General features: G+C 41.1%; 49 protein-coding genes (1 of these 49 running past the window's edge). 35 read left to right on the top strand and 14 right to left on the bottom strand.

Features of this window, described 5'->3' with window-relative positions:
- Positions 1–1,920: the end of a hybrid sensor histidine kinase/response regulator transcription factor gene (locus NK987_RS12615; protein ID WP_259264134.1), read on the top strand. It extends 2,178 nt beyond the left edge of the window; 1,920 of the gene's 4,098 nt are visible here — the last part of the coding sequence; its start codon lies beyond the left edge, outside the window; the stop codon is at positions 1,918–1,920.
- Between the two features lie 582 nt (positions 1,921–2,502).
- Entirely contained in the window at positions 2,503–4,236 is a 1,734-nt protein-coding gene (locus NK987_RS12610; RefSeq protein ID WP_259264133.1) for a hypothetical protein, read from the top strand.
- Positions 4,237–4,466: 230 nt separating this feature from the next.
- On the opposite strand, the gene NK987_RS12605 is transcribed toward NK987_RS12610, so the two are convergent.
- The 11 genes from NK987_RS12605 to NK987_RS12555 all read right to left on the bottom strand — a co-directional run bounded on the left by NK987_RS12605 (position 4,467) and on the right by NK987_RS12555 (position 14,593).
- Positions 4,467–5,642 carry a DmpA family aminopeptidase gene (locus tag NK987_RS12605; RefSeq protein WP_259264132.1) on the bottom strand — a complete coding sequence of 392 codons (1,176 nt, stop codon included), beginning with the start codon at positions 5,640–5,642 and terminating at the stop codon, positions 4,467–4,469.
- A 9-nt stretch (positions 5,643–5,651) separates the two neighbouring features.
- On the bottom strand, positions 5,652–6,545 hold the full coding sequence (locus tag NK987_RS12600) for an alpha/beta hydrolase (RefSeq protein ID WP_258423280.1): 894 nt from the start codon (positions 6,543–6,545) through the stop codon (positions 5,652–5,654).
- Positions 6,542–7,027 (bottom strand): ester cyclase, encoded by a 486-nt coding sequence (locus NK987_RS12595; protein ID WP_259264131.1) that lies wholly within the window; start codon positions 7,025–7,027, stop codon positions 6,542–6,544. The genes NK987_RS12600 and NK987_RS12595 overlap by 4 nt, the downstream gene beginning before the upstream one ends.
- 68 nt (positions 7,028–7,095) lie before the next feature.
- A complete protein-coding gene (locus tag NK987_RS12590; protein WP_259264130.1) occupies positions 7,096–8,271 on the bottom strand; it encodes an alpha-hydroxy acid oxidase in 1,176 nt (391 codons plus the stop codon).
- Between the two features lie 51 nt (positions 8,272–8,322).
- Entirely contained in the window at positions 8,323–8,988 is a 666-nt protein-coding gene (locus NK987_RS12585; protein WP_259264129.1) for a DinB family protein, read from the bottom strand.
- 4 nt (positions 8,989–8,992) lie between these two features.
- Entirely contained in the window at positions 8,993–9,931 is a 939-nt protein-coding gene (locus NK987_RS12580) for an NAD-dependent epimerase/dehydratase family protein (RefSeq protein WP_259264128.1), read from the bottom strand.
- A gap of 80 nt (positions 9,932–10,011) precedes the next feature.
- Positions 10,012–10,167, bottom strand: a complete 156-nt coding sequence (locus tag NK987_RS12575; RefSeq protein WP_259264127.1) for a hypothetical protein — start codon at positions 10,165–10,167, stop codon at positions 10,012–10,014.
- Between the two features lie 249 nt (positions 10,168–10,416).
- Positions 10,417–11,106 (bottom strand): hypothetical protein, encoded by a 690-nt coding sequence (locus NK987_RS12570; protein WP_259264126.1) that lies wholly within the window; start codon positions 11,104–11,106, stop codon positions 10,417–10,419.
- 37 nt (positions 11,107–11,143) lie between these two features.
- Positions 11,144–12,532, bottom strand: coding sequence for a sulfatase family protein (locus NK987_RS12565; protein WP_259264125.1), 1,389 nt, complete (start codon positions 12,530–12,532; stop codon positions 11,144–11,146).
- A 5-nt stretch (positions 12,533–12,537) separates the two neighbouring features.
- Complete coding sequence (locus NK987_RS12560; protein ID WP_259264124.1) at positions 12,538–13,605, bottom strand: DUF3500 domain-containing protein; 1,068 nt, start codon at positions 13,603–13,605, stop codon at positions 12,538–12,540.
- A gap of 97 nt (positions 13,606–13,702) precedes the next feature.
- Positions 13,703–14,593, bottom strand: coding sequence for a dioxygenase family protein (locus tag NK987_RS12555; RefSeq protein WP_259264123.1), 891 nt, complete (start codon positions 14,591–14,593; stop codon positions 13,703–13,705).
- Positions 14,594–14,841: 248 nt separating this feature from the next.
- On the opposite strand from NK987_RS12555, the gene NK987_RS12550 reads away from it, so the two are divergent.
- From NK987_RS12550 to NK987_RS12530, 5 genes are all read left to right on the top strand, one after another.
- Complete coding sequence (locus NK987_RS12550; protein ID WP_259264122.1) at positions 14,842–15,843, top strand: hypothetical protein; 1,002 nt, start codon at positions 14,842–14,844, stop codon at positions 15,841–15,843.
- A 232-nt stretch (positions 15,844–16,075) separates the two neighbouring features.
- Complete coding sequence (locus NK987_RS12545) at positions 16,076–16,213, top strand: hypothetical protein (RefSeq protein ID WP_259264121.1); 138 nt, start codon at positions 16,076–16,078, stop codon at positions 16,211–16,213.
- A 45-nt stretch (positions 16,214–16,258) separates the two neighbouring features.
- On the top strand, positions 16,259–16,978 hold the full coding sequence (locus NK987_RS12540; RefSeq protein ID WP_259264120.1) for a hypothetical protein: 720 nt from the start codon (positions 16,259–16,261) through the stop codon (positions 16,976–16,978).
- A gap of 304 nt (positions 16,979–17,282) precedes the next feature.
- Complete coding sequence (locus tag NK987_RS12535; RefSeq protein WP_259264119.1) at positions 17,283–17,783, top strand: hypothetical protein; 501 nt, start codon at positions 17,283–17,285, stop codon at positions 17,781–17,783.
- Positions 17,784–18,013: 230 nt separating this feature from the next.
- Entirely contained in the window at positions 18,014–18,502 is a 489-nt protein-coding gene (locus NK987_RS12530) for a DUF4231 domain-containing protein (protein ID WP_259264118.1), read from the top strand.
- 565 nt (positions 18,503–19,067) lie between these two features.
- Here the strand turns inward: NK987_RS12530 and NK987_RS12525 are convergent.
- Positions 19,068–19,451: a hypothetical protein gene (locus tag NK987_RS12525; RefSeq protein WP_259264117.1), complete on the bottom strand. Its 384-nt coding sequence runs from the start codon at positions 19,449–19,451 to the stop codon at positions 19,068–19,070.
- A gap of 856 nt (positions 19,452–20,307) precedes the next feature.
- Between NK987_RS12525 and NK987_RS12520 the strand changes: the two genes are divergently transcribed.
- The 12 genes from NK987_RS12520 (at position 20,308) to NK987_RS12465 (ending at position 37,403) form a co-directional block, all read left to right on the top strand.
- Complete coding sequence (locus NK987_RS12520) at positions 20,308–21,255, top strand: alpha/beta hydrolase (RefSeq protein WP_259264116.1); 948 nt, start codon at positions 20,308–20,310, stop codon at positions 21,253–21,255.
- Positions 21,256–21,665: 410 nt separating this feature from the next.
- Positions 21,666–23,651: a sensor histidine kinase gene (locus NK987_RS12515; RefSeq protein ID WP_259264115.1), complete on the top strand. Its 1,986-nt coding sequence runs from the start codon at positions 21,666–21,668 to the stop codon at positions 23,649–23,651.
- Between the two features lie 1,113 nt (positions 23,652–24,764).
- On the top strand, positions 24,765–25,127 hold the full coding sequence (locus tag NK987_RS12510; RefSeq protein ID WP_258425331.1) for a HEPN domain-containing protein: 363 nt from the start codon (positions 24,765–24,767) through the stop codon (positions 25,125–25,127).
- Between the two features lie 122 nt (positions 25,128–25,249).
- A complete protein-coding gene (locus tag NK987_RS12505) occupies positions 25,250–30,157 on the top strand; it encodes a 2-oxoacid:acceptor oxidoreductase family protein (protein ID WP_259264114.1) in 4,908 nt (1,635 codons plus the stop codon).
- Between the two features lie 4 nt (positions 30,158–30,161).
- Complete coding sequence (rsxC, locus tag NK987_RS12500; protein WP_259264113.1) at positions 30,162–31,514, top strand: electron transport complex subunit RsxC; 1,353 nt, start codon at positions 30,162–30,164, stop codon at positions 31,512–31,514.
- The gene (locus NK987_RS12495; RefSeq protein ID WP_259264112.1) at positions 31,507–32,520 is read left to right on the top strand and encodes an RnfABCDGE type electron transport complex subunit D; all 1,014 of its coding nucleotides are present in this window, start codon (positions 31,507–31,509) and stop codon (positions 32,518–32,520) included. The genes rsxC and NK987_RS12495 overlap by 8 nt, the downstream gene beginning before the upstream one ends.
- Entirely contained in the window at positions 32,517–33,224 is a 708-nt protein-coding gene (locus NK987_RS12490) for an RnfABCDGE type electron transport complex subunit G (protein WP_259264111.1), read from the top strand. Before NK987_RS12495 ends, NK987_RS12490 begins: the two co-directional genes overlap by 4 nt.
- Positions 33,221–33,856: an electron transport complex subunit RsxE gene (gene rsxE / locus NK987_RS12485; RefSeq protein ID WP_259264110.1), complete on the top strand. Its 636-nt coding sequence runs from the start codon at positions 33,221–33,223 to the stop codon at positions 33,854–33,856. Before NK987_RS12490 ends, rsxE begins: the two co-directional genes overlap by 4 nt.
- On the top strand, positions 33,853–34,434 hold the full coding sequence (locus tag NK987_RS12480; protein ID WP_259264109.1) for an electron transport complex protein RnfA: 582 nt from the start codon (positions 33,853–33,855) through the stop codon (positions 34,432–34,434). Before rsxE ends, NK987_RS12480 begins: the two co-directional genes overlap by 4 nt.
- A 114-nt stretch (positions 34,435–34,548) precedes the next feature.
- Positions 34,549–34,740: a hypothetical protein gene (locus NK987_RS12475; RefSeq protein WP_259264108.1), complete on the top strand. Its 192-nt coding sequence runs from the start codon at positions 34,549–34,551 to the stop codon at positions 34,738–34,740.
- 353 nt (positions 34,741–35,093) lie between these two features.
- Positions 35,094–35,951 (top strand): ferredoxin reductase domain-containing protein, encoded by an 858-nt coding sequence (locus tag NK987_RS12470; protein ID WP_259264107.1) that lies wholly within the window; start codon positions 35,094–35,096, stop codon positions 35,949–35,951.
- Between the two features lie 588 nt (positions 35,952–36,539).
- Positions 36,540–37,403 carry an RnfABCDGE type electron transport complex subunit B gene (locus NK987_RS12465; protein WP_259264106.1) on the top strand — a complete coding sequence of 288 codons (864 nt, stop codon included), beginning with the start codon at positions 36,540–36,542 and terminating at the stop codon, positions 37,401–37,403.
- Positions 37,404–37,439: 36 nt separating this feature from the next.
- On the opposite strand, the gene NK987_RS12460 is transcribed toward NK987_RS12465, so the two are convergent.
- Positions 37,440–37,586, bottom strand: coding sequence for a hypothetical protein (locus tag NK987_RS12460; RefSeq protein ID WP_259264105.1), 147 nt, complete (start codon positions 37,584–37,586; stop codon positions 37,440–37,442).
- A 235-nt stretch (positions 37,587–37,821) separates the two neighbouring features.
- Between NK987_RS12460 and NK987_RS12455 the strand changes: the two genes are divergently transcribed.
- The 6 genes from NK987_RS12455 to NK987_RS12430 all read left to right on the top strand — a co-directional run bounded on the left by NK987_RS12455 (position 37,822) and on the right by NK987_RS12430 (position 47,971).
- Entirely contained in the window at positions 37,822–39,939 is a 2,118-nt protein-coding gene (locus NK987_RS12455) for a fibrobacter succinogenes major paralogous domain-containing protein (RefSeq protein WP_259264104.1), read from the top strand.
- A 794-nt stretch (positions 39,940–40,733) separates the two neighbouring features.
- Positions 40,734–41,882: an FG-GAP repeat domain-containing protein gene (locus NK987_RS12450; protein WP_259264103.1), complete on the top strand. Its 1,149-nt coding sequence runs from the start codon at positions 40,734–40,736 to the stop codon at positions 41,880–41,882.
- 362 nt (positions 41,883–42,244) lie between these two features.
- Positions 42,245–43,168, top strand: coding sequence for a toll/interleukin-1 receptor domain-containing protein (locus tag NK987_RS12445; protein ID WP_259264102.1), 924 nt, complete (start codon positions 42,245–42,247; stop codon positions 43,166–43,168).
- Positions 43,169–43,170: 2 nt separating this feature from the next.
- The gene (locus tag NK987_RS12440) at positions 43,171–43,707 is read left to right on the top strand and encodes a hypothetical protein (RefSeq protein WP_259264101.1); all 537 of its coding nucleotides are present in this window, start codon (positions 43,171–43,173) and stop codon (positions 43,705–43,707) included.
- A gap of 56 nt (positions 43,708–43,763) precedes the next feature.
- Positions 43,764–46,415, top strand: a complete 2,652-nt coding sequence (locus tag NK987_RS12435; RefSeq protein WP_259264100.1) for a TrlF family AAA-like ATPase — start codon at positions 43,764–43,766, stop codon at positions 46,413–46,415.
- A 509-nt stretch (positions 46,416–46,924) separates the two neighbouring features.
- On the top strand, positions 46,925–47,971 hold the full coding sequence (locus NK987_RS12430) for a nuclease-related domain-containing protein (RefSeq protein WP_259264099.1): 1,047 nt from the start codon (positions 46,925–46,927) through the stop codon (positions 47,969–47,971).
- Positions 47,972–48,354: 383 nt separating this feature from the next.
- On the opposite strand, the gene NK987_RS12425 is transcribed toward NK987_RS12430, so the two are convergent.
- Positions 48,355–48,672, bottom strand: a complete 318-nt coding sequence (locus tag NK987_RS12425) for a winged helix-turn-helix transcriptional regulator (protein ID WP_259264098.1) — start codon at positions 48,670–48,672, stop codon at positions 48,355–48,357.
- Positions 48,673–48,808: 136 nt separating this feature from the next.
- On the opposite strand from NK987_RS12425, the gene NK987_RS12420 reads away from it, so the two are divergent.
- The 10 genes from NK987_RS12420 (at position 48,809) to NK987_RS12375 (ending at position 57,002) form a co-directional block, all read left to right on the top strand.
- Positions 48,809–49,663: a CPBP family intramembrane glutamic endopeptidase gene (locus NK987_RS12420; protein ID WP_259264097.1), complete on the top strand. Its 855-nt coding sequence runs from the start codon at positions 48,809–48,811 to the stop codon at positions 49,661–49,663.
- Positions 49,664–49,963: 300 nt separating this feature from the next.
- Positions 49,964–51,166, top strand: coding sequence for an esterase (locus NK987_RS12415; RefSeq protein WP_259264096.1), 1,203 nt, complete (start codon positions 49,964–49,966; stop codon positions 51,164–51,166).
- Between the two features lie 430 nt (positions 51,167–51,596).
- Positions 51,597–51,863: a hypothetical protein gene (locus NK987_RS12410; RefSeq protein WP_259264095.1), complete on the top strand. Its 267-nt coding sequence runs from the start codon at positions 51,597–51,599 to the stop codon at positions 51,861–51,863.
- 409 nt (positions 51,864–52,272) lie between these two features.
- On the top strand, positions 52,273–52,872 hold the full coding sequence (locus NK987_RS12405; protein WP_259264094.1) for a carboxymuconolactone decarboxylase family protein: 600 nt from the start codon (positions 52,273–52,275) through the stop codon (positions 52,870–52,872).
- Between the two features lie 90 nt (positions 52,873–52,962).
- Complete coding sequence (locus NK987_RS12400; protein WP_259264093.1) at positions 52,963–53,370, top strand: hypothetical protein; 408 nt, start codon at positions 52,963–52,965, stop codon at positions 53,368–53,370.
- Positions 53,371–53,508: 138 nt separating this feature from the next.
- Positions 53,509–54,633, top strand: coding sequence for an MBL fold metallo-hydrolase (locus NK987_RS12395; protein ID WP_259264092.1), 1,125 nt, complete (start codon positions 53,509–53,511; stop codon positions 54,631–54,633).
- A gap of 394 nt (positions 54,634–55,027) precedes the next feature.
- A complete protein-coding gene (locus tag NK987_RS12390) occupies positions 55,028–55,507 on the top strand; it encodes a hypothetical protein (protein ID WP_259264091.1) in 480 nt (159 codons plus the stop codon).
- Positions 55,508–55,778: 271 nt separating this feature from the next.
- Positions 55,779–56,315: a DUF2975 domain-containing protein gene (locus NK987_RS12385; RefSeq protein ID WP_259264090.1), complete on the top strand. Its 537-nt coding sequence runs from the start codon at positions 55,779–55,781 to the stop codon at positions 56,313–56,315.
- 3 nt (positions 56,316–56,318) lie between these two features.
- Positions 56,319–56,528 carry a helix-turn-helix domain-containing protein gene (locus NK987_RS12380; protein ID WP_259264089.1) on the top strand — a complete coding sequence of 70 codons (210 nt, stop codon included), beginning with the start codon at positions 56,319–56,321 and terminating at the stop codon, positions 56,526–56,528.
- Between the two features lie 60 nt (positions 56,529–56,588).
- A complete protein-coding gene (locus tag NK987_RS12375) occupies positions 56,589–57,002 on the top strand; it encodes a hypothetical protein (RefSeq protein ID WP_259264088.1) in 414 nt (137 codons plus the stop codon).
- Positions 57,003–57,671 lie beyond the last annotated feature (669 nt).

The following is a 57,671-nucleotide window of genomic DNA, read 5'->3' as shown; positions in this document are numbered from 1 at the left end:
AATCTTTCCTACAACCAAAATACCATCTCAATAGAATTTGGCATTATAGATTTTGTGACCGGAGAATCGGAAAAAAACATCCTTTTCAAATTAGACAAATATGATCAAAATTGGAAAAACGGGAATGAACTTGTGGCAGATTATTATAATTTACCTCCCGGAGAGTATGTATTTCAAATCAAATCAGCCAACAGGTTTGGAAATATTGGGCAGCGGTCTTTAGCAATTACCGTGATGCCGCCATGGTATACCCAATGGTGGGCTTGGCTTTCCTATGCTTTGTTGCTGTTTTTAATGCTGTATTGGGTTTATGGATTCTTACTCCGTAGAAAACTTGCCCAAGCAGAAGTCATCCGGCTCCAAGACCTCGATCAGGTCAAAACCAAAATCTACACCAATTTGACCCACGAATTCCGCACCCCATTGACTGTGATTTCGGGTATTGCGGACCATATTTTGTCCCAACCTTCAATAGAGAATTTGAAAGACGGGCTGCCCATGATCAAACGGAACAGCGCGCAGTTGCTACGACTGATTAATCAGATGCTGGATCTATCTAAACTTCAGTCAGGTAAATTGTCCCCAAAAATGATCCATGACAATATCCTGACTTATTTAAAATACCTGACCGAGTCTTTTCATTCCTTTGCTGAATCGAAAGATATCCGATTGCACCTACTTCCGGGTTTTGATGAATTATATATGGATTTTGATCCGGAGAAAATCCAGGCCATATTTTCCAATTTTGTAGGAAATGCAGTAAAATTCACCCCACCTGGAGGCAATATTTACATCAAGATTGAAAAGAATACCTCCAAAGAATTAGGGGAATTTTTGGAAATCAAAGTGAAGGACACAGGCAAAGGTATTTCCTCTGAGCATTTGCCCTACATTTTTGACCGTTTTTATCAGGTGGACAATTCATCAACCAGGTCAGAAGAAGGGACCGGGATTGGCTTGGCCCTTACGAAAGAACTGGTGCAACTGATGTCCGGTACGATAGAAGTCAATAGCCAATTGGAAAAAGGTTCGGAATTTATACTGAGACTTCCCATAAAAAATGAGGCACCAAAAGGAAATGCCGGTGAATTTGCCCAAGAATCATTTACAAATGTCAAAGATTTGGTGGCAGCAGCGGGCTTAGGGATCGAGGAAGATTACGATGAAAGCCTTCCAATGGCATTGCTGATAGAAGACAATGAAGATGTATTGAGCTACCTGGAACTCTGCCTCCAAGGCAAATACAGAATTCAAAAAGCAAGAAATGGCCTCCATGGAATCCAACTCGCCATAGAATTGATTCCAGACATTATCGTCAGTGACGTAATGATGCCTGAGAAGGACGGCTACGAAGTCGTCGAAAGGCTAAAAAAAGATGAACGGACCAGTCATATTCCCATCATCCTGCTTACTGCCAAAGCAGATCTGGAATCACGATTGGAAGGATTGGAAAGAGGCGCAGATGCATACCTTTCCAAGCCCTTTGAAAAGAAAGAGCTTGAAGTAAGACTCCGGAAATTGATTGAATTGAGGCAAAGGTTGACGGCACGATATGCAACACTGAGCCCAGAAGGGATTGCAGAAACACCGGCGGAAATACAAGAGGATGCTTTCCTAAAAAAGCTCCGGTCAATCGTCGATGCGAATTTAGAAAGCGAGGAGTTTGGCATTGGGGAGCTATGCAAGGAACTGGCGGTTAGCCGGACTCAATTACATCGCAAACTTAAGGCGCTGACCAACAAATCCACCTCCCAAGTCATTCGGACGATCAGGATGCAAGAAGCAAAGAAGCTTTTGCAGAATCCTGCCTTGAATATTTCAGAAATCGGCTACGCGGTCGGGTATGGCAATCCCAGCCATTTTACCCAGGAGTTTACCAAGGAATTTGGGGAAGCACCGAGCTTTTTTAGAAAAGGGTAATTCTTTATTCTAAATAAAAGAACCGATTTTTCAAAGCTGTTCTTAGGATACAACTTTTAACGAATTTCTTTTCGGCTTAAGAAAAAGGCAAAATCAGCTTTTCGCATGAATTGGAACAAAGTCTAAAGCTTATGAATCAATAGATAATCCAATGTTTTAGGCATGTACTTACCTTAGATTCAATAAAAAACATAGATCGGGTAATACAAAAATCCATTGGCGTGAAATCGGCAATGGTTTTTTTATTCTCAATTTGATCCAAGGCTTTTTAGAAAAGGGTGATTTTTTTCCAAGCCTAACGGCTAGTTCTTAAACCTGATGGGGCTTCAACTTTTTTTGAAATTATCTCTTATTGCTTAAAAAACAGTCAAAAAAGGCATTTTTATGGATTTGGAACAAAATATAAAGCATTTGGAACAATAACTACGGTTCGATCATCTTCTCAAACATACCTTAGTTTCATGTTTATTAAGCGCTTTCGTTGACTCCATTAGAGAAGGAGTAAAGGCCTTTTTAAAAACCGAAGTATAGAGTAAACATGAAATCTGCTTTTCAAAATTCTAACCATTTAACCCCAAAAAAATGAAATCTAAAATGTATTCCCTTGTGGCACTATTAGCCACATTTTTAGCATTTACTGCCTGTTACGATTTAGAGGAAGAAGTAAGTGTCAATGCAAAGAAAGTTGATAACCAATACCTGGTTAAGGAGATAGCTAAAGGTGCAGCTTTAAAAGGCTCCAATGGCATCAACTTTGGACCGGATGGCAATCTATATGTTGCTTCGTTTCTTGGTCAGGAAATAATCGTGATGAACAAACAAAACGGCAAGATCATCAAAAGGATTTGTCATGAAGACGGGGTGATTGTTCCTGATGATTTGGTATTTGGCCCTGACGGATCGCTTTATTGGACTGATCTTTTTATCGGAGAGGTTGGCCGAATCGCTCCTGATGGAACTTTGACCAAGCAGTTTGTAGCCCCAGGGGTAAATCCCATAACCTTCTCAGATGATGGGCGTATGTTTGTAGGACTTTGCTTTCTAGGCGATGGACTTTATGAGGTGGATCCCGAACTTAAAGCACCACCTAGACCGATTATTGTTGCATCACCGCCATTGAATCCATTCCCACTTGGTTTTTTGAATGGATTCGATTTCGGTCCCGATGGGAAATTGTACGGACCTCTCTTTGCAGGAGGTGCAGTGATCAGGGTAAATGTCGGAGGGCCAGGAACCCCACCCTCAACCAATCCTTTTGCTGATGGTACCGCAGAATTCGTGGCAGGAGGCTTCACAGTTCCTGCTGCTGCAAAGTTTGATTCCAAAGGAATCCTGCATGTAGTGGATCAAACAGGTGAAGTATTCAAAGTAAACCCATCAACTGGAGAAAAAACACTTTTCATAAAAATTCAAGCAGGACTTGACAACCTGGCCTTTGACTCAAATGGCAATCTATTTATTTCCAATAATGATTTTGGTACAATAGTAGAAATTCTTCCCAGTGGACAGCCCCGCACTATCAGTCGTGGGGGAATAACCTCCCCAATGGGCTTAGCGGTATTACCTGGGGTAAATAAAAAAGATGCATTATATGTTCCGAGCGTTTATCGCCTGCATCAATTGGATGGCCTTACAGGCAAAGAAACCAATGATTTTAAAGGCGATTTACTCAATGGTGCCGGTAATCTGACAACGCCATTTACACTTTCAGCAGATGGGGAAAATCTCATCGTTTCTTCTTGGTTTGGCGCGGTTGTGCAAATATGGAACCCACAAACTGACAAAGTTCTTGAAACTTTCCCGATGGGTGCTCCGATTGATGCCATCCGATTTAAAAATGACATTGCAGTGTCTGATCTTGGACTTGGCGGAGTGGTCCGGGCAAGTGACAAGTCGATAATACTTCCGATAGACGGTGTCAATGTATTTGCACCAAGTGGTCTGGCTACTGACGGCAACACGTTATGGGTAGCTGACTGGGGTACAGGCATTGTTTGGCAGGTAGGATTTAACGGCGATACGCCAAGCACACCTTTTCCTATAGCGACTGGATTAATGAATCCGGAAGGTTTGGCTTGGGATAAAGAAGGCGGTTTGTTTGTTGTTGAATCAGGAGCTTCCAAGCTATCACGAATTGATCTGATAACAGGAACTGTCAGCAAAATTGCAGATGGTCTCAAACTGAGTGCACCTGCATTTGGTCTGGAAGGTTTCCCACCAACTTGGTTATTTGACGGTGTAGCAGTCGGCCAAACCGGTGATATCTATGTTTCGGGTGGCGGCAGGAATGTGATTTACCGCATCTCAAAAAATTGAGGTTATATTTTAACAAAATAAAAACCATAAGTAAACGATTTTCATTTTTTTAACCATTTCAAGCGACCAACTCCTCCTTTTCCATTGCGAAAAGGGGGAGTTTTTTATTCCACTTGATCTTTCCAACCGCTATAAGCTGTCCTGTTTCCCGGTTGTCCTACTTCTCCGGAATCCGGACTTTAAGTTTTATCCAAATACTGCTTCAGGAGAAGCTGCAGAACTATCCACTATTATTCTTCCAACCGATTGTATTTCCTCAGTACTTCCACCAGCAATCCGTGTGGCAATGCGTAAGACTTATTTGCATTGATGCCTTCCATGGTTTCTGCAGCAATCATGGCATTGATAATGGCTTCTTCGACTGCCTGAACTGTAGCTTCCAATAAAGGATCAATCAGGTCATTTGGCAGCATCTCCACTTGTGAAAAATCATCCCGCTGAAAGGCGTCAGGATTGGCGGTGGAAAAAGCGATAAAAATATCCCCCGAACCATTGGTCCCGATTCCTCCAGTATTGCCGATTCCGATCGGAACGCGATTTGCAATCCGCTTCAACTGATGGGGAAGCAAAGGTGCGTCGGTCGCCACGACCACGATGATGGAACCGTCCCCTTCTTTCCGATAAGATTGTGGCGGCAATTTCAGTTCATTGTTCAAAGTATCCAACAGCTCCCTTCCTACCGGAACTCCTGCAATGGTCAGTGAAGGTTTTCTGCCAAAATTTGCCTGCACCAAAGCACCCACGGTGTAAGAGGAATCTTTGACTTTGACAATTCTCGAGGAAGTTCCAGTTCCTCCTTTGAAACCCAAACACATCATCCCCGTACCTCCGCCTACATTTCCTTCGGCTATTTTGCCACTTGAGGCGTTTTCAATCGCTTCTAGCACATGTTCTTCCTTGACATGAAAACCATAGATATCATTCAAAAACCCGTCATAAGTTTCCGCGACCACAGGATAGGTGTACCACCATTCTTCCCCCTTATACCAATCGGTATCCACATACCATTTCAATACCGCATCCCTGACCACGCCTACGCTGTTGGTATTGGTAATCATAATCGGAGTTTCCAGGAAGCCGGATTCGGTCAGCCAAGTGGTTCCAGTCATTTCACCGTTTCCGTTCAAGCTGTACCAATTGGCAAATACAGGGCTGAATTTATTTGCTTTTCCTCTCGGGAAGATGGCGGTGACCCCGGTTCTGACCGGACCTTTGCCCACGATATTTTCCCCACTTCCTGAGATGATGGTGCTGTATCCCACTTCCACGCCTTTTACATCGGTGATGGCATTGAATTGACCTGTTGTGCCGTCAAATGGCACTCCTAAATCTCTGGCTCGGGGCTTTTGGGCGAAAGAAACTGAAAGTGTGAAGGAAAGGATAAGAAGTAGAATAGCGTTTTTCATATTGTTGGCTTATAATTCATCCAAAAACTTAAATATCTCAATATAAGCATTTTCAAATTCCTCTTGATTTGGGCTGTGCTTTCCCCCGGGTATAAATATCCTAAGGTCTTTATCATTTCTCAGCAAGGGAATAAATTTTTTGAAAGTCACCACCGGAATCTGATCATCCAAGCCCCCATGCCACAAAAAAATGGGCGGGTCTTTTGGGTCAAAGTAGGTAATCGGTTCAAAAACAGCCAAGTTTTCTTTTGATTCAAAACCTTCAGCAGGGAAAAGTGCCAGACCTAAGGCTTTAAACTGTTCATTCTCATGCTCAGTAAAAATCCTTTCCACCACATCCAATCCATCCACTGGCCCAGAAAAATTGATGATTCCTACGATTTGGATGCCATCGTCAAGTTTATTGGGATACTCCGGATTGTTTTGGGCAAGGCCCACATTGGTCGCAATATGAGCCCCTGCCGAAAAGCCTGACACAACCACATTCTTCAAATTCAAACCATAGTCAGCGTTGTTGGCTTTGAGAAAATTCAGGGCATTTGTAAGGTCGCTTGTTGCAAGGGGAATCCCTCTCTTCAGTCTGTAATTCAGGTTGACGACATTCAAACCTTTCTTGAGGTAAGGTTCAATGTACCTTTCCTCCTGACTTTTGTCGCTGAAGTAATAGCCTCCTCCATGAAGGAATACGATTGTGTAATTCCGCTTTCCAAAGGATTTTGCTTTTTGGGACAGGTAGATATCCATCACCTGTTCCACATCTGAACCATAAGAAACGTCTTTTAAAATCTGGTAAACAGTTTCCTTTTCTGTAGCGGATAATTCTACCGCAGATGTCATTTTTTTGGAACAGGAGGAAAGCAGAAATAAAAAAATAAGGAATAGGTTTAAGCTGGCTTTTTTCATTTTTTGGTAAGTTGGTTTTTCAAACTTAATGCGTCGGGAAAACCCCATTGCTCTACAATTTTCCCATCCGCTATTCTGTATATGGAGGTTTCATAGATGGTTACTTTGATACCCGTAGCATCAAGTCCTTCGAATGCTCCCAATTGGGTACCTGTCGATCTATATCTTGTCACCACTTTGTCGCCTTCACTTACCATATCGACTATCTCTTCTTTCCAATCCGGAAATATTTTTCTATGGCTTGTAATTGAATGTTTTGCCCCATCAATTCCCTTCCACTCAATTTCGTTGATAAAGTGGCATACAAAATCGGGAGATATTATTTTCTCCAATTCCGTTACATTTCCGTCGCTCCAAATTCGGTGAAAATCTCTTACAACATCACGGTTGGCGTCAAGGTCTATTTGATTTGGTTCTGAACCACAACTGTAAATAAACATGCATACTATAAGCATCAGACCTGCACAGAAAGGTTTTTTCATTTTGGTGTTTGTTTAAATTACTGAGGCTTTTTTTACATGCAACTCAAATGGACCAATTCAAATTCTATTTAGAATCCGATTACAAAATCACGCGTAATTTTTTCAATAGAAGGCGTCCCGGCGAGTTGCATGTCCCGGATCAACTCCGCCCTAAGTATGTCCAGCGCGATTTCTACTCCTTCTTGGCCTAAGGCACCAAGTCCCCAGCAGAACGGTCTTCCGATGCAGACTGCATTGGCTCCCATTGCCAATGCTTTGAATATATCTGTCCCTCTTCTGATTCCTCCATCGATTAAAACTGGAATTCTGCCTTTGATTTCCTCAACTATCTCGGGTAAGCATTCAATAGTGGACCGAAGGCTTTCCAATTGCCTTCCCCCATGATTGGAGACAATAATTCCGTCGACACCATACTCAAGGGCGAGCGTAGCGTCCTCTCGGGTAACAATTCCTTTCAGTACAATTTTCATGTCACAGTTTGCCCTTAACCATGATATGATTTCCCAAGTCAATCCCGGGTCATCAATCCCGGTTCCTTCAGGTAATATCCCCTCATAATTCCCCATTTTGAGTTCTTTGGAATTTATCAGTTTGGTAAGTGTTGTCCCACCTCTTTCTCTGTTTCCTATCACAGGAGTATCCACAGTCAATACACAGACCTTACAACCTGCCTTTCCTGCCCGTTCAAGGAGTTTTTTAGTAACCTCTCTATTTGTCGTAGGATAAAGCTGAAACCAAAGATCGGCTTGGGATTGCGCTGCAATTTCATTCACGGAATAGTTGGAAACTGAAGAAACAATCATCTGATGCTTTTTCTTGACCGATGCTTTTGCTGTTGCCACTTCCCCGTCTTGATGAAAGAATTTCTGAAATCCGACGGGGCTTAATATGATCGGATTATCCAGGGTTTTTCCAAACAGTTCAACCTTTGTGGAGATCGTACTGACATCGATTAATCGACGTGCTCTGATCTGAATTTTTTGATAGCCCTCAACGTTTGCTTTTACTGTTTTTGAGTCGTCAGCTCCTCCGTTCAGGTAATCAATGGCATCTTTTCCCATGACTTTCCCGGACAAACCTTCCAAGTCAAAGACATTTTTAAACTCCTGCTTTTCATCTTCATGGAATCGACCAGATTGGCATCCTGAAAGAGATATCCCAGGTAAAGCCAAAGCCAAACTGGATAATCCGATCCACTCAAGAAACTTGCGTCTTTGAAGATCATTATTTTGGTAGGGATCCATATTATCCATTTTGATGGTTTTTTAAAATGAAATATTTGATTTTGAACTCGATTACCCCCTATTGAATTTTCCTCCCGGAAGCCTGCTTTTGATGTATTTGAATTGTCCGTTGTGGTTGGATTCATGCTCACAGACATGAAACCACTTGCAGTAATTGTTGGTCGGACCCCAAGGCCAATCTTCGTCGACCGCCAACAGCCAATTGTCGTCTCTTTTTTTAAACTCCCTGATGGTATTTTCCCTCACTTCAGTCATAATATCGAGGTAGTAATCCAGATTATTGCCTTTGATGGTTTTTCGGGCTTCGTCACCTAGGTTCATCGCCACCTCAAATCGGTTCAAATCTTCTTTGCTAAAATCTCCCCATGCCTTTCCCTCGAAAGTATGGACGTGATAAAAACGCTCCGTAGCGGCCAAATGAAGCAACATGGCGCCAATCGAGTTGGAGTTATCATCCAATAGAAAATCCAATTCTTTCACAGTCATTCCTCTTACCGGCATCAGAATCACGTCCCTCATCCAAGTCATCATGGATAACAAGGTTCCTATATGAAGAGAAAAACCTTCTCTGGGTCCGATTACATTGATCCGATTTTCTGTCGGGAGAGGGATAGCTGTGCTAAATTGCGGCAACAAGGAGAGTCCAAGTGTACTCGAGGTAAGGACTGCAGCAGATTTCATGAAATCTCTGCGTGTAGAAGGTTTGGTATTTTTCATTTTCTTACGAGGAATAGTTATTCAAAGGAATGCTAACAGGCTTAAATGCTATTCCCAAGTCCTTTGTTGCCAACGCAGAACTGTAAACAATTTCCGGCTTGCCTAATGGAGGTTGATTGTTGAGCATCAATGTCACATCTGATACCCTATAACTTTCCCCTGATAAGAGATAATTTTTTCCATGGATGTTTTTGGTAGTGGCCGCTTTGAAAATTGCATCGGCAACATCTTCTACATCTACCAATGCCCATAATACATCCATGTCATAGATCATTTGTATAAAAGGATTAGGAGCAATTTTATTTTTAAACAAAAATTGTATCCCCGTGGAAGTGGAATCCTGTCTGTTTGACAGAGATTTCCCCATTACACCCGTCGGCGAAACTGAGGTGATTTCAAAACTCAAATTGGGGTGGTCGGCTATGAATTTATTGACCGCCTGATTGGCGATAAACTTGGCTTGGGCATAAGGAATGCCTTCTTCGCTCATAAATGGCGCATCATCTTCAGTGATTTGGTCACCTTCCTTTTTTCCTGCAGGTAAAAACGGAAAGCTTGTGTTGTATGCTGCCACGGATGCAATGAATACGACTTTTTCAATCCCGGGAGTTTTTAGAACTGCTTCAAGGAAGTTTTCTGTACCCTTGATGGTCGGGTCAAACAGTTCTTTCTGAAGGTCTTTCACATCCAATTGAAAAGGAGTTCCTCCATGAATTACAATGTCACAGTCCTTCAAAAAATCCATAAGCTCCTGCTTGTTTTCAACATCAAGTTGAGCGATTTCCAGATTCTCTGCATTCTTGAGACCGAGCAAATGTTCATACTTTTCCTTTTTGGAAATATCTGTGGTTGATACTTTTACTTTGTATCCTTCATTCAAAAACTTTTGGGTGTTATAGCTTCCAATAAAGCCTGAACCCCCGATGATGCCTACTTTTTTCATATTTGGTTATTTTTATAGTTCGTCTTATATTTTTTGGGTTTTCCCGTAATTTATTTTAAAGAATGCCTGCTAATCACTTCTTAAACTTCCCATACACCCCTTGTCCCGGGAAAAACATTGGGCACGGTCTCACCATCTTTCAATATAAAAGCCCCGTTTACAAATACATTTTCATCTCCTACCTGCAAGAAAAAAAACAAGTCAGGGAAACTTTTGAGGGATTTAGTTCTCATCATTGGAATTATTTAAAAAGGAAATTAAGTGAAATAAAATACCAACAGGTCCATTGAATTATTGTATGTGGCGTTTTGACCTTGATTCGCCAATCTTACAATCTAAAAAACTCAATCCTTACCTTATGCCCTCTTAGGACGAAAGCTGTTTATTTCTTCCCCAATGAACGAGTTTTCTTTCCGGAGGAAGGTCTTTAGGTCGTAAAGAAATAAAGAGAAAACATTATTGGACAACCTTCCATTAATTCAATCTCAAGTCAAAGGCAGAGAAACAAACCAATGCGAAAACCTCTCCCAAAAATCAGGGTTAAAACCTGTGATTCGAATAATATGGACGATAAGGAAAACAAAAAAGGCTACAGGAAATACCCATCTCCCCTGCTTTTCATTTCGTTCCAAAAAAATCAGGACCATAAGAACCACATAGCCCAACGATATCCCAAGTATATAGGGATAGGTTCCCTGAAGGCCTAAAACATTATACATCACACGCACCATCACAGGCTCAAACAATGCCAATCCGGCCACTATCATCCCCCTGGCGTGAATCGTCATGGAATGCCTATACCAAATAGCAACCCCAAAACCAAAGCTGAAAATCAGCAAATCCTTGAATGGAATCCAGAATTCCGGCCCTACAGGTTCCAACTCGGGGCTGATTCGGTTATTGGCCAAAAGCAAAACAGAAATAAACAGAATCGGAACTAAGAAATAAGAAAACTTCCCAATCGTTCTATGCAGCGCAAACTTCTTTTTACGAATCAAAATCGGTTGGATCACCAACATCGCCACCCACAAGAGGGCTGTAACCACATGAAACTGAAAGTATTGGTTAAAGTCTGCTGACCCATCAAAAAACTTAGAGAAGTAAGAGGGCCAAAACCCAACAAAGGCCAGAACCAAAAAGGCTAGATAATAATATCCTGTATTTTGAAACTTCATCCTGTCAGATTTTTATGTGAAATATTAAATAAAATGATCAGTTATCTTTGGGCTTCCGCTTTTGATCCAAATATTCATAATGGCTGTTGTCAGGTGGAGTCCTGATCACTTTACTCTCCGGCAAAGGACCCAATTGCTTTACTGCCAAATCCATAGCCCGCATCATTTGGGCAGTTTTTTCAGGATTTTTCTTCGTGAGGTTGGTAGTCTCTCCGGGATCAGTTTTAAGGTTGAATAAAAGCGTATCGTGGGCATCCACTTTTTTCATACCTCTCGTACCGACAAAACCCGCAAAGGGACGTTTGATCTTCCAATCTCCCTCCCGATAAGCCTCTTGACTGGATAGCATGTAATATAAAAATGTGTCCCCTTCCCTGCTGCCATTTTCAAAAAGCACTCCACTGAGGTCCTTTCCATCGATCTCACGGTCTTGAGGTATCTCAGCACCGACCAGTTTACAAAAAGTAGGAAACCAATCCATTTGTGTTGCCAAGTCCTCATAGACTTGACCCGGTTCGATTTTCCCTTTCCACATCGCCACGGTCGGGACGCGTACTCCTCCTTCGAAGGTAAATTGCTTGCCTTCTCTGAGTGGACCCGCCGAACCTCCATGGTCTTCCATCACCAGCCAAGGCCCATTGTCTGATGAAAATACAATCAGGGTGTTTTCAAGAATTCCCTTTTCCTCCAATTTTCGTAGAACTTCTCCCACACTCCAATCCAATTCCTGAATGACATCTCCATAAAGTCCCCTGTTGGAAGTTCCCTGAAAATCCGGAGAGGCATAAATCGGGACATGGGGCATATTGTGTGCTAAATAAAGGAAAAAGGGATTTTCTCCTGCAGAATCAATGAATTTTAAAGACTCCTCGGTATAGGTCTTGGTGGTGAAAGTCTGATCCACTTCGTATTCTACGACATCATTTCCCCTCAGGTAAACGACGGATTCCATGTCATTGGAAAACGGAATTCCAAAGTATTCATCAAAACCCTGATTTAGGGGAAGAAACTTCTCCATATGGCCCAAGTGCCATTTTCCTACTACCGCAGTGCGGTAACCTTTATCTTTTAAGATTTCGGCGATGGTGATTTCCTCAGGATCCATCCCAGAAAAGCTTTCAGGGAAAAACACTGAATTTATACCCATGCGTTGGGGTATCCGTCCTGTCAAAAGTCCCGCCCGCGATGGACTGCAAACCGGTGAAGCAGACAAAAAAGAAGTGAATTTTATCCCCTCTACTGCTATTCTGTCAATGTTTGGCGTGGCAATATCCGTGGCACCAAAACAGCCCAAATCCCCATATCCAAGATCATCAGCAAAGATGAAAACGATGTTTGGTAGTGGAGATTGGCTCTTTTTTTCTGCCTCATTTCCGCAGGAATAAAGCAGAATTGCCAAAAGTATCAATTGAATTTTTCCTTTCATTTCTTTTAATGCTTATGCTCCATCAAATGCTTCCTTAAGATATCCTCCCCAAAATCATTTCCCTTTTCTCTGAAAATCGAATGGATATGGTTGGCATTGTCAAGGAAACCGACATTGTCATACTCGATGATAAAATCCGGGCTGTGGATCATGTAGTAATGCGCTTTCATGGGTTCATAGCTTCCGATCCAGGCAAAGTACACTTCATCCATTCCCCTTGCATGCAGGATGGCGAGGTATTCTTCTGCCTTCTCCTTTTCCATGTTGTTCATATACTCTTCGATGAGGTAATGGAGCACTTTCTGCTGCTCGGGTCGGAGCTCTGAACCTTTGATCCCCATAAATTCTTCATACCATTGTGGTCGGTCAGGATTAGTCAGGATATCCTTAGGGACTTCCTGACTCAAGGTCGCTTTGGCTTTTTGATTTTCATCCAAGGTATTGACAAACCAAAAACCATAATCCTCCTCCTTACTCAGCGGCCGCAAACCTGAATATTGGGTAACCTGCACCACAGCAGGATCAGAACCAAAAAACAACGGTGTCATCGAAAAGGAATCTTTTGTCATCGTTAGGTTAATGGAGATGTGGTGTCCTTCAAACTTGAAACCCCAAGCCGTGTCCATCCCGGGATTGCCGAGGATGGCGAGGTAATAATTACCGTAATCCCAATCCAGTTTCCTGATAAACCCGATCGTCCGGTCGTCAATTTCTTTTCGTTGATGGGCAATCTCAAAGATCTCATGCAAAATATCATCCACCTGCATGATGGCAAAGGTCTTGAGGTATCCCTGTGAACTGAAAATCGTGCTGAGGATCTTGTGGAATTTTTCCTTGCTGACCTCAGACAAATCCCCGTATCGGAGTCCTTTGCGTGGTGCCAAACCTATCGGAAGGTTAGTCCAATTGGTGCGGAGGCTGTCATCCATCGAGAAGAGTACACTGTCTTTTTGGTTGGCAGAAAGGGTTTCCATAAAATCCACAGTGACTTTGACCATGTCTGTTTTGGATTGGGCAAAGAGTCCGATTGAAAATGTTAAAATGAAGACAAGAAGGGAAATGGTTTTTTTCATTAGAGAATCGGTGGTTATGAATTGGATTAAATGGTTAACTGCTTAATTGCTTAAATTTCGGGAATTTCCGTCTTCTGTCCTTTCTGTATTTTATTTATCAAGCATTTTTGACATACACTTCGGTACCTTTTCCCAGATCAACATATTGGAAAGACCGTGTCAGCTTGATGGCCCCGGAGGGACTGATGTCAAACTCAAGCTTTTCAAAACTCCCCTCAGGATTGCTTGGATAGACAAAGAGATTGTTACCTGCATACACATATTCTTCTCCAAATACTTCATTTTTGAGCCAAAGGGAATTATGGTTATTAAATAGACTGAGGGTTTTCTTGGGATCATTTTCATGGATATAGGTTCCTGTCAGCTTGTCGATGGAAGCAGGTTCTACAGCCAAGGTCCTTGCCATTCCCACATTGAAGACTACTTTGCTGACACCCTTTGAATCGTCCTCCACTTTCAACTGACGGTCTTTGGCAGCCTTGGCCCAAGGGTCTTTGGGGATGTTTTTATCTCCCGTAAAATACAGCTGCGTCACCAAAGGCTGATAGCCCTCCGCGGTCACCATCATGTGAAAATGTGCCGGACGGATCAATCCTCCCCCTGCATCATAGGGAACGGGGATGATGGTCTGAAAAGAATAAATGCCTTCGGTGTCCGTATAAACAGTACCTCGGTAGCGGAAGGCTGCAGTAGCATTGTCATAGACACCCGCTTCGTCACAATGCCAAAGCTCAACCTTTGCGTTTTGGTAAGGAGTGGTGCAGTCCTGATGGAGGATTTTACCAAGGAGTTGTACTTTACGGCCCTTCGAACCGGCTACAACCAAGTTGCTGCGCTCGGGACTGCCGGGTCTGTAGAATGGCCCCAAAATATCAGAAGTCGTAGCACAATCTCCCACATACCCTGTCCCGTCAAAGCGTATAAATCCGAATGCACTCACCGCAGTGGCGCATAGGGCTGATGTCTTGATAAAATCTCTTCTTTTCATGGCCTTTGGGTTTTGGTTGAAAAAACATCTTTGTCAATCCAATTCCAATCTAAAAAAATATTTGGGCAAATCCGATTCTGACCAAAGAATCAAGTACCAACAGTCCGATATACTTTCCGAAACAAGGGGAATATTTTTCTAGGAGTGATTTAAATATTTAGATGTATTGGATAATTAGGAGAATAGTTTTAATTTTAGGCAATTTCTAATCTTTTTAAACCATTATATCCAATTTATCAAAATACTTCATGACACAAATTGTTCAAAATTCTGATTTATCAAATAAGCTCCCTGCTGAGGTTAATATTGAAACATTCAAATCTGTGTATTATTGGCTGAACGCAAAACCTGACTCCCATATAAAAGTATTTCCTAAAGCCAGATTGGTAAGTTTTAATGACATTTTAAACTTAAATGAAAAAATTCAACAGAAATTACAAAATCATCATTTATTTACAAATATAACATCGCTTACAATAGGGTTTGAAAAAGGTGAGATAAAGACGTTTAATGCATGGGAAGTCTTTAAATCACACCACTGGGAAATTCCTGATAAAACAGAAAGTGTTTCTATTAACTGGGATATTACCATTAAGTTGCCTAATTATGAACTTCCTCAAAAGCACACCCTAAAAGTCCGTTTGGGTTCTTCATTAAGACCCAATGAATTTTTCCATATGATGACAAATGGAGATGATGAAACAGAATTAAAAGAAAATTTATCTTTTGTTGTTTGCAAAGTTGATTTTATAAATGTTGTAATTTCTAAAGAACTTATACAAATTGTCGAACAATGGTATAATGCCCTACCACAACTTTATTCTAAATCTACATATCAGAATTTTCTTGAAAAACATCGATCAATAATTGCTCGGTCAGGTCATTACATAACAACCTTTATCGGCCTTGCTATTTTATATATAATTTTTAAGATTCATTTAAAAAATTTTGAAATATCTAACTTTAATAAAGATATCTACCTAGATGCTGTATTCTGGGTAATTTGCCTTTTTGGAACTTATTTTATTTGCAATATAATTGGAGCATCTTTTGGCCAACTTATATATGAAAAAGTTGACAACATTGAAGGTCCTCATCCTTTTGCAATTACCAAAGGAGATAAAAATGAACAAACCGAAATTGAAAGAAAAAATGGAAAAATTACAAATAATTTGACTTGGCAATTTTTGATTAGATTAACAGTCGCTCTTATCTCCCTTATCATTTCCAAATTTGTATTATACAAATAGGATTTAGCCCGATTGCTAACGCATTCCGGGTATAGTATAACGTCTGATTCTGACAGGGTGGGATTTGTAATTCCACCCTTTTATATTTTTCAATTTGTTATTGGATTCCAAAAAATCCTAAATTTCTATTAGTACTCAATTTCTTTATTCTCATCCATTTATATTCCTATTACAGATTTTCCACTAAAAAAAAAAAAATCACTTGACCATGAAAAAACCATCATTACAAACAATGACAGATAGACACCTTCAAGAGCATCAAACGGAGCTTTTAAGGCAGATCAATTCAAACCTCTCTTGGCTTAACAATATCATTGCTACTGCGCTACTTTTAGGATTAGGATACCTTGTCATCAAGTTATTTTCTTAGAATAAATTAATTTATACCTTAGTTTATTTCAAACCCAATCTTAATATGGAATCAATCCTAAATAGACAATTTGATGAAAAGTTAATTGAATTGATAGATCATTTTAAAAATTATCCTGAATTACTCCCTTTCGTCGGAAATAACTGGAATGATTCAAAAAAGATCCTTCTAATTGGAGAAAGCCACTATTTTCCATTTGATGAAGTTAAAGAATACTCGTCTATTGAATATTTTAATAATTGGTATAAAGAAAATTCAAATGGAATCAATGAGGAACATAAGAATTGGATAAAAACTCGAAAAAATATTTTTGATTTGGAGCAGAATATCTTTGGGAAGGCTATATCCATGTATTTTAATATTAAAAAAGCTATTCTAACATTGCCTGAATTCAAAGATTCTTCTGTTGTTTTTGACAAATTTAGCTATCTTAATTATTTCCAAAAACCTGCGGTTTACAAGGGAAGAAAAAATGAAAACCGTTCAATAATTGTCACTGACTTTGATAAAAAGTTTGCATTTCAAACACTTTTACAGGTTTCAGAGGTATTGAAGCCCACAACCATAATATTTGTAAGTAAAAAATCTTTTGATTCCTTCAAGGTAGAAAAGTCTAACCATGATTCTATGTTGCTTAAAGATATAATAATTGATTTTGCACCGCATGCTGGCAGACCATGGTGGAATAAAAAATCTCGGGTCTACGGAAACAGGACTGGAAGAGAGAAATTTATAGATTTAATTAAAGAGTGCTATTCAAAATAGGCCTTTTCTAAGAGTAATTCAAGGGTTGGTAGTAGGTTGGTCGAAATAAAAATTACATCCTTTTATTTTTCTTCGTCTGAGTAAAATTTGTAATTCCACCCTAATATTTTTTTCAATTTGAAATTTGAATTTACTGTTCTTGATCCAAACAAAAATTAAATTACAAATAGTCGGAAGTGCCATTATTAAAGAATAATTTGTTTTTACTTAAAATAATTTTTTTTTACTTATTTCATTTATATAGAAATATGAAAATTTAAATTTAAATTTTAAATTTAACCACAACATACTAAATATTATATATATGATGAATGTAGAAATTACTGTAGCACTAATTACCGCAGGTGCAGGTTTAGCATTAGGTATATTTAATTCCATTAAATATGTTTCAACAAAAAGAAAACTTTTAATTCTTGAGGAACAAGGAAAAAAATCTGAACAAATTCGATTGAAAGCCACAGAATCGGGTGAAGTTTTAATTAGATATCTATCTGATATTATAATTTCTCTAGAAACCCTAAAATATCATAAAAAAAATAATACTGGACAGGAAATAGAACCATTAAAAAATTTAAACATTGCACTTTCAAGTACATATCGAAAAAATTATGAATCCGCACTCTATACTACACCCTATATAAAGGAAAAAGTTTTTTCAACTGTAATTCCTTTACTGAATAACAAATTTGAACTTACGGATGATAACATCGAAACGTGGATTGAAAAGATAAAAATTCTTCATACAGAAGTTGCAGAATTATATAGATCGACCTATTTAGGTAGTCTTTCTTTAGGTGTAATTTAACCCCTCTCTGGGTGTAGTTTAACGTTTTATAGTGTTCTGGGTGGGATTTGTAATTCCACTCTTATATTTTTTCCTATTTGTAATTGGATTACATGAATTACCAAGTTATTTCAGTTTAGAAAAAAAATATAAATTAAAGATGATTAGAAGGTGAAAATACAAAATTCACCTAGCTCCGGTAAAGCTGAATGAATTTATAATTGGACTTTAAATTTAAAAAATTTTGAAATATGACTAACCAAGATGGAAATGACTTTGAATCTGTAAAAATTTTTATTGATACAATACACAAAGATTATGAAATTTGGTATGCCAAAGTGTGCCGATTAAATTACCGGATATGGTATTCACTACAGCTGATAACCTTATTGAGCGGCTTTTTAACTTCTATCTTTGTAGCCTTTCAAACTCAAGCTACATGGACACCGACAATAAAAATTATTTGCATTATAATTCCTTTAATCGGATCATTGGCAGCGACAATTGTTTTGCAATTTAAAGTCTTTGAAACCTGGAAACTTAGAGAAGAAGGAAGGATTTCTTTTCAAAATTTGGTCAATTTTAGTAGAAGTCAATTATTAAAATGCAAATCACAAGAGGACTTTCAAAAACTACATGAAGAGATATCTTTAAAAACAAATGAAATTGAAAATGAACAATCCAATAAGTTTTTTTCTTTGTATGGCAGTAATTTTATCGCCTCCTATGCCACAAAATAAAAATCAGCACTAGCCTTAATCAAACCCCTTTTATTTTCCCAATTTGTAATTGGATCCTCACTCACCTTATTTCCTACCCAGTTCATCTTTTAAATGAACTTGTTCGTCTCTAAGATAAACTCACTCATCTTTTTACCTAACTTTCTGTCCTTTTTTTATTTAGCAAGCACCTTTTTATATCAAGCGGGAATCTTTTACCATTAAGGTTGAGTCTTTTTGTATCAAGTTTGACTCTTTTTATATCGTCGTTGATCCTAATCATATCAAACGAGGGTCATTTTTTATCAAGGGAGCATCTTTTTGTATCAAGTTTGGCTCTTTTTGTATCAAGCGAGGATCTTTTTACATCAGCGTTGAGTCTTTTTATATCAAGCGAGGATTTATTTATATCAAGGTTGAGTCTTTTTATATCAAGCGAGCATCTTTTAGTACCAAACTTGGAATTCCGAGATCCAAAGTTGGTCACTGGAAGTACTCGATTGGTTCTTTTTGATATTCCATAAAAAAGGCCGAACCATACGGTCCGGCTTTTAATACTTCAATAGTTCAAATCAATGGTATTCTTTTACACACCCGATCCGCCATTGGAGGCTCGGGGCTTCTTTTCAAACCGCTTCCGCATGTCTTCATAGATGGCTTTGGCTTCAGGGGCATTGACCTTCGCAGCTTGTTTGACCGAATTGTAATAGCTCAGGGCGCTGACATAGGCAGATGATCCCGATTGCATGGCAGTATCGCTCATGGTGTCCTGAATCTGCGCCATGATCCGGATCAAAGCCATGAGACCGCTGCTGTTGTTCCAGTCTTTTTGGAACTCTGCCTGATCAACAAAAGCTGGAAGAAATTCCGGGCTGTTGATGGAGTAGTCCAAGGCCTTGTCGACAAAAGGCTCTGTCCCATCACTCATTTTGGGAAGTTTCTTACGCTGTTCCGGCGTGAGGGCGATCACATACGGAGCCAAGAGGCTCTGTATATTCTGAAGATTGGCCTTGATGGCCTGGAAATCCGCTTCTGGGATCTCGATGGAGTTTCTGTTATCCATACATTGAAAATTAGGGGTGAATAATTAAAAACTGCAAGTACCATGTACTTGGAACAAAATGTAGTTATTGTTTGATTAAGAAAAAAGGGTTTAGGTAAATTATTTTAAAAAAAGATAGTTTTGTATAACGTTTAGCAGTTTGTTGACTAGAATTGATTGAATAAAGAAGGGTTATAGCGTTTGAAAAAGGGTATTCCCCTTTTTACCTAACTGAGTCACCAATTTGGTGAACTAGGTTGCTTATCAGGTAAAACCACTCGGCTTTTTGGTGAACCGTCCGACCTAAAGGGTCTGACGGTGGGCTAGCTTGGCAAACCGTCGGACCTTTTTGGTCAGACGGTTAAAAGTATTGAAGATCCATCTAGCCTTTGAAGTGCAAAGAAGAATATTTTTAACTAACCGTCCGACCTTCAGAGTCTGACGGTGGGTCAGTTTGGCAAACCGTCGGACCTTTTTGGTCAGACGGATAATATTATTCGCTTAAAGTCCAATCTTTGAAGCGCAAAAGAGAATATTTTTAACTAACCGTCTGACCTTCATGGTCTTACGGTGGGTCTTCCATAGAGGATGACGTTGCAGATTGGACATGATTTCACACCATTCTTGTAATCTCAAAGCAGATCAGAATATAATAAGTGTACAATTGACATTTTTTTTAATATCTTTCCTTATATTCATCAATCAAAACTGCCATTTTACCTCCTGTTGGAGGTTTCACAATATAGATAACCTATTAAGCTAAAGACAATAAACCTAAAAAACCATGCACTACAACTTTAAATCCTTGACTTTTCAGGCCTTTTTGGTCTGTTTCCTTGCGTTTCGCTCTGCAGCCTTGTCACAGGACGGGACGATCTACCCACTTGAAGCACCTGCAGAACCGCGGGCCATTTTACTTGGTACAGGAGGCGTCGAAAACCAACCTGCAAAAGAAAGTTGGTTCAAACAGTGGGGCGATCCGATGGCCCGAAACATCACTGTTGCCACCCTTACTCCTTTCCTCCCCGAACCAGGAAAAGGAAACGGTACTGCCGTGATCGTCGCACCGGGAGGTGGATTCAGTTGGTTGTCAATGGGCAATGAAGGTTGGGAAGTCGCGGAGGCACTTGCGAAGCAGGGAATCGCGGCCTTCGTACTCAAGTACCGACTCAACCCGACTCCGGAGTCTTTGGAGGATTTTTCGGCTTGGATGAACCGTCCTAGAACTGCACCGCCCGCAGCACCAGCTTCCGGTTCCGCACAACCTGCCACTCCTCCCCGTCCACCGCAAAGAGACTTATCCAACCAACTGGAGGATGCCGAGGCAGCCTATGCCATGATTGTGGCACGTGCCAAGGAATGGGGCGTTGATACCGACAGGATCGGAATGATCGGTTTCTCGGCAGGTGCAGGATTAACGATGCATTCTACCCTTCACTCCAAGACCATGAAGCTTGCCTTTATCGGTCCTATTTATGGAGGCATGGGTCCCGTAGACGTTCCCAAAAATGCCCCTCCGATGTTCAATGCGATTGCGACGGATGATTTTCTGTTTCAGGGACAGTTTGGAGTGATTGAATCCTGGTACAAAGCAGGTATCCCGGTGGAATTGCATCTGTATCAGAATGGAGGACATGGATTTGGTCTGGGTAATCCCGGCAGGACAAGTAATAAATGGTTTGATGCATTTATCCATTGGTTGGATGTCAATAAGTTTCTTGCTGCAAAATAAAGCCGGGAAATTTCAATGGCCGGTTTCAATAGACTAGTTCCAAGTCTGAAAAAAAGTTAGACACCCTTCGAGGTCTAAAAGACATTTTGATATCCACTAAGCCACGGGTTGAGACCCGTGGTTATTTTTTGTTGGACCATTTTTTGGTCTCCCATCGACAGAACGGTACGCGGCGTCGAATTTTCCTTCTGGCGGGAGTTTCATAGGAGGTTTTTACCAAGAGGTTGGGGATTTTGGAATTAAGCCCCTTAGTGGGCCAAATTATAATAGTCATTGAAATGGTTTGATTTCTGATTTCCTTTTACGCAAATCATAATTTCTCCTTGTATTTTCGTCTCTATTTTATTTTTTCGTTACCAAATGGTTTACTTTTTTTTACAAATCTCAAAAAATAAATTTATGTTTGGTATATGCTGATAGGTCACTGGAATCAATTGAAACTTACAATATCGAAATATCCATACTTTTTTATTTTCGCCTTCATAATCTTCAATTTCAGTACTTTAGATTGCTATGCCCAAAAACCTCACATCGAAGGTGGCCTGTTTAAGGAAGGTTTGCTGGAATTAAAATTCAAAGAAAATTGGAAGTACCAACCCGGTGACAATCTTGAATGGGCAAACCCGGATTTTGATGACAGCGATTGGTATAATTTAAACCCGATCGAATTGAAAGCCTACCAAATGCCCGACAGCCTTTGGTCGGGATATGGATGGTGGAGGATCAGTTTTACTGCCGACCCAAAAACAGTTGCTGAAATAGAAAGGCTATATTTTTATTCTTGGGGTGCAGCAGAAATTTACCTGGACGGTGAGCTTGTGGCTTCATTTGGAAATTTTTCACCAGACAGCCAAAATGAAAAAACCTATTCTCCCAACTATGCTGGGGACAGACCTTTGAAAATCCTACCAAAGGATGTGCATACCCTTGCTGTGAGGTTTTCAAACCATCAGGCCAAAACAAACCATCAGGTCTTCAGGTACTTTTCTGAAAACCTTGGCTTTAATATCGGCTTTTCGAATGCCGTCCGGGCAGAATATTCAGACTTTCGATATGCCAACAGTTTTGCTACCCTTTCCGTGATTGTGGTCGTGCTTTCTATCCTATTGCTGTTGCATGTCTTGCTCTACATCAAATTCAGGAAAGAAGAGCCTTACTTGGTGATTACGCTCATTACCTTTTTCTTTTTATGCGCTGCCATCTGTGCCCACATCCTTTTGTTTGTGGATCTGAATGGCTTCACCAATCCAATTTTCAGTGGTATCTTAAATTCAACTGCTTTTGGTTTGGGCTACAGCTTTTTGCCCTATTCTCTCAGCTCCTTGTTTAGGATCAAAAAGTTCTATTGGACCAAACATTTGGTTTGGTTAGCCCTTTTGAGGACAGCCAATTATTTTGTCAATGTATTCAACTTTATTCTTTTTGATGCTACCATTATCCTTGCGGTCATTATTCTGATGGTGGTTATCATGCGGATAGCCATCCGGGAAAAAAATAAAGGAGCGCTTTATGTGACTTTCGGGGCAGTCGGTACTTCCGTATTCCTGTTGGTCAATAGGATGGTCAATGCTGACATCATTTCGCTTAGCACATCGCTTTATTACCTGGACCTGATATTGCTGTATATCAGTTATCCATTGGGTATTTACATTTACATCACCAACCAATACGGCAGGCTCTTTTTAGCCATGGAACAGGAAGTGGAAGAACGGACCCACCAACTCAATGCCATGGTACTCAACCTGACCAAAACCCAAAAGGAACTTTCCACAAAAAATGATGAAAATGTATTGTTGCTGAAAGAGATTCATCACCGGGTCAAAAACAACCTGGAGGTAGTATCAGGTTTGTTGGCTTTGCAGTTTGCAAAAATTGATGACCCCAATATGCAGGAAGTCATGTTGTCCAGCCAAAACAGGGTGAAGTCAATGGGCATATTGCATCAAAAACTCTATCAAAGCGAGCAGTTGGCATTTATAGAGATGAAAAATTATTTTGAAAACCTCTGTGAAAACATTCTCGACTCCTACAATGAAACTGACAGGATCAAGGTCGATATTGAAATGAAAGAAATTGAATTGGATGTGGACACCGCTGTGCCTTTGGGTCTGATAGTCAATGAGCTCCTGACAAATTCTCTGAAATACGCCTTTCCAAAAGGAGTAAAAGGTAAAATTGAACTGAGTCTGAAAAATGTAGACAATGACAATTTCCAGCTTAAAATCAGTGATAACGGAGTTGGGAAACCACTGTTTGGAAAAGCGATAGGAACAGGTTTTGGCTCGCAGTTGGTGGATTTGCTGACCCGTCAGATTGATGGCAAACTGATACAGGATGTCAGCAACGGGACTTTGATTTTAATTAATTTCGAAAGGCAGGCAACGGCCAAGGTCTAAATTGTTGGATGGTTCATTATTTGGATTCAGTAATTCCTTCAACTTGATCAAATATTTTTAGTATAGCCCCGAAGTAGGCGAAACTACAATCGCCAAGGTCAAGGTGCTGCACTGATATTTGTACTCACTATAATCTTCATGCACAGCAGCCCATGGTAAAGAATGAGGTTTGTTCTGTATTTCGGTCACGAATCTCATTTGATATAGAATTTCAAATACCGAAATGGTTGGGAAAATCTTATTGTTTTTTTCTACAATCCTTGTGATTAATTGGTTCGCGTTTATTTCTCATGTCACTTTTTGTCTTGAAACAAAAAGTAACCAAAAAGTTCAAGAAATTTTAATCCTCCCCCACACGGTGCCACGCCGGCCCGGTAAAATTTCCTGCTCCCCGCTGTGGTTTCATAGGAGGACTTTTTCTTAAGAAAAGGATTCTGGAATTCCTTTGTTTGGACCTTTAATTAAAAAAAATAGTCCGCCGCGGCGGAGCGAAATATGAGTAGCCATGGGTAAGGTGCTAAACTAAATTCAATAATTAATCAAATCTTCATGCACCGCAGCCCATGGTAAAGAATGAGGTTTGTTCTGTATTTCGGTCACGAATCTTATAAAGTAGAGAATCTCATTACCGAAATGGTTGGGATGAATTTCTTTAATATACTCTTAACATTCTTGCCGATTTTCTTTACGTTTTATTCTTTAGTCACTTTTTGTCTTGAAACAAAAAGTAACCAAAAAGTTCAAGAAATTTTAATCCTCCCCCTCACGGTGCCACGCCGGCCCGGTCCGCCGCGGCGGATCTTCCTCCCCTCAAGTGTTCCATAGGAAGATTTTTTTAAAGTATGAGATTCCAAAAATCTTATCTTAAATCCCTTACAGGAAACTATTTTTAATCCACCTACCCCTACCCCTCACCTTCACCCCTTCCTCTCCGTCCTCCGAGACGATTGGGGTAAATCCATATCAACCACCTATTTGCCACTTCAAACCTGCCTTTTTTCTCCCTTGATGCAAATCATGGCTTTAGCTGATTTATGTCAGGTTTTTATCTAGGTTAAGTGGATACTTTTAACACAATACAAAGATCCAATTCCAACCAAAAACATTCCTGTCATGAATAACCTGAAATCACACACCATCCTCGAAGAAGCCGATGATATGCTTGATATGGCCAAAGAAGAACTTTGCCGACCTGAGGAAGACGTCGTCCACTACAATGTCTGCAAGCACGCTTACAAAGCCATCGAAAAATACATGACAGGGTACCTCCTGCAAAACGGAGTCCACATCCAGCAGTCCAACCATATCAAGGATTTATTGAATCAGTGCAGGGCGCTAGACAGCAAATTCAACCAACTCAACTATGATCCGGTCATCAGTGCCGAAGATCCTGAGAAATTGATGATGAATATGCATACCGCCAAAACTTTCATCTTCCTGGCCGAGAAAACAAGAGATTACGTCGGCCAAAAATAACCCCAATCCAGCTTTTAGTTTTTTCTGTCAAAGGTCAGGCCTGAAGCGGAAGAAACTCCAAAACCTCTTCCTCCAAGAGCCATAGTCCATACATTTTATCCATACCACTTCGCGAAACCGTCATGGAAAACAAAAAAAACAATTTCAAATACCCCGGCACCAGGGTTGCGATGGACGGCAACACCGTCGCCATCATGTGTGAACGAGAATCCTCCGATGCCGCAGGAGCCTACCCAATCACCCCATCTACTCAAATGGGGGAATATTGGGCTGAAGAAGCTGCAAAAGGCCATCTGAATGTATCGGATAGGCCTTTGATTTTTATAGAGCCGGAAGGTGAACATGCAGCAGCGGCCGTCACCGCAGGTCTTTCGATGACCGGTTTGCGCTCTGCCAACTTCTCCTCCGGACAGGGTATCGCCTACATGCACGAATCACTCTATGCCGCTGTCGGCAAAAGACTCACTTACGTGCTCAATATCGGTGCCCGTGCCATGACGAAATCCACCCTCAACGTCCACGCAGGCCATGATGATTACCATGCCATTGACGACACAGGATTTTTTCAACTATTTGCCAAAAAAGCACAGCACGTCGCTGACCTTAATATCATTTCACACAAAATCGCTGAGCTTGCCCTGAACCCCGGGGTAATTGCACAAGATGGATTCCTAACCACCCACCTGATCGAGTCTCTGATGCTTCCTGAAAGGGAACTGATCAAAGAATACCTTGGCCGTCCTGATGACATCATCCCCACTCCCACTCCGGCACAAAGGATGATCTATGGCGATACCCGTCGTAGAATCCCCGAAGTATGGGATGTGGACAATCCCATGATGGCAGGCATCGTCCAAAATCAGGATTCCTACATGCAGAGTGTCGCGGCACAGAGACCCTTTTTCTTTGACCATATCAAGGACATTACCGATCAGGCTTTTGAAGATTATTATGCCCTCACCGGCAGGAAATATGAAAGGGTAATGACTTACAGGGCAGAAGATGCCGAATACCTGATCCTCGGACAAGGCAGTGTCGTGTCAAGTGCCGAAGCAGTGGTGGATTATTTGAGAAGAACTCGCGGACTGAGAGTCGGGGTCGTTGACTTGGTCATGTTCAGGCCTTTTCCGGCGGATCTTTTAGGAAAAGTCCTGAAAGGAAAAAAAGGCGTGACGATTTTGGAAAGATTGGACCAACCGCTTTCTGAGGATTCTCCGATCATGCGGGAAGTCCGCTCTGTCATCACCAAATGCATCGAAAACGGTAACCACAAAAAAGACCTTCCCTATCCTGAACTTCCCTCTTACACTGCCGGCGAAATGCCCGCTTTGTACACTGGCTCTTTTGGTATGGGTAGCCGTGACCTTCAGCCTGAAGGTATCATCGGCGCAGTAGAAAATATGTTGCCGGACGGCAAACACAAAAAGAGGTTTTACCTCTCCATTGATTTTATCAGGGAAAATGCCTTTACCCCAAAACAAAGGGAGCATCAGGAAAATATACAGGAAGCCTATCCCCATGTCAAGGAACTTGCTGTCCATGGTTCGGAGAATCCAAACCTGATGCCTAAGGACGCCATCACAGTCAGGTTCCATTCTGTCGGTGGTTGGGGCGCGATCACCACAGGTAAAAACCTGGCCATGACGCTTTTTGACCTGCTTGGCTATGACATCAAAGCCAATCCAAAATATGGCTCTGAAAAGAAAGGACAACCAACCACCTACTATTTGGCGGCAGCTCCCGAGCCTATAACCATCAACTGCGAATACTATTTTGTCGATGTGGTGCTCTCTCCCGATCCCAATGTGTTCAAGCATACCAACGCCTTGGCAGGATTGAAAAACGGAGGTGCATTTATCATCCAAAGTGAAAGAAAAACTGCAGATGAAGTGTGGGCGGACATTCCAAAACATTACCAAAAAACAATCATAGACAATGACATCCATGTATTCTATGTAGATGGATTCAAGATTGCAAGGGAAGAAGCTACTGATCCCGAACTCCAACTCAGGATGCAGGGGATTGCCTTCCAAGGGGCTTTCTTTGCAGCATCTCCACTGATGAAAAAATCAGGGTTGACCGATGTCGCCCTACTCAAAGCCATCGAAGACCAACTGCAACATAAATTCGGTGGCAAAGGTCAGCGTGTGGTAGATGACAACATGCGCGTCGTCAGAAGAGGTTTTGACGAAGTCCATGAGATCAAAAACAAGGTGCTTGGAGCGCAGACCGAAAAATCCAACGGTCAGTTGATTCCTGTCATCCCGACCATGCTCAAGGACGCGCCAAAAAGCCAGTCCAACCTTACCGATATCCACCGGTTTTGGGAACAGACCGGAAGCTTCTACCAAAGCGGTCGAGGAAATGACAACCTTACGGATCCATTTATCGGTCTTAGTGTCATCCCTGCAGCCACTTCTGTTTTCAGAGACATGACAGGCATCCGGTTCGAACATCCGGAATGGATCGCCGACAACTGTACTGCATGCGGCAATTGCTATACCATCTGTCCCGATACAGCCATTCCTGGATTGGTCAGTGAACTCTCAGATGTACTCGATACCATTTTGAAAAGGGTAAAAAGAAACCATGATAAACTGGAGTTTCTACCCAAAACTGTGAAGCAACTGGAACCCAAAATCAGGGCGCTTTTCAACGAAGACCACAAAGGCGTCACAGTCAATATGCTGATCAATGAAGCCATAGACCAGGTTTTGGAAACTGAGAAAAAGGATTCTCTTCTGAGAGTTGAACTAGGATGGTTCAGGGAAGAACTGGGGGATTTTCAATTTGCTCTTACCCGACCTTACTATGACCTCCATGAAAAAAAGCAACCAAACAGCGGCGGTCTTTTCAGCATCACCATCAATCCCAACACCTGCAAAGGCTGTATGGAATGCGTGAAAGTCTGTAACGACGATGCCCTCAAAGTGGTCAAGCAAACAGATGATTCCATTGCTCGAATGAGAGAAGAATGGAGCGTATGGTCTGACCTGCCCAATACGCCAAAGAAATACAACCGCATCGACGATCTCGAAGAGAAAATCGGTCCACTCGAAACCATCCTCCTTGACAAAAACGCTTACCAAAGTTTTGCGAGTGGTGACGGGGCTTGTTTGGGATGCTCGGAGAAATCAGTCGTCCACCTCTTTATGGCTACTGTCGAATCCCTGATGCTTCCACGTGTCGAAAAACATGTTGCCTACCTCGAAGGTCTGATAGACAAATTGGAAAAGCATATCCAAAGCAAGTTGATGAAATCCATGAACCTCATGGATACAGACCTGATGTCCAAAATTGTCGCAGAAAACCATGGCACAGACCTGACTATCTCGGGAATTGCGAGCAGGATGGAATCCGAAAAAGGTACAGACCCAATTGATCCGGATTGGTTGACAGAAGCCACCAACCTCCTTTCTGGACTGAAGACCCTCCTTTGGAGATACACAGCAGGAACTACCGGCAAAGGCAGGTCCAGCATGGGTATGACGAATTCGACAGGCTGTACTTCGGTTTGGGGAAGTACTTATCCCTACAATCCATACCCATTCCCTTGGGCAAACCACCTGTTCCAGGACAGTACATCCATGGCAATGGGAATCTTTGAAGGCCATATGGCAAAGATGTCAGATGGCTTCAAGCTGATCCGAAAAGCCGAAATGGAGCTCAAAGGAAATTACAATCCCAAAGAACAAAGAGATTTCTTCACCTACTTCAATTGGGAGCAATTTACAGATGAAGAATGGAAATTGTGTCCACCTGTTGTAGCCTTGGGTGGTGACGGTGCAATGTATGATATCGGATTCCAAAACCTTTCTAGGATGATGGCTTCCGGCAAACCCATCAAGGTAATCGTCGTCGATACCCAAGTGTACTCCAACACCGGTGGACAGGCCTGTACCTCAGGATTTATCGGGCAGGTTTCTGACATGGCGCAGTTTGGCAAAGTCTGGAAAGGCAAGCCCGAACCAAGAAAAGAAATCGGCCTCATCGCTATGGCGCATAGAAATACCTATGTGATGCAGGGAACTTTGGCCAATACCAGCCACATGATCGAAGGATTTATTGAAGGCTTGTTGACCAAGCGTCCGGCGCTGTTCAACCTCTACACTACCTGCCAACCCGAACATGGCGTGGCCGATGACCTCGGTGCACACCAGGCAAAGTTGGCGATGGAATCGAGGGCTTACCCGATTTTCAGGTACAATCCCGACAAAGGAAAAACCCCTCAGGAGGCTTTTGACTTGGACGGAAATCCTGCCATGGATCAATTGTGGCCAACCTATGAATTGAAATACATCGAAGGCGGTAGACCAAAAACCATGACCGTGGCGATGACTTTTGCAGATTTTGCAATCACCGAAGCGAGATTCAGAAAGCATTTCCGTAAGGCTCCGAGAGACACTTGGAATGAAAATATGGTCGTGCTTTCCGAATTCCTGGAAATGGACAAAGATGCCAGAGAAGGCAAATTCCCATACATCTGGGCTGTGGACCAAAAGCAGCTGCTCAGCAGGGTTTTGGTAGCCAAGACCATGGTTGAATCCTGTGAGGAACGCCGGGATTTTTGGATCATGCTCAGGGCCATTGCCGGAGTTTCCGGTACCAAAGAACTTCCAAAAGAAGATGTGGAAAGCAAGGTGCGTGCAGAAGTGGTGAGCAGGATTGCCAGAGGTCTGATGAAAATGGCCGGAGATGACGGCGCAGGTATCATGGACTTGGTACAGGAAGAACCAAAGGCTAATGTCAATGGCGCTCCAAAAGCTGCTGCCACAGGTGACGCAATGGCACCTTGGATTGAAACTGAACTTTGCACTTCCTGCGATGAATGTACCAAGCTCAATCCAAACATATTCGCCTACAACAACGACAAGAAAGCCTTTATCAAAAATGCAGAAGGCGGAAGCTACATGGACTTGGTCAAAGCTGCAGAAAAATGCACTGCAGGAGTAATCCATCCGGGTTTACCTGCTGACAGGAATTTTGCAGATGCCGAAAAATGGGTCAAAAGGGGAGAAAAATTCAACTGATATCGTGCTGAATCTTCAATCACATACCTTCCGACACGGGGTTCATCCTCCGGAAAACAAAGAGGAGACAAATAAATTGCCCATCCGGCAGTTCTCTTTCTCTCCTCTGATCATCCTTCCCATGCAGCAGCATATCGGAGCTCCTTCGCGGATCATTGTGAAGGAAGGACAGGAAGTGGTGCGGGGGCAACTATTGGCCGAAGCCAATGGCTATATGTCTGTGCCGGTTCATGCTCCTGTTTCAGGAAAGATCAGAAAAATCGCCAAAGTCCCTGTTATTTCCGGACAGATGACTGAAGGCATTTACATCGAGACTTTCCCCTATTCGGGACAGGAAGTCATTGAAGGCACGCCAATAAATTTAGAAACAGCAACACCCGAACAAATCCTCAAAGGCATCCAAGATGCCGGAATTGTGGGTTTGGGAGGTGCGGCATTTCCCACCCATGTCAAACTCAAAATCCCGGAAGGAAAGGTCTGCGAGCATTTGATCATCAACGGCATCGAATGTGAGCCTTACCTGACCACTGACCACCGGGTCATGCTCGAGCAGGCCAATGATATCTACACGGGAATCCGGTATCTCATCAAAGCGACCGGTGCCAAAGAAGTCATCATCGGCATTGAAGGAAACAAGCAGGATGCTGCAGACCATTTGTCCAAACTCATTCCCACAGACCTTCCTGTGAGGGTACAGGTAGTCCCTGTCAAATATCCCCAAGGGGCCGAAAAGATGCTGATCACTTCTTTGCTGGGCAAGGAAGTTCCATCAGGAGGCTTGCCGATAGATGTGAATGCTGTCGTGGTCAATGTGGCCACCACTGCTGAGATTGGCAGGCTGCTGCCGCACGGTCAGGGAATCCAGGAGCGGGTGATTACGATCACCGGTCCGGGAGTGAAGAAAAAAGGCAATTACCTGATCCCCGTAGGAACACCTTTGCGGTATGTCCTCGAGCAGGTCGGCGCAGCCGAAAACATCAGTGAAGTCTATATGGGCGGTCCGATGATGGGTGTGGCTGTTTCCAATCTGGATATCTCCATTGTCAAAGGAACATCAGGTATTGTGGTTTTTGGGGAGGACAATATACCGAAAACAGAAAAAATATTTCCTTGCATCAAGTGTGGGGCCTGTGTGGATGCCTGTCCCATTTCTTTGAATCCATCGAAATTGGGCATTTTGGCAAAGTCAGAAGGGTATGATACCATGGCCGAGGAATTCCATTTGATGGATTGCTTCGAATGCGGCTCCTGCTCTTTTGTCTGCCCGTCCAATATTCCGCTTGTACAGTATTTCAGACTGTCCAAAGGGATCATCAGAAAACGCAACGCCGAAAAAACTGCAAAAGCCAATGTTTAGCAAAACCCTACATATCAGCACTTCTCCGCACATCCGACAAGGAATGAGTACGGATATGATCATGCGGAATGTGGTCTATGCCATGATGCCGCTTGTTGTTTTTTCAGTAGTATCCTTTGGCTTAAATGCACTTTTGGTCATCATCACCGCAGTCGCTTCGAGCGTCCTGACAGAACATGCCCTATGCCGTTGGTCAGGAAAATCATCTACCGTATCGGATTGGTCGGCAGTCATCACAGGCATTTTGCTGGGACTGACATTGCCCCCGATCTTTCCACTTTGGATGACATTCCTCGGAGGCGTGGTTTCGATCGCTATCGGAAAGTTTGTCTTTGGAGGATTGGGAAGCAATGCCTTTAATCCGGCTTTGGTCGGTAGGGCTTTTTTACAAGCTGCATTTCCGGTTGCCATCACGACCTGGCATCCCTCCTTTTTGGAAGGAAGATTTTACAGCATATCAAAGTCAGTAGCCGCTTTCCCCTTTTCCACCCCTGTGGTAGATGGGATTTCGGGAGCTACTCCCCTATCTGCATTCAAGTTTGACAAAGTCACAGCCGATACCGCGGACCTCGCTTTTGGATTCATCAGCGGCTCTACGGGAGAAACTTCCGCTGTCCTGATCATTCTAGGAGGAATCTATTTGGCAGTAAGGAAAATGATGAACTGGAGAATTCCCGTCGCCATCCTTACTTCCGTATTTGTCCTGAGTTGGATCTTACATATCATTGACAATCAAGTCTATCCCTCACCTGAATTCATGCTGTTTTCCGGTGGATTAATGTTGGGTGCGGTCTTTATGGCAACAGACATGGTCGGTTCGCCGATCACTCCAAGAGGCGTGGTGGTATATGGCGCCTTTATCGGACTGGTAGTCGTCGTTATCCGGATTTGGGGCGGACTTCCCGAAGGGGTCATGTATGCCATCCTACTGGGAAATGCACTTACCCCACATATTGACAACCTGATCAGGCCGAGGGTTTACGGTACCAAAAAGACCAAATCATGAGCGCAAACAAAATCCTATCGACCCAACCAAACCCCACCGAAGGCAGCAAAAAAATGCTGATTGCGATGGTAGGCATCGGCGTTATCTGTGCTTTGCTCATTGTCTTGAGTTATGAAGGCACCAAAGAGAGGATCGAGGTCCTCAAAGCCGAAGCACTCGAAAAAGCAGTTTTCAAAGTTGTGCCCGGCATCAGTAAAACCAAGATTTTTGAACTTACGGCAGAAGGAACTTTCGTACCCTCAGATGGAAAAGACAGGAGCAAGACCCTTGTCTATGCAGGATATGACGATTCGGATGTCTTCAAAGGTATCGCCATCGAAGCAAGCGGGCAGGGCTATGCAGACATCCTCCGGATCCTGTATGGCTATGACCCTGAGGAGCAAACTGTGGTAGGATTCTATGTCTTGGAAAGTAAGGAAACCCCGGGATTGGGAGACAAAATAGAAAAGGATGAAACCTTCCTCGCCAATTTCAAAGCACTGGTATTGGCACTGACAGAAGATCTGACTCAAATTCAAAATCCTGTTATGCCTGTGAAATCAGGCATGAAGAAAAATCCATGGGAAGTGGAAGGCATCACGGGTGCCACCATTTCGTCCCGCGCTATCGGCAATATCATCGGCGAGAGTTCGGCAAAGATGATCCCCCTGATTTATAGCCAAAAAGAAACTTTCAAATCGGTACCAAACCCCGCATCCAAATGACACCAACAAAAACCACCGACTTGAAAGCAGTTCCCAGCACCACCGATGAATTCATCAAAGGGCTGTGGCGTGAAAACCCTGTCTTTGTGCAGGTGTTGGGGATGTGTCCGACATTGGCAGTATCCAACTCCGCCATCAATGCACTTGCGATGGGATTGGCGACGGCTTTTGTATTGGTGATGTCCAACATCCTGATATCCTCGCTCCGCAATTTTATCCCGAAGCAGGTCCGGATCGCCTCTTATATCCTGATCATTGCCACTTTCGTCACCATGGTGGATTATGCGATTCAGGCCATCAGTGTGGATTTGCACAAGAATCTTGGGGCTTTTATTTCTCTGATCGTCGTCAACTGTATCATCCTGAGCAGGGCTGAAGCCTTTGCCTCCAAAAATACCATCTGGAAATCAGCCATAGATGGCTTGGGCATGGGATTGGGATTTGTACTTGCCCTGTTTTGCCTCGGAGCTGTCCGGGAAATATTGGGAAATGGAAGCATTTTCGGCTTCATGGTTTTCCCTGAATCCTTTCAGGAATGGATCATCATGATCCTTCCGGCCGGAGGGTTTTTCACCTTGGCATTTTGGCTTTTCCTCTTCAACAATTACAAACTTAAAAAAGCAAAAGCATGAAATCTGAATCCCTTTGGTACATTTTCATCAATGCGAGTCTGATCAACAACTTCGTGCTCGCTTATTTTCTAGGCATCTGTCCCTTCCTCGGTGTTTCCGGAAAAATGGAAACCGCCACAAAAATGGGTGCCGCCGTGACCTTTGTCATGATCATCAGTTCGGTCTGTGCTTTTGGCATCCATAAATTATTGACAGCCATCAATGCCCCTTTTCTATCGCTCATCAGCTACATCGTCGTCATCGCCGCCACTGTTCAGCTCGTGGAAATGGTCATCAAAAAAACGAGTCCGGCGCTCTTCCGTTCCTTGGGGATTTTCCTCCCTTTGATCACGACCAACTGCGCCATCTTGGCCGTAGCGCTATTTCAGACAGCCAAAGGCTATAGTTTCTTCGGCAGTCTTGCATTCGCATTTGGCGGGGGAATTGGTTTTACACTTGCCTTGATCCTGATGGCGGGAATCAGGGAGCAACTTGATTTTGCCGATGTGCCAAAAGTTGTCAAAGGTACCGTGATCACTTTGCTGATCGCAGGGATTCTGTCATTGACATTTATGGGATTTTCGGGACTGGGGTCTTAGGGGGCAGTGGGCAGTGGGCAGTTTATAGTAGACAGTATTCAGTGGGCAATGGTCAGTAGTAGTCAGTAGTCAGTAATCAGGAGACAGTAAAAAGGACAGTAAGCAAATACAAAAATGGAATCAGTCTGGAGTTTTGTGATCGGGATTTTGGGGTTGGTGGGGATGATGTTGGTTTGGGTTTTGGTCCAATCCCATTGGCGAAAAACCTTCAAAGACAACATCTCCGATGAAGACGTCCTCGCAGAGAGAAGAAGCTGCGGGAATTGTGGCTGTGTGAAGGTGTGTGAGAGGAAGGGTACACAGTGATCAGTATGCAGTCTTCAGTAGGCAGTTTTCAGTTTTTCAGTCCACAGTCGACGGTCCACGGTCCACGGCAGATTGTTTGAGGAAGGAGATTCAGTGGGCAGTAGGCAGTGGGCAGTGGGCAGTTATCAGATTTTAGTCAACGGTCCACAGTCGACGGGAGATGCTCGGGAGTAGTCAGTTCACAGTAGTCAGTAAAAAGTACAAAAAGGACAACAGTCGACGGAACAATTGGAAGAAGAAAAAAAGACTATGAATCAAAAATACAGGCTGTGGACCATGGACTGTGGTCTGTGGACTTTCATTCAATAAGAGCAAACTAGATAATAAAAACCAAACTTATAAATAGCACAACAATGACCTACTTATCAGACCTCAATACAAAAACGCAATACAAAGCTAAAGTCAGGAAAACCAAGCGACTGACTCCTGCCAATACAGAGGAAATCCGTGAAATCATGCTTGAGGTGGAGGACCCGGAGTTCAGATGTCAGGTGGACCAAAGCTTTGGCGTGCTCGTGAAGCATGACAGTGAATTTGGAAATGAATACCACCACCGCCTCTACTCTGTGGCTGATATTCCTTCCAAAGAAAACGGCAAAACACAACTCACCATGTTAGTCAAGCGATGCTCTTATGTGGATGACTTCAACGGGGAACTCTACCAAGGCGTGGGTTCTAGCTACCTCTGTGACAGGGAAGTTGGCGATGTCATCACCGTGACAGGACCTTTTGAACTGCCATTCAAAATCCCTGAAGACAGAAATGCCAACCTGATCCTGATCGGAATGGGAACCGGCATAGCGCCTTTCCGGGCATTTGTGAAGCATATTTATGCAGATGTGAAAGACTGGAAAGGAAAGATCCGCTTGTTCTACGGCGCAAAAAGCGGTTTGGAGCTCCTTTACCTCAATGACAAAGACGGAGACCTGACGAGCTACTATGACGAAGCCACTTTCGAAGCCTTCCATGCATTAAGCCCAAGGCCACATTGGCAAGATCCGATTTCCCTGGATGCAGCGATCGAGGAAAGGGCTGAAGAGGTATTGGAAATGCTCTCCTTCAGCAATACCTACATCTACATCGCAGGCTATGAAAAAGTCAAAGAAAACCTCAACAAGGCCTTTATCAATATCATGGGTTCAAAGGAGAAATGGGAAAACCGAAAAGCAGAGCTGATCGCAGGGAAGAAGTGGGCCGAAGTAATCTACTAATTAGAGGAATCCATTAAGGAGAAATTTTGTGGTAATTAGTGGATAGTCAACAGTCCACAGACCATAGTCCACAGTGGATTAGTTGAAAGTAGAAAATAGATATTAATTGATATTGGATATTGGTGGAAATTAGTCCACAGTCCACAGTCGATAGACCACGGCAGGCTGTCTAAAGTAAAGATTTGGTGGTGAATAGTTTACAGTCCATAGTCCATAGACCATGGTTGGATTGGTCGAAAGTAGATAATAGATATTAATTGATATTGGATATTAATGGATATTAAATAAGCGGGGCATCATCCCAAATTCCTTATTCTGATCATTGAAACGCCTGCTATAAATAACAAAAATTGAAGTCCAATTGACGCGGCCATGGACCGTGGACTATGGACCGTGGACCAAAAACCATGGACTTGGAAAAAACCAAACCCCAAAGTTTAAAAGAAGCGGCCATGGACCGTCGACTATCAACCATTGACTTGGCAAAAAAGCAAGCCCTGAAGTTCGAACGAAGCGGCCGTGGACTATGGACCGTCGACTGTGGACAATTAAAGATTAATCCTAAAACTTAACGCAACCCTCAAAACCATGACCATCATAACAGCCTTACTCGCACTCGGCGGACTGACGCTTCTCTTGGCACTGATGCTGATCGTGGCCAATACCAAACTCTATGTCTACGAGGATCCGAGGATCGATGAGGTCGAAAGCATGCTTCCCCACGCCAACTGCGGTGCCTGCGGGTATCCCGGATGCAGGCCATTTGCAGAAGCTTTGGTCAAAGGAGATATGCTGCCAGGAAAATGTACCGTCAGCAGTGAGGATGGCCGAAAAGCCATTGCTTCCTACCTCGGCGTGGATGCAGGTGCGGAAGAAAAACGGGTCGCAAGATTGGCTTGTGCCGGCGGGATCAATGTCGCCGTCAACCGTGCCCAATACGAAGGCCTGTCAAGTTGCCGTGGTGCAGCGCTGATTTCGGGTGGTGGAAAAGGTTGTTCCTGGGGTTGTCTGGGACATGGAGACTGCGAGACGGTCTGTGATTTTGATGCGATATCGATGAATGAATTTGGGCTTCCCGTAGTGGATGAAGCCAAGTGTACCGCCTGTGGAGACTGTGTGGAAGTGTGCCCCAAAGACCTTTTTTCACTCCAACCCATCAGCCGCCGACTTTGGGTGGCCTGCAAAAGTCAGGAAGCAGGAGACGGTGTTCTCGAAGACTGCGAAGTCGGCTGTACCGCCTGCGGTAAATGTGCCATGGACGCACCCGATCTCATTACCATGAAGTACAACCTTCCGGTGATCAACTATTCCGGAAGACACCAAACCCAAGTCCCGATCCAACGCTGCCCTACCGGTGCCTTCGTATGGTTGGATGAAAAAGCAGGTCCGATCAAAGGTCCCGAAGCCAAAAAGATTATACGGAAGGGGAAATTGAGAATGGGGGAAAGTTAGGTAATGAAGAATTCATAATGATGAATTACCGGTCCGTCATGCTGAACCGGAGCTTGCGGAGGTGAAGCATCTCTTTACTTTTTGAGACTCTTCTCCGCCGCGGTGGATCAGAGTGACGGATCCGTCAAATTTTTCATTGGTATGAGAGCCGGGAAGCAAGAGGAAAATTAATTCTGAATTCATAATTCTGAATGACTGGAGCCTTCACCCTGAGTCTCCGCCATGGTCAGTGTCTTCACTGAACATTTCTATATTTAACGGAAGGGCAAGTTGAAAATGGGAAAAAGTTGATTTACTAAAACTGATATTTTCTTTTGCGAAAAATGCAAATAATTATAGATTTTTTTCCTTGAGTTGACTTTTATAATGCAGAACTTTAGTATGATTTAATGTTTTAATTTTCAATCAATTCATCCTCATGAAATCCTATATTTTTTTGCTCATCATTGTTTTACTAACACTTTCATCCTGTGATGTAGAAGAGGTTCCTGTATCGGTCAATGACAGGTATGTCGGAATTGTAAATAAGTTGTTTGTTTCTTACCAAATAGCCACTTTCGATCCTGGACCCTTGGAGGGCAATCCGGAGGATAATTTGGTAAATTATGAAGGAGAGTTTGGAGGAATTCCGATCAAAGCCGGTAAAACGGATAACAACGAATTGATTTTTGTTGTCCCCAATCTTCCCGCAGGGAGTCATCAACTTAAACTAAAAATAGGTAATGAATACAGGATCTGGGATGTCACGGTTGTAGAACTACAGCAAGAGATTGATAATTTTGATGAGTTTTGGTCGGATTACGCTGAAGGCAAAACTGAAATCTATGACAGTATTCAAAATTATCCTCACTTAAATAATTTCACAAAAGAAGCAGAAAAATGGTCCAACTATTTTGAATCCAAATTTTCTCTCTTGTCTCAATCTGAAAAAAATGAATTGATCCTAATCACCCATCTCAATGGTTTCAGTAACCTCATACCCTACTATTTTGAAACTCCAACACAGCATGGAAACTGTCTTAAAGCCAATTTTGATGTTTTCTCTTGGAATTCCGTGCACGAAGGCGAAATCTTGAGGTCGTTAAAATCAAAGATGGTTTACCTTCCATCCTCCAGGTTTAATGATGCATTGGTGGCTTTTGTATTTGATCTGATCTGGAGGCACCGCGCTGTGATAGAAATTTCAGCTCCGAAGTTATTGGCCTGTCCTATTCTGAGAGATGTGCAACTGAGGACAAAATGGGGGCTGGTAGGCAATGATCCTATTAACCTCAATTCTGGTGACCCCTTGGAATTTGAAGCAAAGGGCATCTATACTCCCTTGGCAGATTCAGATAAAAATCCTTGGCAGGATTCAAATAATATAAGTTTTATGGTATGGTATTTAGAAACATCCATCTCACAGGTCAAAGAAGAAGATTTAATTGTCTCTTCTCTGATTCAGAAGAGGAAGCTGGATCTGCCTTTTTTACATCAAATCTTTTCTTTTCAATATGTTCCGGAACCGGATACCAAACCATTGACTGATTTTAGTTTCGAAGTAGATGGAATTTCAAATCCATACATTATCCTTTCCCAAAAAAGCCAACAAAGAGATCAGGTGTATTTGACTTTTGAGAGAAAAAACCCGGAACAACAGGACTTCCAGTTTACACTTAATTTTGTCCAGTCCGGCTATGCAGTTTCCAGATTAATAAAGGGAACGATGGCAAAAACTTCTGAATCAATCCTGGACCTGAGTTTTGACAGCGGCACCGCTAACTTGCAGATCCTTTCCGGAGAGCCCCCCTATCAAATTGAGTGGAGCAATGGTGTCACAAACCAAACCCAGGTGAAGTTTAACGCCGGGAACTATTCAGTAAAAGTTACAGATGGAAATGGTTCAGAAGTGGAAATAGACTTTTCCATTCCGGAATTTGGAACAGTCCAAGACCGGGAGGGAAATGAGTATCAGACCGTCAAAATCGGGAATCAATGGTGGATGGCAGAAAATCTCCGTAATACGATTAGAAAAGACGGGAGACCTGTCCAAGAAAGAGAATATTGGCCACCACCAAATCCTTACAATCCCGAAGATTTTGATTATGCCTCCTTTTCCTACTATAATAATGATCCTAAAAATGACAAGGAGTATGGCAAATTGTATAGTTTCACTTCCTATGGTGGCTGCTTGTGTCCCGATGGCTGGGGGATTCCCACATTTGAGGATTTTACAGAAATGGCCAATGTACTAGGAGGACTTGGTGTGGCAGGGAAAAAATTAAAGAGCCGAAGTACATGGAAAGAATCAATATTCAATTCTACCAATGAATCGGGATTTAATGCCAAACCGGGAGGGATGAAAATCAACAACAATATTTATGAAAGCGAGAATATTTTTGTGGGATGGTGGGTATCCGGGCCAGGAGCGCCCGAACGTATTGCATCTTTAGATGTGGGAAATTTGGAATTAAAACTCACCTATCAAGTAACCTTCTTTTTTGAAGGTCATTATATCCGATGCATCAAAAAACAGGAAGGCGAGCCTTCTTGTTGAATCTTGAATCCGAGGTACAGCATGTCCCGTTTTTCGAGAGGATGAAGGATCTCCATTATAAAAGAAGCGAGAAACGAGAGCCGAGAAGCGAGAGCCGAGAGAATTCATAATGATGAATTAATGGAAGCGTCATTGTAAGTGTCCAACAATTAGCAAACGTTCAGAATGGGTAATGACGGTTGGTGTCGCGTCATGCTGAACCGGAGCATGCGGAGGTGAAGCATCTCTTTACTTTTTGAGACTCTTCTCCGCCGCGGCGGATCAGAGTGACGTCTCCGATAAATCGTCATTGGTATGAGAGCCGGGAAGCGAGAGGAAAATTAATGATGAATTCATAATGATGAATTATTAGGGCCGTCATGCTGAACCGTAGTTTGGGGAGGTGAAGCATCTATTAATTTAAATGTAGAGACCCTTCTCCGCCGCGGCGGATCAGAGTGACGGACAGGTCAGATGTAACTCAAGGGTAACCCAGACACGGAGTATCCTTAGCTCAGACACGGAGTATCCCTAGCTATGACACGGAGTATCGGTAAGGGAAGGGTTACGGAAGGTATACCGAAGTATAGGGGAATGGTAACTTTGCTGTAGATGGGGAGAGCTTTTGGGTGGGCTTGAATGATTTTTAAATACCTCTACCGGTACCATCTTATGGCTGGATAAAATGGCAGGTCCCATAAGCCAAAAAAATCATCCGAAAGGGCAAGCTGAAAATGGGGGAATTTAGGCTCAATTCAAACTGGAAATTTTAAAGACCTCTATTTTATCCAGAATTAAAGTCTAACTTTAAAGGAATGAACAAGTTGAAAACCATCTTTTTGATTTTATGTATTGTAGTGACAATGCCAAAGATCCAGGCACAGCATCACATCAAATTCCCCGATTATACTAAATCTTTCCTGTTGGAGTCAAAAGTTGATACAACAGCCAATGTAAACTTTGCCGACTTTGATGGTGACGGTCATCTTGATATTCTTTTGGTAAAAGGAAGGCATTGGCCCATCATTGACAAGGTTCTTCTTGGAAACGGGCGGGGTGAAATAAAAAGCGTTTATGATCTTAGTGATATAGCAGACCGGTCATATACCGGTGGTGTGGCTGATTTCAATGGGGATGGGTTTCAGGATATTGCTGTAAGCAATGATTCCCCAAACCGAAAACTGGTTTACTTCAACGATGGGAAAGGCAATTTTACAATAGGATCTGAATTTGGTCTTCCCAAATGGCCAACACGGAATTTATCCATCGCCGATATCAACAAAGATGGATTGCCCGATATTATTTTGGCAAACAGAGGTAGGTCTTCCACCTCAAATTATATCTGCCTAAACAAAGGAAAAGGACAGTTTGATGCAGATTGTATCTCATTTGCACCTTATCCTTCCACCACAATAACTCCTTTTGATCTGAATAATGATGGATATATTGATTTGATCGTCCCTCATCGAAACGGTGGTCAGAGTTATGTATACCTTGGAAGTTCGGATATGGCTTATTCAGACAACCAACGCATTCCATTTGGAACATCGGATGCAACAATCCGTGTAGCTGCTGCTGAAGATTTTGATGGTGATGGTATACTAGATATCGTAGCCATAGACGAAAACAAAGGAGTAACGCTCTATCTTGGTCAAAGAGGTCAGACTTTTTCGGCAGGAGTTTCTATAGCAGATTCAAAAGTCATTCCCTACGCATTAGCGGTTTCGGATATGAATAATGATGGAAAAATTGATATCATCGTGGGACATGTAGAAGCGCCATCTACCCTATTTTTTAATGACGGGACAGCTCAAAATTTTACATCCATTCCCTTTGGTGATTCAATGGGTACAGTATATGGATTGGCAGTCGGTGATTTTAACGAAGACGGAATTCTGGACATCACGGCTGCACGGTCAGAGGCTCCGAGTGTATTATATTTTGGTAACATCCTATCAAAATAACTTAAATAAAGCTATAGCCAATTGGGAATTTAGGCCCGATCCAAACTGGAATTTTTATAAATCCTTATTTTTTACTTTGAATTTTTTCAATCCAAAATTTAGGTGACCGGATTGGATTTATAGGTTTTTAGTTATATGTTTAGGGTATTGAAAAATGGCAAAAAATTGTTGTAATCAGCCTAAAATGGGTAGATTTTAAAGGTGATCTATTTCTGTGTGCTGTAGAAATATCCGAAAAAATTAAATCTCAAAATAAGATCAAAAAATAAAACAACCAAAGGCTAATCAATCCTTTGAGCAAGGTAATTATACTTGTGTAAAGTGTATATGTAAGTTGGTTTCAAGCTTTAGGAACAATAAAAATGAAATCTAGAAATAAAATGGACAGAAAATATAAATGTTATTTATCAGCTTCTTACGACGCAGACCTTTCTTTAATCAAATCTGTATTGGCAGAAAACAATATTGAAACTTTCGACCTCTATGACTTTTCTATTGGTAGCTCTATCCAGGAAATTCTAAAAAGAAAATTAAGACAAGCAGACTTTGCAGTTTTTGTTGTTTCAAAAGACAGTAAAAGTGTCTTGTATGAAATTGGAGTTTGTGAAGGAATTGGAAAACCTTCGTTAATTATTATTGACCGAGAAGCAAGTTTGCCTTTCTACATTGAGAACAAGTTGTCATTAACTGCAAATCTTAATGATAAAGCATTTCTTAAAATGACACTTCTCGGGTTTATTGATGAAATAAAGGCAAAAAGAAAGCCTATAAAAAAAAATGAAAAGTCAGCCGATAAATCAAGCGAAACCTATAGTAGCGACACAAAGGGAGTTTTAAATTCTTTACTCGAACAAACAAAGAGTATAAGGGAAGTCGGTCACGGCAAGGAATTAGAATATGTAATTGAAGAAATATTTAAGACCATAAACTTAAAATATGCCGACAACAGCAAAGGACCTGACATAGGAATTGATTTTGCTTTGTGGAGTAACAAACTTGGTAGAATAATTGGAAATCCTATAATTGTAGAAGCAAAGTTTGGTGAACTTAGTGATGACATTTTTAAAAAAGCCGAATATCAAATTAAAAAATTTGCAGAATCTTCTGATGCAAAAGCTGCACTGCTCCTTTACCTTGACAAAACAGGCAAAAGATATAAGGTTCAATCTTCTTTAGATCCTTTAATTATTGCTTATGATACAGAAGACTTTATAAAAGATTTGCTGGCAAGCACTTTTGAAAATGTCATCCTAACTAGTAGAAATAAAATAGCTCATGGACACTAGTTATGGCAAGGTATTCAAATCTACATATTAGAAAGCTTTTGCATGATTCAGACAATGCACAAACAGCTGACGAAAAAGGTGACATATTAGAACAGCTAACCGTTTATCTATTCGACAAAGTTCCTGGTGTTCGTTTTCATAAAAAAAATGTTCTTGATGGAGTTAGAGCTCATGAATTAGATGTTGTTTTTAAAAATGACAAGAGAGTATCCGACTTGTATTTTCTCGATTTTGTAATAATAACTGAATGTAAGAACACATCTAATAGACTTGGAAGTGCAGGCGTTAGGTGGTTTATCGATAAACTTAGAGATTGCGGAGTTTCAACAGGCATTTTGATTTCATTAAGTGGAATTACAGGAGTTGTTGACGGAGTAAGCAATGCTCATAGCGAAGTAATTAATGCAGTATTAAGAGACAGGGTTTCAATTCTTTTGCTTTCAAGAGAAGAAATTGCAGCACTGACAATTACCGATGAATTGGTAAATTTATTACAAGACAAAATATTAGCATTAACAATTGAAAGGACAATATTATAAAATAAACAGGCAGTCTCATTTACAAGTTAGGGCAGGCTTAAAAACGAAACAATAATATGACAACAGGCGCTAGATTTTTACGGGCAGACCTTCACATTCATTCCTTTGGTGAATTTGGTTCTTATGATGTTGTAGACCACACAATGACCCCTGAAGCAATTGTTGATAAGGCAATTGAAAAAGGATTAAGCATTATTAGTATCACAGACCATAACGAAATACAAAATGTTGATACAGCCCTTAGATATTCCTTGGGGAAAGAAATACTTGTAATTCCAGGGATAGAAGTCAGTACAACACAAGGTCATTTATTATTATACTTTGAGACTTTCAAGAATCTGCGTGATTTCTTTGGTAAATTAAATGTAAGTCCAGACAAAAAAACTTGTCAAGAAGGAATTGTTCAGTGTTTGAATTTAGCTGAACAATTCAATGGAATTGGAATTTTAGCACATATTGAACTTGATTCAGGTTTTGAAAAAACAATTGCACGTTATGGGCCTCAAATGGAAGATGTGCTTAAGCATAAAAATCTATTCGGATTAGAAATTAGCACAAAACAAAGTATTGACAATTATACTGACAAAGACCAAAGTGACGACAGAAAAAGATTAATAAACCTTAGAAGGAGCATTTTCGGATTAGATGTTAGCTATAACTTACCAAAATTAATGTCTTCTGATTCACACACTCTTAACAAGCTTGGAGTAAATGCAGATGGCGAAAGAAAACTAACAAGAATCAAGGTTGACGAGTTAAACTTTCATTCATTCAAAATTGCACTTCTAAGCCACGAATCAAGGATTAGACTAGAAGATTTTGTTCCCGAACAAAGACCAATTATTAAATCCATAGAATTGGAAGGAGGACTTTTAGACAAAGTAAGTATTGATTTAAGCACAAATTTAACTTGTATAATTGGAAGCAGGGGTGCAGGGAAATCAACATTATTGGAAACTTTAAGAGTGGCCTCAGGAAATTCATCTATTTCAAAAGTTGTAAATTCTGATGTTTGGCCTCAGAACATTTCTTTAAAATATGAAGATGAAGCTGGACAGCTGATAGAATTCAAGAGGGAGAAATATAGTACAACACAAAACATATCCGACCCAATAAATGGAATTACAAAAGTTGACATTGAAAGCTATGGACAAGGGGAAACAGCTAGTACTATTCAACATAGTGATGAAAATCCAAGTATTCTTGTAAACTTTCTTGATACATTTCTTGAATTAGGAGCATTAAAGTATGAGGAGAAGGAGGTCACAGAAAAATTGCTTGAAAATCAAAGCAACTCAAGAAAGTTAAGACTTGAACTTTTAAGTTTAGATGAAACAAAAAAAGCTTTAATAAATGAACAGAAAAAACTTGATAACCTTGAAAAAGAGAAAGCGGGTGAACTAGTTAAGTTTCAAAACGCATTAATTAAAGAACGGCAAATTAGGGCAACGCTGATTGAAGACCTAAAAAATCTAATCACTAAGTATAGAGAAATATTAAGCGACAATTCAACATTTGTAAATTTTGCTACACTTTCAGAAGAAGAAATAATTGTTGGAAAAGATTATTTCAACAGAGTTAAGGAAATTGTTTCAGAGTTCTCAGTAATTGTCAAAGAGAAATCCTCCGAGCTAAACGTAGAATTAACCAAAAAGGTAGAAGATTTAAAAGAGCAATTAAAAGAATGGGCAAACAAAGAAAAAGATATCCAAACAAAGATTGATAATAAGAAGAAAGAGTTTGAGGCACAGGGAATCCCCTTTGATTTGGGTAAAATAAATCAAATTTCAAAAGATATTATTGACCTAACTGCAAGGGTTAAGAAACTTGAATTAAGTCAGAACGAATTACAGGGGCTAGAAACAGATCGTAAACAATTAGTTAAAAAGCGCAAAAGCCTAAAAAACAAAATCTATTATTTGCGATTTGCATTTTCTGAATCTGTTAACCAAAATTTGAAGAACACTTTGGACGGCTTATATATTGATGTGAAATACGAAGAGGGTAAATACTCAGATAATTTTGAACAATCACTGAAGTCGCTTATGGATTGGAGAACTTCTCAAGTTCCGAAAGCCAATTTTATTTCAAGACAATTAACCCCTTTAGAATTGGTTGATGCCTGCAAAAAAAATGACGAAGTAAAACTAAGAACCTTGATAGGTGAAAATGGGACCCAATTGTTAAGTTCAACTGAAATAACAACATTAATTCAGCGGATGAACAAAGACCATAACTATGAAGACTTTGAATCATTGGAGTATGATGACCGACCAAGTATAAAAATCACCAAAGTATTCAAGGACGAAGTTGGAGCAACTGTAAGAAATACAAAATCAATTTCACAACTATCTCTTGGACAACAACAATCTGTTTTATTGGGCATATTAATGTTATCTAAAAGTAAGAAACCGCTGATTATTGACCAACCTGAAGACAATCTTGATAGCGAATTTATTTTTAAAACAATTGTTATGAATTTAAGAAAAATTAAAGAATCTAGACAGGTTATAATTGTGACGCATAACCCGAACATAGCTGTACTTGGAGATGCAGAATTAATAATACCTTTAAAAAGTACAAGTGTTAAATCTCATATTTTAAGTGCAGGCTCAATTGACAGAAAGGCAACCCGTGAAATTTGTTGTGAAATACTAGAAGGTGGACAAAGCGCTTTCAAGCAAAGGCAAATAATCTATGGAATATAGAAAGCAAGTACTCCCACCAAGTGTATTATCGCGATTGATTTTGGACCGGGATGGATTCCCCTCCTTGGTGTAGTATAACGATTGATGGTGGGACTGGGTGGGATTTTAAATTCCACCCCCCTAGGTGTAGTATAACGATTGATAGTGGGACTGGGTGGGATTTGTAATTCCACCCTTTTATCTTTCCATCCCCGATAGCAATCGGGATACAATTGGAATTGTTTCTTATTGTTCCAACATCTTACCTACAACTTTCCAATTCAATTTCCGGCTTTGATTTCAAACCCATTTATAAGGTTTATAGAAATATGATGATACTCTGAAACCAGATTTAACAAAAATTTTTAATTTTAAAGGAACTGGAAAAGGGAGCCCATAAAGAACAGCAGGGACATTTTTCAAAATGATATAAAAGGCAATAAGTAGGGAGAACTAACTGACAATAATAGGTAAGCAGAATGTGCAGGACTTATAATACGATTGGCTCATTGACGACTTTAAAATCACATTTGGACGAAAGCAACATTCATGATTTCAAGTCATTAAAAGAAGTATTAGATTTCCAAACTTCATACACTGCTTTACGGCAACAATTAATTTCTTATTACGAAAATCTGATTGAGCAAGAGAAAAACACACTTGATTTGGAATTGCAACAATTGAGCACAGAAATTGAAATGCAAAGACATCTATCAGAACAAATTTTCAAAGACGAAATTGATAATCTAAAGCAAAAACTCAATATTTTAAAAAGCCAATCACCAGAAAATTTTTTTCAAAGACTAATCAAAGATTTTGGACCTTGGTACTATAAGCGGAAAATCAAACATAAAGAACAAAGTCTTGACAGTGGCATATATAAATCAATTAGCAACCTTCTTGATAATTACAAAAACAAAAACAGTCGCTATCAATTTTTAACTTCAAATGTTGACGAAGCTATTCGGCAGAGTTATCAATATCCTTTATCTGAACTTGAAAGAAAAAAAACGAGAATAGACGAACTGAACAGCTTCATTTATGGTGCATTAGGAGAACAAAAAGTAGTTAAAGCGTTAGAAACTCTTTCGGACGAATATTTTCTGATTAACGACTTTACGGTTTCATTTTCACCCGCAATCTATAACAGACAAGAAAATGATTACATAAATTCAGTTCAAATTGACCATATCCTAGTCGCACCCTCAGGAATATTTCTAATTGAGACTAAGAATTGGAGTGAAAAATCGTTGGAAAATCTGAATTTACGTTCACCTGTTCAACAGATTAAGAGAGCTAGCTTTGTTCTATTTAAGTTGCTTAACAATGAAATGAGCAATTATCATTTACGTTTAGACAGACATCATTGGGGTGACAAAAAAATATCTATCAGAAACCTGATTGTATTAACCAATACAAAACCTAAAGAAGAGTTTCAGTATGTGAAAGTTCTGACAATAAACGAACTTTTAGGTTATATAAACTTTTTTAAACCAATATTTTCAAATTCAGAGACACAGAGAATTGCTGATTTCATTTTGCGAATTAATGAACAAAGAACTATTGCAACAAAATAACGAACCGAAATCCCCCCATTTAAGTGTAGTTTAGCGCCTGATTCTGCGACTGGGTGTAATTTGCAATTACACTCTTTTATCTTTCCAATTTGCAATTGGAATCATTGACCATCCCTTTGGATTCGATTGAGATAATGAATTACAAATTCATGCTGATAAGAAGGCGTAATTTCAAATTACGCCTAGCGCCTATCGATAATTCTCCCCCACCAAGATGCAGTTTAGCGTCTGATGCTACGACCGGGTGGAATCTGCCTACCCTACATCAGGCCCAAGGCTAAAATGATCCAAAGGTATCATTTCCTAACGCCTTGTCCTACCCAAACTACGCAAAGCCTGGGACGTAAGCGGTCATTGCAAAGACAGCCTAGGAATTGTAAGTTTCAATTTGCTGACATTTGTTTCTCACCCCAACTTCGCAAGTGACTGATAAGTGGAATTAATTCTTTTCCTGTATCGGTAAGTGAATATTCAACTTTCGGTGGAACTTCTAAATAAACTTTTCTGACAATCAGTTCATCGGCTTCCAATTCTTTTAGCGTTTGGGTTAGCATTTTGGGAGTGATACCTATTACGGCCCGGTTTAATTCTCCGTATCGCAAGACACCGGCTCTCAATACCCATAAAATTCGCCCTTTGTATTTTCCACCTATTCGCTGAAAGGCATAATCAACAGCACAATGAACCTTTTTATTTTTCATTTATTTAATATTTTTAAATCATTGATAATCAACATTACTACCAAATAAGTATGTAGGATACTTTATAGTATGTACTTGCCATGAAGGTAGTTAATCTTTTTATTCGTAAAACATTACCTACAAAAAATCAGAAAAAATGAGTGCAACATTAAAAAAAGTGCTTCAATTCCCAATCATTAAAATCATTATCGGAATTGTGGTCTGTTTTGCACTTTTTGTAAGTATTCAAAACTTTGTATTAAAACCATTTTTTTATAGCCTCATTCAAGATAAAAATATTGCTAACCCAATTATTCATTGTGTTTCTATCTTGGTCTTATTGGGCAGCTATTTCTTTTTGTTCCGATTATATGATAAAAGAAAAATAACAGAACTATCATTAAAACATTTACCCAAAGAGATGTTTGTTGGTTTTCTATTGGGGTTTTTGACAATTTCATTATCCATTTTCATTTTATACTTATTAGGGTATTATCAGGTTATCAGTATTACGACAACAAACTACCCGGTAAAATTATTCACGACATTATTGGTAGCTGCTTTAATTGAAGACCTGTTACATAGGGGACTCATCGTAAGGGAGATGGAAAATTGGTTAGGAACCAACGCAGCCATTGTCATTGGAATGGTGGTAGAACTTCAACACATATTTAATCCCCATTCCAACCTATTTAGTTTTTTTTATTATTTGATTTGGGGGTTTTCTATGGCAATGATGTTTATCTACACCAAGAGAATATGGCTACCCTATTTCTTTCATATAGGCTGGAATTTTGCACAACCTTTTTATGGCTCCAATCTCACAGGGCTAGATAGTATGGGCAATATCATTCAATCTGAATTTAATGGACCTGAATTCTTAACAGGTGGTGCTGTAGGTATTGAAGATTCGATTTTTACAGCATTGTTTTTACTGTTTATTGGCATAGCGCTTTATTACCTTGCCAAAAAAGAGGGCAAAATTGTAAAAAGCAAACTGTTTAAAAGATGAATCTGAAAGATGCCTATATAGGGGATCATTTCCAAACGCCTTGTCCTACCCTCTTATCCTTCCATCCACGATAGCAATCGGAATGCAATTGGATGGCCCCTACTACACCTCCCTGACTTTTTTAGGCAAACATAATACTGCAAATCGTCAAATTCGACAAGGCCCTGATCTGCAGAAGCCCAAAAGAATCTGTATTTTTAACTATTGGAATCTCACGCTCCCAATAACCAAATACATGTTCTGAGCGAAATCGAAGTAAGCAATATCCTCCTCCTCTTTAAATAACAAACCCAATTGACCATGAACCCGAAATACAAGAAAATCCTGACTTTTGAACTTGCCATACTGTTCCTATTCTTACTTTCCTATATGGCTTATGGGCAGCAGGCCAATGTCAACCTGGATTACAATCCACAGAAAGACACCGAGGGACTGATTCCTTTCAGTGCACCGCTCAACTCACCGGAGGTCCATGAGGACAGGACGGTTACTTTCAGGTTGAAAGCCCCAAAAGCACAGGAGGTCAAGTTAGCCGGCGTTGCGTTGCTTACCGGTTTGGGAAAGGGGAATGAACAGATTCCATTTACCAAAGGAGAAGACGGGATCTGGACTTTGACGGTTGGTCCCTTGAGACCCAATATGTATGCCTATCACCTGAATATAGACGGGGTGCAGGTGGCTGATCCAAACAATACCTATGCGGCCTTTACAGCCATGCCTCCGTACAGTCAGTTGGTCGTGCATGGAGATGGGCCTGCTTACTACGATGCCAAAGATGTGCCCCACGGCAATGTCACGCGACATGTCTATCACTCGACAGTGACCCAAGGTGAGCGTGAGATTTATGTGTACACACCACCGGGATATGATCCGAACAAGAAATATCCGGTTTTGTATCTCTTGGGCGGCAGTGGTGAGTTGCCTTCCAACTGGATCTATGACGGCAGGGTGAATTTTATTATGGACAATCTTTTGGCCGAGGAAAAAGCCAAACCCATGATCATTGCCATTCCAAACAATCAGGTTATTCACCGGAATCATCCCAATCATACCGAGTTGACTTTTGAGATCTTCGAAAAGGAAATGAGGGCACATGTCATTCCTTTGGTGGATAAAAGTTACAGTACGATCCGGACTCCCCATGGCAGGGCGATATCAGGATTGTCCATGGGAGGCCGGCACAGCATGTTTGTTGGTTTGGGTTCATTGGACCTGTTTGCCAATTTCGGCATTCTGAGTGCCGGAGATAATGATGCGGAAAAAACCCTAAGCGATTTCCTCAATGATCCTGATGCCAATGCCAAAGTGGATTATTTGTTTGTTGGACAGGGTACTGAAGAGGCGAAGGGATTTTTTGGAACCAGGGTAAAAGGGTTGACCGATGCGCTAGATAACCATAAGATCAAATATGAATACTATGTCGGTGGATATGGCGGCCATGATTGGTCTACCTGGAGGCATTTACTTCATGAGAGGTTTCTGCCAAATCTTTGGAGGAAATAGGTTTTCACCGGAACAGCTACACCAAAGGAATTACTCTTTTTCCATATCGGGTAAAGGAGGTTTTTGAGACAAAAGACCTTCTTTGCTTTTTTATCAATTCAAATCTAAATATGAAAAGACCATTAGTACTCCCCTCCGCAGAAAAAGAAGACAAGTACTTCCAGGATTTGATCCGGTGTTTTAATGAAACATTTGGGGTAAAAAGCCATTAACCCTTTATGGGAATGAAGTAGAAATTTAAAAGACTCAAAGAACTCCAGTTCCATATTTTTTTTAATGAATTGATTTACAGTCTATTTGAGATTTTTAACTATCTTAAAAAAGTTATGGGGATTCCTTTCACTTCCCGGCATTTACATGCCGGTTCTGTCCTCCCAATAACCCACTTACTATGGAATTCATTTATATTTTCACTTCATAATTTGGCAAAATGAAAAAGAAAGAACTTGCAGATTTTACAACTGAGGAACTAAAATCAAAGATAAATAAGCTGAAAGCTGTACTAATAATTATGTGCAGTTTGGTGGTTTTGTATTTGGTTTATTTCATTTATAAACTCGCCACAGGAACTTGGGAGGCCAATAACAGCCTTGGGACTGTGATGTTGGGTATGATGGTAGTTGTGATTTCGACTACCTCTATCCAATACAGTAGTATTGCTAAAATATTGCAAAATCGGAATAAATTGAATAATTGAGTCAAAGCAAAGATGAAAGATGATGTAAACCCCGCTTGGTGTAGTTTAGCGATTGATTTTGGCCTGGGTGGATTCCGTAAAGCTTCGGAAGTAATTCCACCACTCTCGCTATCCCTTCCTAGGTTTAGCAAAGCATCTGATGCTGCGACTGGGTGGGATTTGCCTATCCTACACCTGGCCCAAGGCTAATTCCGAGCTATCGGAACCATAAGGATCATTTCCAAACGCCTTGCCCTACCCCTTTATCCTTCCATTCACAATTGCAATGGGATGAAATTCGATTATTCATCCAAATGCTCTAAAAAGGAAATTTACCCCCTCCCAAATCCAAGGAAATGGGTTTATATTTAACCGGAGGTTTTTAGATACAATGACCTCAGTTTCTTTTTTACCAATCGAAATTCAAATTATGAAAAGACCATTAGTACTCCCCTCCACAGAAAAAGAAGACAAGGATTTCCAGGAATTGATCCGGTTTTTTAATGAAACATTGGGTTTTTGCCCCAACAGTGTGAAAACGATGTATCATCGGCCTTCCATTGCTTACGCTTTCATTGCACTCAACAAGGCAGTAATGGAAAATAAAGGCAGGGTGACAAGTTCACTGAAAAGACTGATCGGATACATCAGCAGCAATGTGGCAGGATGCAGGTATTGTCAGGCCCATACCATCAGGGCTGCGGAGCGGTATGGTGCCGATGAAGAAAAACTGGCAAACATCTGGGAGTTCAGGACATATCCTGCGTTTTCGGAAGCAGAACGGGCGGCATTGGAATTTGCATTTGCCAGTTCTGTGATACCAAATGCTGTGGATGATGCTGTTGCCGAAAAACTCAGGTTGTACTGGGACGAAGGAGAAATTGTGGAAATTCTCGGCGTGATAGCGCTCTTTGGGTATTTAAACCGATGGAATGATTCTATGGGTACCGAACTTGAAAAGGAAGCTATTGAATCGGGTGATAAGCATTTGAAGCAGGATGGCTGGACTGTAGGGAAGCATCAATATTGAAAAAGTATCCGCAATGTTGCACGTAATGTTTGAGGTTCAATTTAATTCCCTCTACCTTATATCACCATAAATCTTAAAACTAGCAAAAAAATGACTGTAAGAAACCAATTCACAACAAAAGGATTTATACTGTCTGGATTGATGAATATTTTTGGAGTTTTAATATTTTCAAGGTTTTTTACCAATTCGGTTATTCCAGATTATGATTCACAAGCCATGTCAAATTTTGGACTGTTGATGATTGTGGTGTGGGGATTTGCTTTTATATCAGTATCCAAAAATTTTGATAAAGTGCCTTGGTTAATAGGTGTTTTTGTCATTGAAAAATTGGTTTATGCTTCACATTGGACAAACTGGATGATCAACAACAAGGTCTCAGAAGTTTTTGAGAAAGATAAAATGGCAGGAATATTTTATTCGATTTATGGGATCAACGACTGGGTATTTTTCTTCTTTTTCTTGGTTGTATTTTTAAAGCTGATTCAAACTAACAAATGATTTTTTTTAATATAAATTAATGATCAAAAAACACTTATTAATTTTACAATTTGCAAAGGATTGAAATAACTTCAATCTCGGCTTTTAATACAACATCATCACACTCAATCACCAATAATCCAATAACCCTTTATACGAATGAAGAAAATATTGAAAATAGTGCTTTGGACCTTGGTTATACTTTTGGTGGTAACGGGGAGCTTGGCATATTATGTAAGCAGACAGATGGGCAGTTTGGATTCCTTGGAAGACCGCAAGGCAAGGTTCTCCGGGTTGCCTTATTATGATGCAGATGCCGATGCGTTTATCAGTCCGGAGACATTGCCCTATTATCCGGAACAGACCACCGGAGGCGATTCAGGTCCTGCACGGTTTTTTAAAAGATCCCCAAATGCGCCTGAGTTTACGCTTCCTAAAAAGACGGTTACCAAATCTGATTTTTCAGAAACCCCTTCGGATTTTGCTGCCTATTGGTTGGGGCACTCCACCTTTATCCTTGAGCTTGACGGGAAGCGGATCTTGTTCGATCCGGTTTTTGAAAATGGCGGTCCCCTACCCTTTATTTTGAGAAGGTTTGATGACTCTCCCATCAAAAGGGAGGAACTGCCTGAGCTTGATATCGTGGTCCTTACCCATGATCATTACGATCATTTGGAGGCGGCAACGATCAGATACCTAGCATCTATAAACACTGAATTTATTGTTCCGCTGGGTGTAGGCAGCAGATTGGAAAGCTGGGGAATTCAGAAAAACAACATCAGCGAATTGGGTTGGCATGAGGCCAAGACTGTTGGTTCCCTGCAAATCACTGCACTTCCGGGAATCCACTACACGAGCAGGAGCTTTAATGATAGGAACAAAACCCTTTGGGCTTCTTTTGCCATTAAGGGTACGGAGAAAAACCTGTTTGTCAGTGGCGATACCGGCTACGGCACGCATCTGAAAGACATAGGAGCAAAATACGGTCCTTTCGACATGGCCTTTGTGGAAATAGATGGCTGGAACAAAGGATGGCCTTTGACCCACCTTTTCCCGGATCAGGCCGTTCAGTTATGTCAGGATATCAACACCCAAGTCATGTTTCCCATACATTGGGGCGTCTTTGATCTGGCCATGCACCCTTGGGATGAATCCATCAAAATGGTAGCTGAAATGGCGGCAGCTAAAAACCTCGAACTGGTGACACCCCTTATGGGAGAAAAAGTCATACCCGGCCTTAGCCCAACCAATCGTTGGTGGGAAAATTCAAATGTAGACAGGTAATTGGTCGGTGAGCGATCATGTTACGGATCTAATTGGGTTCTACTGATTGCTTTACCGAAAAAGTGGCGCATAACTTTTGGTCTGAAATGGTTGGTGACCGAGTTAACAGGACAAGACGGCGTAAACATGAACACGCCCTAGGCATGTGCCGGCCTCCCGAAGCTTCGGGATCATTCCTCCCCACCATTAACAAATGTGGTTCAGTTTTAGTCCGAAAATTCGGAATTAGTTTGGCAAGTGTCATAAGACGGATTCACCTACTTCTTTTTTTCCCTGAAAATTAAAAATTGAATTGAAAATTTTCATGTAGCCCCTATCCTTTTCATCCAAACTGCGTATTTCTCATTTGTGATTTCTTTAATTAAACTTAAAACCTTTTAAAAATTTATTCTTTATGAAAAAATCCATTTTGTTTTCTCTACTGTTTACTGCCCTTTTGTTTGGTGCCCAAGCCCAGGACAATGCACCAAGACCCTTTAATGAATGGAGAATCGTCACCGTAGTGGAATCCATCGTCCCCATGGGAATCGGTAGATCAAGGATGGTGGAAAACATGACTGAAGTAAATACCGATCAGTTTAGAACGACCAGAACTGACGGAAAAACTTCCTCCCAAAGAGAAGTAAGCCGCAGCGAACTCAAAGTGAGCAATTTTGACGAAGCCAAGCTGCTCAACTTTTTCAGCGGGGTTGGGATCAATTTCCAGAACATTGCCTCCAATGATGCCATGATTGGGGCAAGAATCATGGAATTGGAATCAGAGGGCTATTCCTTGGCCTACGTAACTAGTGGCGTGGAAAGCCATGCCGGAACAGAGGATGGTACGGGGCTATTTATAACAAGGATGTTTTTTAAAAGGACAACTTTGCAGTAATTCTCAAAAATCAATCCGGCTGACCGACTATAGGTCAGCCGTTTTGCTTTTATGGGACTGAGGCTAAAAACGGTCATTTACCCTTTTTAATTGGTAATTCTTTTTTGATGCCCGATTTTTTTGATTGTGAAAACAGCCTGATAATAAAAAATCAAACCGTCAGGTTTAATGCATTCATGTTCAATAAAAATATTTTGTTTAAAAATATATATTTATTGTTTATCAATAAATAATTATTATGTTTGTGACATCAATTTAAACATTTAACAAAATGTCAAAAACAAACAACTTCATATTCGTAGTCCTCCATATTGTGGCTTGGCTGATTTTCGTAGGCCTTTGTATAGAAGCCGGCGCATTGATTGTCAATTTTGTTTACAGTCTCTTCAAACCTGAAATTGTCGCCTACCTGTATGAGAAACTGGACTTAAGTGACATGTATGCCCGCAGCAAATGGGCCTATTTTGGCATGTACAGTTTCATCTTGGTCATTTCGGTTATGAAGGCTGTCATGTTCTATATCGTGATCAGATTGCTTATCAAGCTTGATCTCTCAAAGCCATTCAGCAGTTTTGTTTCCGAACAGATTTCACTGATCAGCTATTTTACTTTTTCTATAGGAATACTGAGTTTTATAGCACGGCAAACTGCCAAAAACCTCCTGCATCGGGGTTATGAAATCGACCAACTCGATAAGTTTTGGGTAGACAGTCAGGCTTTTATATTGATGGCAGCGGTCATCTACGTCATTGCGACGATCTTCAAAAAGGGAATAGAATTACAAAACGAACAGGACTTAACCGTATAAACCATGCCGATCATAGTGAATTTGGATGTCATGATGGCAAAGCGGAAAATGTCGCTCAATGAACTGTCAGAAAAAGTGGAATTGACCCTTTCCAATCTCTCGATCTTAAAAACCGGGAAAGCGAAAGCCATACGTTTTAGTACTTTGGAAGCAATCTGCCAGGCTTTGGACTGCCAACCGGGAGATATCCTGGAATTTGTCGAAGACAAATAAATTGTGACGACAGCAAATCAAAAGAAAATTTGTCATCGTGTCGATGAATACTAAATTGAGATGAAAAGAATCATTAAGAATATCATCATTCAACTGACAGGCAAGCCAAGGATTTTGTTTTTGGTGGATAGCGTAGGGGCATTGCTCACCACGCTATCCTTGTTTGTGGTCTTAAGAACTTTCCATGAATCAATTGGAATGCCGGTTTCGGTTTTGACTTACCTTTCGATCTTATCTGTCTTTTTTTGTCTCTATTCTGTAGCTTGCTTTCTCTTCTTAAAGCGGCATAGGGTTCCGTTTATTTGGATAATTGGGATTGCCAATTTGCTCTATTGTGTCTTGACAATTACCCTTGTTCTGGTCTATTATCCGCAACTTACGGCATTAGGAGTAGCTTACTTTTTGGGGGAAATAATGATAGTGGGTATTCTTGTGTTTATCGAGCTCGAAGTTGCCAAGGCAATTAAAAAATAAGAACAAGTGAAAATCTCTAACTGCTAGACTGTCAGTTCCACTAACTCGTTTCAGATTTTTATAAGCAATCTAATTGGCATTGGCTTGGAAAATAGAACAGGAATAGCCCCGAAGCGGGCGCAATAACAATAGACATGGGCAAGGTGCTTTCGGAATCTTTATTTTTTCTCAAATTCTCATGCACCGCTGCCCATGGGTAAGAATGCGGTGATTTTGGAATTTCGGTCATGGATCTTTTAAGTAGTATAATTTACAATACCGAAATGGTTGGGAAATTTTATCTTTTTATTTATTCAATCCAGATTTTTAAATGATTTGCGTTTATTTCTTGTGTCACTTTTTGTCATGATACAAAAAGTAACCAAAAAAATCTAGCGCAATAATCCTCCCCCACACATACCCCCGCCGGCCCGGAATTGCGCTTCCTACCCACGGTTGTTTCATAGGAGGATTATTTTTAAGTATTGGATTCTAAAACCGGAAATAGCCCCGAAGCGGGCGAAGTAACAGTAGTTATGGGCAAGGCGCTTCTCTGAACTTCAAACTTTACTCAAATTTTCATGAACCATAGCCCATGGGTAAGAATGCGGTGATTTTGGAATTTCGGTCATGGATCTTTTAAGTAGTATAATTTACAATACCGAAATGGTTGGGAAATTTTATCTTTTT

Origin of the sequence: Aquiflexum gelatinilyticum, assembly GCF_024813435.1 — a bacterium.
In the GTDB taxonomy this organism is placed as follows: domain Bacteria; phylum Bacteroidota; class Bacteroidia; order Cytophagales; family Cyclobacteriaceae; genus Cognataquiflexum; species Cognataquiflexum gelatinilyticum.
Note: the sequence above shows the minus strand (reverse complement) of the source record. Positions and strands in the feature narration are given on the sequence as shown.

What these genes read in the sequence shown, in the direction of transcription:
- NK987_RS12515 (WP_259264115.1), top strand. Translation starts at nt 21,666, where the DNA reads ATGCTGATAGGTCACTGGAATCAATTGAAACTTACAATATCGAAATAT.
- NK987_RS12540 (WP_259264120.1), top strand. Translation starts at nt 16,259, where the DNA reads ATGGAATCAATCCTAAATAGACAATTTGATGAAAAGTTAATTGAATTG.
- NK987_RS12510 (WP_258425331.1), top strand. Translation starts at nt 24,765, where the DNA reads ATGAATAACCTGAAATCACACACCATCCTCGAAGAAGCCGATGATATG.
- NK987_RS12405 (WP_259264094.1), top strand. Translation starts at nt 52,273, where the DNA reads ATGAAAAGACCATTAGTACTCCCCTCCACAGAAAAAGAAGACAAGGAT.
- NK987_RS12455 (WP_259264104.1), top strand. Translation starts at nt 37,822, where the DNA reads ATGAAATCCTATATTTTTTTGCTCATCATTGTTTTACTAACACTTTCA.
- NK987_RS12420 (WP_259264097.1), top strand. Translation starts at nt 48,809, where the DNA reads ATGAGTGCAACATTAAAAAAAGTGCTTCAATTCCCAATCATTAAAATC.
- NK987_RS12425 (WP_259264098.1), bottom strand. Translation starts at nt 48,672, where the DNA reads ATGAAAAATAAAAAGGTTCATTGTGCTGTTGATTATGCCTTTCAGCGA.
- NK987_RS12505 (WP_259264114.1), top strand. Translation starts at nt 25,250, where the DNA reads ATGGAAAACAAAAAAAACAATTTCAAATACCCCGGCACCAGGGTTGCG.
- rsxE (WP_259264110.1), top strand. Translation starts at nt 33,221, where the DNA reads ATGACACCAACAAAAACCACCGACTTGAAAGCAGTTCCCAGCACCACC.
- NK987_RS12470 (WP_259264107.1), top strand. Translation starts at nt 35,094, where the DNA reads ATGACCTACTTATCAGACCTCAATACAAAAACGCAATACAAAGCTAAA.
- NK987_RS12565 (WP_259264125.1), bottom strand. Translation starts at nt 12,532, where the DNA reads ATGAAAGGAAAAATTCAATTGATACTTTTGGCAATTCTGCTTTATTCC.
- NK987_RS12380 (WP_259264089.1), top strand. Translation starts at nt 56,319, where the DNA reads ATGCCGATCATAGTGAATTTGGATGTCATGATGGCAAAGCGGAAAATG.
- NK987_RS12385 (WP_259264090.1), top strand. Translation starts at nt 55,779, where the DNA reads ATGTCAAAAACAAACAACTTCATATTCGTAGTCCTCCATATTGTGGCT.
- NK987_RS12520 (WP_259264116.1), top strand. Translation starts at nt 20,308, where the DNA reads ATGCACTACAACTTTAAATCCTTGACTTTTCAGGCCTTTTTGGTCTGT.
- NK987_RS12460 (WP_259264105.1), bottom strand. Translation starts at nt 37,586, where the DNA reads ATGAATTCAGAATTAATTTTCCTCTTGCTTCCCGGCTCTCATACCAAT.
- NK987_RS12550 (WP_259264122.1), top strand. Translation starts at nt 14,842, where the DNA reads ATGACACAAATTGTTCAAAATTCTGATTTATCAAATAAGCTCCCTGCT.
- NK987_RS12450 (WP_259264103.1), top strand. Translation starts at nt 40,734, where the DNA reads ATGAACAAGTTGAAAACCATCTTTTTGATTTTATGTATTGTAGTGACA.
- NK987_RS12590 (WP_259264130.1), bottom strand. Translation starts at nt 8,271, where the DNA reads ATGGATCCCTACCAAAATAATGATCTTCAAAGACGCAAGTTTCTTGAG.
- NK987_RS12490 (WP_259264111.1), top strand. Translation starts at nt 32,517, where the DNA reads ATGAGCGCAAACAAAATCCTATCGACCCAACCAAACCCCACCGAAGGC.
- NK987_RS12395 (WP_259264092.1), top strand. Translation starts at nt 53,509, where the DNA reads ATGAAGAAAATATTGAAAATAGTGCTTTGGACCTTGGTTATACTTTTG.
- NK987_RS12415 (WP_259264096.1), top strand. Translation starts at nt 49,964, where the DNA reads ATGAACCCGAAATACAAGAAAATCCTGACTTTTGAACTTGCCATACTG.
- NK987_RS12530 (WP_259264118.1), top strand. Translation starts at nt 18,014, where the DNA reads ATGACTAACCAAGATGGAAATGACTTTGAATCTGTAAAAATTTTTATT.
- NK987_RS12610 (WP_259264133.1), top strand. Translation starts at nt 2,503, where the DNA reads ATGAAATCTAAAATGTATTCCCTTGTGGCACTATTAGCCACATTTTTA.
- NK987_RS12575 (WP_259264127.1), bottom strand. Translation starts at nt 10,167, where the DNA reads ATGATGAGAACTAAATCCCTCAAAAGTTTCCCTGACTTGTTTTTTTTC.
- NK987_RS12595 (WP_259264131.1), bottom strand. Translation starts at nt 7,027, where the DNA reads ATGAAAAAACCTTTCTGTGCAGGTCTGATGCTTATAGTATGCATGTTT.
- NK987_RS12445 (WP_259264102.1), top strand. Translation starts at nt 42,245, where the DNA reads ATGAAATCTAGAAATAAAATGGACAGAAAATATAAATGTTATTTATCA.
- NK987_RS12535 (WP_259264119.1), top strand. Translation starts at nt 17,283, where the DNA reads ATGATGAATGTAGAAATTACTGTAGCACTAATTACCGCAGGTGCAGGT.
- NK987_RS12375 (WP_259264088.1), top strand. Translation starts at nt 56,589, where the DNA reads ATGAAAAGAATCATTAAGAATATCATCATTCAACTGACAGGCAAGCCA.
- NK987_RS12585 (WP_259264129.1), bottom strand. Translation starts at nt 8,988, where the DNA reads ATGAAAAATACCAAACCTTCTACACGCAGAGATTTCATGAAATCTGCT.
- NK987_RS12545 (WP_259264121.1), top strand. Translation starts at nt 16,076, where the DNA reads ATGACAGATAGACACCTTCAAGAGCATCAAACGGAGCTTTTAAGGCAG.
- NK987_RS12560 (WP_259264124.1), bottom strand. Translation starts at nt 13,605, where the DNA reads ATGAAAAAAACCATTTCCCTTCTTGTCTTCATTTTAACATTTTCAATC.
- NK987_RS12475 (WP_259264108.1), top strand. Translation starts at nt 34,549, where the DNA reads ATGGAATCAGTCTGGAGTTTTGTGATCGGGATTTTGGGGTTGGTGGGG.
- NK987_RS12605 (WP_259264132.1), bottom strand. Translation starts at nt 5,642, where the DNA reads ATGAAAAACGCTATTCTACTTCTTATCCTTTCCTTCACACTTTCAGTT.
- NK987_RS12580 (WP_259264128.1), bottom strand. Translation starts at nt 9,931, where the DNA reads ATGAAAAAAGTAGGCATCATCGGGGGTTCAGGCTTTATTGGAAGCTAT.
- NK987_RS12435 (WP_259264100.1), top strand. Translation starts at nt 43,764, where the DNA reads ATGACAACAGGCGCTAGATTTTTACGGGCAGACCTTCACATTCATTCC.
- NK987_RS12600 (WP_258423280.1), bottom strand. Translation starts at nt 6,545, where the DNA reads ATGAAAAAAGCCAGCTTAAACCTATTCCTTATTTTTTTATTTCTGCTT.
- NK987_RS12495 (WP_259264112.1), top strand. Translation starts at nt 31,507, where the DNA reads ATGTTTAGCAAAACCCTACATATCAGCACTTCTCCGCACATCCGACAA.
- NK987_RS12465 (WP_259264106.1), top strand. Translation starts at nt 36,540, where the DNA reads ATGACCATCATAACAGCCTTACTCGCACTCGGCGGACTGACGCTTCTC.
- NK987_RS12390 (WP_259264091.1), top strand. Translation starts at nt 55,028, where the DNA reads ATGAAAAAATCCATTTTGTTTTCTCTACTGTTTACTGCCCTTTTGTTT.
- NK987_RS12480 (WP_259264109.1), top strand. Translation starts at nt 33,853, where the DNA reads ATGAAATCTGAATCCCTTTGGTACATTTTCATCAATGCGAGTCTGATC.
- NK987_RS12440 (WP_259264101.1), top strand. Translation starts at nt 43,171, where the DNA reads ATGGCAAGGTATTCAAATCTACATATTAGAAAGCTTTTGCATGATTCA.
- NK987_RS12555 (WP_259264123.1), bottom strand. Translation starts at nt 14,593, where the DNA reads ATGAAAAGAAGAGATTTTATCAAGACATCAGCCCTATGCGCCACTGCG.
- NK987_RS12410 (WP_259264095.1), top strand. Translation starts at nt 51,597, where the DNA reads ATGAAAAAGAAAGAACTTGCAGATTTTACAACTGAGGAACTAAAATCA.
- NK987_RS12400 (WP_259264093.1), top strand. Translation starts at nt 52,963, where the DNA reads ATGACTGTAAGAAACCAATTCACAACAAAAGGATTTATACTGTCTGGA.
- NK987_RS12570 (WP_259264126.1), bottom strand. Translation starts at nt 11,106, where the DNA reads ATGAAGTTTCAAAATACAGGATATTATTATCTAGCCTTTTTGGTTCTG.